This window comes from Streptomyces sp. H39-S7 (assembly GCF_027158205.1).
Classification (GTDB): domain Bacteria; phylum Actinomycetota; class Actinomycetes; order Streptomycetales; family Streptomycetaceae; genus Actinacidiphila.
Genome location: NZ_JAPVLU010000025.1, coordinates 1 through 57,671, shown reverse-complemented (window position 1 = coordinate 57,671; position 57,671 = coordinate 1). Strand labels below are relative to the sequence as shown.

At 69.2% G+C, this 57,671-nt stretch carries 52 protein-coding genes and 1 tRNA gene (1 of these 53 running past the window's edge); 24 read left to right on the top strand and 29 right to left on the bottom strand.

Features of this window, described 5'->3' with window-relative positions:
- Positions 1–1,248, top strand: the 3' portion of a protein-coding gene (locus tag O3X23_RS24010; RefSeq protein ID WP_331283941.1) for an MATE family efflux transporter. It extends 120 nt beyond the left edge of the window; the window shows 1,248 of its 1,368 coding nt (coding positions 121–1,368); its start codon lies off the left edge, out of view; it ends in the stop codon at positions 1,246–1,248.
- Here O3X23_RS24010 and O3X23_RS24005 read toward each other — a convergent pair.
- The 8 genes from O3X23_RS24005 to rpsF form a co-directional block, all read right to left on the bottom strand.
- A complete protein-coding gene (locus O3X23_RS24005) occupies positions 1,226–2,299 on the bottom strand; it encodes a hypothetical protein (RefSeq protein ID WP_269273564.1) in 1,074 nt (357 codons plus the stop codon). The two genes, O3X23_RS24010 and O3X23_RS24005, sit on opposite strands and share 23 nt — an antisense overlap.
- Positions 2,296–3,411 (bottom strand): GNAT family N-acetyltransferase, encoded by a 1,116-nt coding sequence (locus O3X23_RS24000; protein ID WP_269273563.1) that lies wholly within the window; start codon positions 3,409–3,411, stop codon positions 2,296–2,298. Before O3X23_RS24000 ends, O3X23_RS24005 begins: the two co-directional genes overlap by 4 nt.
- Positions 3,408–3,968, bottom strand: a complete 561-nt coding sequence (locus O3X23_RS23995; protein WP_269273562.1) for a DUF4188 domain-containing protein — start codon at positions 3,966–3,968, stop codon at positions 3,408–3,410. Before O3X23_RS23995 ends, O3X23_RS24000 begins: the two co-directional genes overlap by 4 nt.
- 3 nt (positions 3,969–3,971) lie before the next feature.
- Positions 3,972–5,579 (bottom strand): phenylacetate--CoA ligase family protein, encoded by a 1,608-nt coding sequence (locus O3X23_RS23990; RefSeq protein ID WP_269273561.1) that lies wholly within the window; start codon positions 5,577–5,579, stop codon positions 3,972–3,974.
- A gap of 229 nt (positions 5,580–5,808) precedes the next feature.
- On the bottom strand, positions 5,809–6,255 hold the full coding sequence (gene rplI / locus O3X23_RS23985; protein WP_138351150.1) for a 50S ribosomal protein L9: 447 nt from the start codon (positions 6,253–6,255) through the stop codon (positions 5,809–5,811).
- A 17-nt stretch (positions 6,256–6,272) separates the two neighbouring features.
- Complete coding sequence (gene rpsR / locus O3X23_RS23980; RefSeq protein WP_031512678.1) at positions 6,273–6,509, bottom strand: 30S ribosomal protein S18; 237 nt, start codon at positions 6,507–6,509, stop codon at positions 6,273–6,275.
- A 43-nt stretch (positions 6,510–6,552) separates the two neighbouring features.
- A complete protein-coding gene (locus tag O3X23_RS23975) occupies positions 6,553–7,167 on the bottom strand; it encodes a single-stranded DNA-binding protein (protein WP_269273560.1) in 615 nt (204 codons plus the stop codon).
- Positions 7,168–7,232: 65 nt separating this feature from the next.
- Positions 7,233–7,523 carry a 30S ribosomal protein S6 gene (gene rpsF, locus O3X23_RS23970; RefSeq protein WP_138351152.1) on the bottom strand — a complete coding sequence of 97 codons (291 nt, stop codon included), beginning with the start codon at positions 7,521–7,523 and terminating at the stop codon, positions 7,233–7,235.
- Positions 7,524–7,779: 256 nt separating this feature from the next.
- On the opposite strand from rpsF, the gene O3X23_RS23965 reads away from it, so the two are divergent.
- The 3 genes from O3X23_RS23965 (at position 7,780) to O3X23_RS23955 (ending at position 10,369) form a co-directional block, all read left to right on the top strand.
- Complete coding sequence (locus O3X23_RS23965; protein ID WP_269273559.1) at positions 7,780–8,082, top strand: hypothetical protein; 303 nt, start codon at positions 7,780–7,782, stop codon at positions 8,080–8,082.
- 97 nt (positions 8,083–8,179) lie between these two features.
- On the top strand, positions 8,180–9,301 hold the full coding sequence (locus O3X23_RS23960; protein ID WP_250990428.1) for a lipid II:glycine glycyltransferase FemX: 1,122 nt from the start codon (positions 8,180–8,182) through the stop codon (positions 9,299–9,301).
- A 36-nt stretch (positions 9,302–9,337) separates the two neighbouring features.
- Positions 9,338–10,369, top strand: a complete 1,032-nt coding sequence (locus O3X23_RS23955; RefSeq protein ID WP_269273558.1) for an alanine racemase — start codon at positions 9,338–9,340, stop codon at positions 10,367–10,369.
- A gap of 18 nt (positions 10,370–10,387) precedes the next feature.
- Here the strand turns inward: O3X23_RS23955 and O3X23_RS23950 are convergent, their stop codons facing one another.
- Both O3X23_RS23950 and O3X23_RS23945 read right to left on the bottom strand, forming a co-directional pair.
- Positions 10,388–11,917, bottom strand: a complete 1,530-nt coding sequence (locus O3X23_RS23950; protein ID WP_269273557.1) for a glycosyltransferase family 87 protein — start codon at positions 11,915–11,917, stop codon at positions 10,388–10,390.
- A gap of 93 nt (positions 11,918–12,010) precedes the next feature.
- On the bottom strand, positions 12,011–14,770 hold the full coding sequence (locus O3X23_RS23945; RefSeq protein WP_269273556.1) for a transglycosylase domain-containing protein: 2,760 nt from the start codon (positions 14,768–14,770) through the stop codon (positions 12,011–12,013).
- 380 nt (positions 14,771–15,150) lie between these two features.
- On the opposite strand from O3X23_RS23945, the gene O3X23_RS23940 reads away from it, so the two are divergent.
- The 4 genes from O3X23_RS23940 (at position 15,151) to O3X23_RS23925 (ending at position 18,904) form a co-directional block, all read left to right on the top strand.
- Positions 15,151–15,801 carry a PadR family transcriptional regulator gene (locus tag O3X23_RS23940; protein WP_269273555.1) on the top strand — a complete coding sequence of 217 codons (651 nt, stop codon included), beginning with the start codon at positions 15,151–15,153 and terminating at the stop codon, positions 15,799–15,801.
- Positions 15,802–15,821: 20 nt separating this feature from the next.
- A complete protein-coding gene (locus O3X23_RS23935) occupies positions 15,822–16,901 on the top strand; it encodes an inositol-3-phosphate synthase (protein ID WP_138351159.1) in 1,080 nt (359 codons plus the stop codon).
- 137 nt (positions 16,902–17,038) lie between these two features.
- Positions 17,039–18,328, top strand: coding sequence for an MFS transporter (locus O3X23_RS23930; protein WP_269273554.1), 1,290 nt, complete (start codon positions 17,039–17,041; stop codon positions 18,326–18,328).
- 48 nt (positions 18,329–18,376) lie between these two features.
- Positions 18,377–18,904, top strand: coding sequence for a proline-rich domain-containing protein (locus tag O3X23_RS23925; RefSeq protein WP_269273553.1), 528 nt, complete (start codon positions 18,377–18,379; stop codon positions 18,902–18,904).
- Positions 18,905–19,014: 110 nt separating this feature from the next.
- On the opposite strand, the gene O3X23_RS23920 is transcribed toward O3X23_RS23925, so the two are convergent.
- On the bottom strand, positions 19,015–20,430 hold the full coding sequence (locus O3X23_RS23920) for a CCA tRNA nucleotidyltransferase (RefSeq protein WP_269273552.1): 1,416 nt from the start codon (positions 20,428–20,430) through the stop codon (positions 19,015–19,017).
- A gap of 145 nt (positions 20,431–20,575) precedes the next feature.
- On the opposite strand from O3X23_RS23920, the gene O3X23_RS23915 reads away from it, so the two are divergent.
- From O3X23_RS23915 to trxA, 7 genes are all read left to right on the top strand, one after another.
- A complete protein-coding gene (locus O3X23_RS23915) occupies positions 20,576–22,972 on the top strand; it encodes a DUF6049 family protein (protein WP_269273551.1) in 2,397 nt (798 codons plus the stop codon).
- Between the two features lie 43 nt (positions 22,973–23,015).
- Positions 23,016–25,121 (top strand): murein biosynthesis integral membrane protein MurJ, encoded by a 2,106-nt coding sequence (gene murJ, locus O3X23_RS23910; RefSeq protein ID WP_269273550.1) that lies wholly within the window; start codon positions 23,016–23,018, stop codon positions 25,119–25,121.
- 124 nt (positions 25,122–25,245) lie between these two features.
- Complete coding sequence (locus tag O3X23_RS23905; protein WP_269273549.1) at positions 25,246–26,949, top strand: protein kinase family protein; 1,704 nt, start codon at positions 25,246–25,248, stop codon at positions 26,947–26,949.
- A 21-nt stretch (positions 26,950–26,970) separates the two neighbouring features.
- Complete coding sequence (gene sigM, locus O3X23_RS23900; protein WP_269273548.1) at positions 26,971–27,648, top strand: RNA polymerase sigma factor SigM; 678 nt, start codon at positions 26,971–26,973, stop codon at positions 27,646–27,648.
- On the top strand, positions 27,645–28,550 hold the full coding sequence (locus O3X23_RS23895) for a hypothetical protein (protein WP_269273547.1): 906 nt from the start codon (positions 27,645–27,647) through the stop codon (positions 28,548–28,550). The genes sigM and O3X23_RS23895 overlap by 4 nt, the downstream gene beginning before the upstream one ends.
- A gap of 101 nt (positions 28,551–28,651) precedes the next feature.
- Positions 28,652–29,602 (top strand): thioredoxin-disulfide reductase, encoded by a 951-nt coding sequence (gene trxB, locus O3X23_RS23890; protein WP_269273546.1) that lies wholly within the window; start codon positions 28,652–28,654, stop codon positions 29,600–29,602.
- Between the two features lie 48 nt (positions 29,603–29,650).
- Positions 29,651–29,989: a thioredoxin gene (gene trxA / locus O3X23_RS23885; RefSeq protein WP_269273545.1), complete on the top strand. Its 339-nt coding sequence runs from the start codon at positions 29,651–29,653 to the stop codon at positions 29,987–29,989.
- Between the two features lie 99 nt (positions 29,990–30,088).
- On the opposite strand, the gene O3X23_RS23880 is transcribed toward trxA, so the two are convergent.
- The 9 genes from O3X23_RS23880 to rpmH all read right to left on the bottom strand — a co-directional run bounded on the left by O3X23_RS23880 (position 30,089) and on the right by rpmH (position 36,756).
- Entirely contained in the window at positions 30,089–30,706 is a 618-nt protein-coding gene (locus O3X23_RS23880) for a GNAT family N-acetyltransferase (RefSeq protein WP_269273544.1), read from the bottom strand.
- A 263-nt stretch (positions 30,707–30,969) separates the two neighbouring features.
- Positions 30,970–32,064 carry a ParB/RepB/Spo0J family partition protein gene (locus O3X23_RS23875; RefSeq protein WP_269273543.1) on the bottom strand — a complete coding sequence of 365 codons (1,095 nt, stop codon included), beginning with the start codon at positions 32,062–32,064 and terminating at the stop codon, positions 30,970–30,972.
- Positions 32,061–33,110: a ParA family protein gene (locus O3X23_RS23870; protein WP_138351170.1), complete on the bottom strand. Its 1,050-nt coding sequence runs from the start codon at positions 33,108–33,110 to the stop codon at positions 32,061–32,063. The genes O3X23_RS23875 and O3X23_RS23870 overlap by 4 nt, the downstream gene beginning before the upstream one ends.
- A 233-nt stretch (positions 33,111–33,343) precedes the next feature.
- Entirely contained in the window at positions 33,344–34,090 is a 747-nt protein-coding gene (gene rsmG, locus O3X23_RS23865) for a 16S rRNA (guanine(527)-N(7))-methyltransferase RsmG (protein WP_269273542.1), read from the bottom strand.
- Positions 34,091–34,210: 120 nt separating this feature from the next.
- Complete coding sequence (locus O3X23_RS23860; protein WP_443047947.1) at positions 34,211–34,744, bottom strand: Jag family protein; 534 nt, start codon at positions 34,742–34,744, stop codon at positions 34,211–34,213.
- 11 nt (positions 34,745–34,755) lie between these two features.
- Positions 34,756–35,895, bottom strand: a complete 1,140-nt coding sequence (yidC, locus tag O3X23_RS23855; RefSeq protein WP_269273540.1) for a membrane protein insertase YidC — start codon at positions 35,893–35,895, stop codon at positions 34,756–34,758.
- Between the two features lie 3 nt (positions 35,896–35,898).
- Positions 35,899–36,231, bottom strand: coding sequence for a membrane protein insertion efficiency factor YidD (yidD, locus tag O3X23_RS23850; RefSeq protein WP_269273539.1), 333 nt, complete (start codon positions 36,229–36,231; stop codon positions 35,899–35,901).
- Positions 36,228–36,599, bottom strand: coding sequence for a ribonuclease P protein component (gene rnpA, locus O3X23_RS23845; protein ID WP_269273538.1), 372 nt, complete (start codon positions 36,597–36,599; stop codon positions 36,228–36,230). The genes yidD and rnpA overlap by 4 nt, the downstream gene beginning before the upstream one ends.
- Positions 36,600–36,618: 19 nt before the next feature.
- A complete protein-coding gene (gene rpmH, locus O3X23_RS23840) occupies positions 36,619–36,756 on the bottom strand; it encodes a 50S ribosomal protein L34 (protein ID WP_138351176.1) in 138 nt (45 codons plus the stop codon).
- A 397-nt stretch (positions 36,757–37,153) separates the two neighbouring features.
- Between rpmH and dnaA the strand changes: the two genes are divergently transcribed.
- The 9 genes from dnaA (at position 37,154) to O3X23_RS23795 (ending at position 49,421) form a co-directional block, all read left to right on the top strand.
- Positions 37,154–38,899, top strand: a complete 1,746-nt coding sequence (gene dnaA, locus O3X23_RS23835; RefSeq protein WP_269273537.1) for a chromosomal replication initiator protein DnaA — start codon at positions 37,154–37,156, stop codon at positions 38,897–38,899.
- An 842-nt stretch (positions 38,900–39,741) separates the two neighbouring features.
- Positions 39,742–40,872 (top strand): DNA polymerase III subunit beta, encoded by a 1,131-nt coding sequence (dnaN, locus tag O3X23_RS23830; RefSeq protein WP_269273536.1) that lies wholly within the window; start codon positions 39,742–39,744, stop codon positions 40,870–40,872.
- Positions 40,873–40,957: 85 nt separating this feature from the next.
- Positions 40,958–41,836 (top strand): phosphogluconate dehydrogenase (NAD(+)-dependent, decarboxylating), encoded by an 879-nt coding sequence (gnd, locus tag O3X23_RS23825; RefSeq protein WP_269273535.1) that lies wholly within the window; start codon positions 40,958–40,960, stop codon positions 41,834–41,836.
- Positions 41,837–41,864: 28 nt separating this feature from the next.
- Positions 41,865–42,998, top strand: a complete 1,134-nt coding sequence (gene recF, locus O3X23_RS23820) for a DNA replication/repair protein RecF (RefSeq protein WP_269273534.1) — start codon at positions 41,865–41,867, stop codon at positions 42,996–42,998.
- Entirely contained in the window at positions 42,995–43,657 is a 663-nt protein-coding gene (locus O3X23_RS23815; RefSeq protein WP_269273533.1) for a DUF721 domain-containing protein, read from the top strand. Before recF ends, O3X23_RS23815 begins: the two co-directional genes overlap by 4 nt.
- A 257-nt stretch (positions 43,658–43,914) precedes the next feature.
- Positions 43,915–45,948, top strand: coding sequence for a DNA topoisomerase (ATP-hydrolyzing) subunit B (gene gyrB, locus O3X23_RS23810; protein ID WP_269273532.1), 2,034 nt, complete (start codon positions 43,915–43,917; stop codon positions 45,946–45,948).
- A 41-nt stretch (positions 45,949–45,989) separates the two neighbouring features.
- Positions 45,990–48,575: a DNA gyrase subunit A gene (gene gyrA / locus O3X23_RS23805; RefSeq protein WP_269273531.1), complete on the top strand. Its 2,586-nt coding sequence runs from the start codon at positions 45,990–45,992 to the stop codon at positions 48,573–48,575.
- A gap of 2 nt (positions 48,576–48,577) precedes the next feature.
- Positions 48,578–49,282, top strand: a complete 705-nt coding sequence (locus tag O3X23_RS23800) for a DUF3566 domain-containing protein (RefSeq protein ID WP_269273530.1) — start codon at positions 48,578–48,580, stop codon at positions 49,280–49,282.
- A 62-nt stretch (positions 49,283–49,344) separates the two neighbouring features.
- Positions 49,345–49,421: transfer RNA gene (locus tag O3X23_RS23795), tRNA-Ile, on the top strand.
- Positions 49,422–49,497: 76 nt separating this feature from the next.
- Here the strand turns inward: O3X23_RS23795 and O3X23_RS23790 are convergent.
- The 9 genes from O3X23_RS23790 to O3X23_RS23750 form a co-directional block, all read right to left on the bottom strand.
- Positions 49,498–50,649, bottom strand: coding sequence for a tyrosine-type recombinase/integrase (locus O3X23_RS23790; RefSeq protein ID WP_269273529.1), 1,152 nt, complete (start codon positions 50,647–50,649; stop codon positions 49,498–49,500).
- A gap of 2 nt (positions 50,650–50,651) precedes the next feature.
- Complete coding sequence (locus O3X23_RS23785) at positions 50,652–50,843, bottom strand: helix-turn-helix domain-containing protein (protein WP_269273528.1); 192 nt, start codon at positions 50,841–50,843, stop codon at positions 50,652–50,654.
- Between the two features lie 462 nt (positions 50,844–51,305).
- Positions 51,306–52,781, bottom strand: coding sequence for an ATP-binding protein (locus O3X23_RS23780; RefSeq protein ID WP_269273527.1), 1,476 nt, complete (start codon positions 52,779–52,781; stop codon positions 51,306–51,308).
- Position 52,782: 1 nt separating this feature from the next.
- Complete coding sequence (locus tag O3X23_RS23775; protein WP_269273526.1) at positions 52,783–53,619, bottom strand: bifunctional DNA primase/polymerase; 837 nt, start codon at positions 53,617–53,619, stop codon at positions 52,783–52,785.
- On the bottom strand, positions 53,616–54,302 hold the full coding sequence (locus O3X23_RS23770) for an SAM-dependent methyltransferase (protein WP_269273525.1): 687 nt from the start codon (positions 54,300–54,302) through the stop codon (positions 53,616–53,618). Before O3X23_RS23770 ends, O3X23_RS23775 begins: the two co-directional genes overlap by 4 nt.
- Positions 54,303–54,389: 87 nt before the next feature.
- The gene (locus O3X23_RS23765) at positions 54,390–56,285 is read right to left on the bottom strand and encodes an FtsK/SpoIIIE domain-containing protein (protein ID WP_269273524.1); all 1,896 of its coding nucleotides are present in this window, start codon (positions 56,283–56,285) and stop codon (positions 54,390–54,392) included.
- 355 nt (positions 56,286–56,640) lie between these two features.
- The gene (locus O3X23_RS23760; protein ID WP_269273523.1) at positions 56,641–56,895 is read right to left on the bottom strand and encodes a hypothetical protein; all 255 of its coding nucleotides are present in this window, start codon (positions 56,893–56,895) and stop codon (positions 56,641–56,643) included.
- A gap of 16 nt (positions 56,896–56,911) precedes the next feature.
- On the bottom strand, positions 56,912–57,220 hold the full coding sequence (locus tag O3X23_RS23755) for a hypothetical protein (protein ID WP_269273522.1): 309 nt from the start codon (positions 57,218–57,220) through the stop codon (positions 56,912–56,914).
- Between the two features lie 17 nt (positions 57,221–57,237).
- Positions 57,238–57,555 (bottom strand): RRQRL motif-containing zinc-binding protein, encoded by a 318-nt coding sequence (locus O3X23_RS23750; RefSeq protein WP_269273633.1) that lies wholly within the window; start codon positions 57,553–57,555, stop codon positions 57,238–57,240.
- Between the last annotated feature and the right edge of the window lie 116 nt (positions 57,556–57,671).

Sequence of the window (57,671 nt, the reverse complement as noted above, 5' to 3'; positions counted from 1 at the left end):
GCCGAGCCGCTCTTCGTCATGGTCGACAGCGCGGTCGTCGGCCACCTCGGCACGTCGCAGCTCGCCGGGCTTGGCGTCGCGGCTGCCCTGCTGACCACCGCCGTCAACGTCTTCGTCTTCCTCGCCTACGCCACCACCGCCGCTGTGGCCCGCCGGGTCGGCGCCGGCGACCTGCCGGGCGCGATCCGCCAGGGCATGGACGGCATCTGGCTCGCCCTCCTGCTCGGCGTGGCCGTCATCGCCCTCGTCGTCCCCACCGCGCCCGCGCTCGTCGGCCTCTTCGGAGCCTCCGACACCGCCGCGCCCTTCGCCGTGACCTACCTGCGGATCAGCGCGTTCGGCATCCCCGCCATGCTCGCCGTCCTCGCCGCCACCGGCGTGCTGCGCGGCCTCCAGGACACCAGGACACCGCTGTACGTGGCGCTCGGCGGCTTCACCGCCAACGCGGGGCTCAACGCGGCCCTGGTCTACGGCGCGGGACTGGGCATCGCCGGCTCCGCCTGGGGCACGGTCATCGCGCAGAACGGCATGGCCGTGGTGTACCTGTACGTCGTCGTCCGCGGAGCGCGCCGGCACGGCGCGTCGCTGCGCCCGGACGCCGCCGGCATCCGGGCCTGCGCCCAGGCGGGCGTTCCGCTGCTGATCCGCACCCTGAGCCTGCGGGCGGTGCTGCTGATAGCCACCGCCGTGGCCGCCGGCCTGGGCGACGCCGAGATAGCCGCCCACCAGATCACGCTCACGCTCTGGTCGCTGCTGGCCTTCGCCCTCGATGCCATCGCCATCGCGGGGCAGGCCATCATCGGCCGCTACCTCGGGGCCGACGACCCCGCGGGGGCGCGGGCCGCCTGCCGCCGGATGGTGCAGTGGGGCATCGCCTCCGGCGTGCTGCTGGGCCTGTTGGTGGTCGTGACCCGCCCGCTGGTCGCGACGCTCTTCACCTCCGACCCGGCCGTCAGGAGCGCCCTCATGCCGGTCCTGCTGGTGGTCGCCCTCGGCCAGCCGGTCTCCGGCATCGTCTTCATCCTCGACGGTGTACTGATGGGCGCCGGCGACGGGCCCTACCTGGCCTGGTCCATGCTCGCCACTCTGGCCGTCTTCGCCCCCGTCGCGCTCGCGGTACCCGCCCTGGGGGGCGGCCTCACCGCGCTGTGGTGGGCCATGACGCTGATGATGCTGACCCGGCTCGTCGCACTCCAACTGCGGGCCCGCTCGGGCCGCTGGATCGTCACCGGGGCGGTACGGGCATAGCCGCTCTCCCCGGCGCGAGGGACGCGGTGCCGGACCGTCGGGGCAGGTTCGCCGTGCCGCCGAGCCGCGCCGACCGTATCGGCGGGCCGGTCGGACGGCCCGCCCGGAAGACGGCGAGCGGCCTTTCGCGGCCTCCCAGCCGCCGCGCCAACTCCTCCTCCGTCCGCGGGCAGTCGAGGATCTGGCTCAGCGGGTGCACGGCGATGCCCCGCTCCGCCAGCCCGTACCAGACCCGCACGAGCTCCTGCCCGGCCCGGACCAGAGCGGCCGGAGCGCCGGCGCCGGACGCGTCGGCCCCGGCGGCCGTGGTGAGGACCAGGACGCTCCCCTCGTAGCGCAGCAGCCCGCTCTGTGAGCCCGCCAGCAGCCGGGCCAGCCCGAGGCGCCGCAGCACTCCGTAGACGCCCGGTACGAGCACCGCCCGCAGCGCCGCCGCCTCGACCCGCGACATGGCCAGTGCCTCGTACGTCAGACCGTCGTCCGCGTAGCGCGGGTGGCCCCGGCGCAGACGCAGCCAGGTGCGCAGTTCCCGCACCACCGGCGGGGTGCCGAAGAGCCACCGGTCGGCGCGTACCGCGAGGCCGGCCAGTTCCCGCGCGGGCATCTCCACCAGGCTCGCCCGTTCCAGCCCGGTCCTGGCGGCGCCCAGGTCCGCCGCCGTGAGCCGGCCCCCGGTGTGGGCGCCCCTCGCGCAGCCGCGCAGTGCGACAGTCCGCGCGCTGAAGGGCGTCGCGTGCAGATCGGGCGCGGGCAGCAGCCGGGCCACCGTCCGCCGTTTCTCGTCGACCGTGATCTCGGCGCGTATCGCGAGCCCGGCGTCCGAGGCGACGATCAGGCAGGTCTCCACGAAGGCGCCCAGGGACAGGAACAGGTCGCGCCGGCCGGGATCGCCGTCGGGCAGTTCCCGGGACGGGTCCCAGCCCACTTCCACGGCGTCGTTGTCGTAGCGCAGCACCCAGGGCTGGGTGTTGTGCGCGCTCGGCGCGCGGCGGCACAGCTCCTCGCGCTCCCGCAGTACCGCCGTCCAATGGACCGAGTCCCGATTGCTCACCGCATTGCCCTCTCGTAGAAGGTGTAGCCGTGCAGCGGGCGGCCGCCGACACGCCGGTACTGCGCGGCCGACGCTGCGTTCCCGTGTTCGACGAAAGTGCTGCGCAACGTCCGGTAGCCGCCGCTGCGCAGATTGCGGTGCAGTTCACGGGCGAGGAGCGTCAGGTAGCCCTTCCCCTGGTGAGCCGGCACCGTTCCCTTGATGATCAGTACGGCCTCGCTGCGGTACCGGCCGCGGGTGGCCAGCAGCCGCAGTTGCCGGGAAAGTCCCATCCGGCCGCGGGCCGCCATGACGAAGCGCGAGATGTCGGGGACAGCGAGCACGAACGCGACCGGCTCGCCCTCGACCGTCAGGTAGAGCAGCAACTGCTCGTCGAGGAGATGCGCCAGCCCGTCCGTCTGGGCCTCGAGATCCGCCGCGGAGATCTCCGTGTAGTAGCCGAGTTGGGCGAAGGAGGCGTTGAGCATGCCGCGCAGCAGCGGCAGTTGCTCGGCCAGCCTCCGCCGCGACCCGTGGTGGATGCGCAGCCCCTCGGCCGCGATGCGGCTGTCGTCGAACAGGAACGCCTCGTCGGGGTCGACGGCGCCCGGACCGTCCAGGTTCTCGCAGACCCAGGTGTCGGCGGCGAACCTCCGGGTGAAGCCGTGCTGTTCGTAGGCGGCCGGGTAGTACGCCGGGTTCCAGGCGGAGTCGATGAACCCGCGGTCGCCGAACCCCGATGTGATGACGCCGCCCGACTGGTTGGGCAGCAGGCTGACCGGACCGAACGCCACATCCGTCCCCGCGCCGGCACGTTCGGTCGCCGCGAAGAGCTCCTGGGCCACGTCCTCCCCGACGTCCTGCGGATCGGCGAACTCTGCCAGCCCGAAGAGCTGGGCGCGCTTCCCGATCCTGCTGTCGAACCCGGAGTGGCGGTGCAGACAGATCCGGCCGACGGGCGTACCCGCCGCGTCACGGGCGACATGGAGCTCGGCGGCCCGCTCCCGGTGCCATGTGCGGATCTGGGGTTCCAGGGCCGGCACGTAGCGGTCGCGGGGGTGGATCCGCAGCGGCACCTCGCAGAACTCCCGCAGCTCGTTCCGTCCGACGACCTTGCTGACGGTGATGGTCACGGTCGGCCGTCCCGGTGCGCCGGGCACTGCGCGGCGGGCGCTGTGCCGGGCTCCGCCGCGTGCGGCTCCGCCCTGCGCCGCGCACGCCGTCCCTCGTGCCGCACGTGCTTGACGGGGCGCGGTGCGCGCCCTGCGGAGAGCTCGGTGCTCAGCGGCTCGAAGGTGTCGACGTGGGACAGCGCACCGTCCTCGGCCCGCCAGACACCGTTGGTGTACCCGGCCGCGTCCGCGGTGTAGATGCGGATCCAGCCGCCGGTCGCGCGGCCCTTTCCCTCGTCCGTCAGCCAGCACATGAGCTCGTGGTGGGCTTTGCCCCGGGCGAACTTCAGCAGTTCGTCACGGTCGGCGAAGAAGGCGATCGTCCCGAGGGTGAAGGGGAAGCGCCAGTACACCTTGTGCCAGACGTACCCCTTCATCCGCCGCATCTCGCGGACCATCCGCACGTAGCCGGGGCCCAGCGTGATGATCGCGCGCAACCCCGAGTACCGGGTGGCGCCGACGAACATCGCACCGGCCTGCCCGGGTGCCGGGGTGAGGGAGAAGTCGGTACTGCGCATGGTTCAGGCACCGCCCTTCGCGGTCGCACCGAGCAGGTACTTGTTCTTGATGCCGTGACCGCTGCCGCCGGCCGCGGTTCCCGTTCCCCTGACGAACGGCCCCGAGCCGTACGGGTGCACCCGCGCAGACACCTCACCGGCCGAAGCGTCCTCCGTCAGCGACTGCGCGAAGTCCCGGCTGCAGGCGGCGAGATGGCGCACCACGCCCGCCCGGCACACCTCGGCGAGCTTCGCGGCCCCGCCGGCGTCCAGCACCGTCCCCTCACGCAACTGCACGTGCACGACGGGCCGCGCCTCCAGGTCGTCGCCCTCCTCGATGGCCAGGCAGAAGCTCTCGATCCGGTCCGCCATCGGGTTGCCCTCGTACAGGCCGTACTCGACGTCCTGCGGGTAGATGTTGGCCCCCATGTAGGAGATGGTCGAGTCGGCCCGCCCGTAGAGGAACAGCAGCGGCAGCCGCATCTTCTCGCGCAGGGCGGCGGCCTCCGCGCGCTGCAGCAGGACCGGGCGGTCCGCGAACAGCTCGCGCAGGATCTCCCAGACCTGGGGGAAGGACATCAACGTGCCCTCGTCGCCGATGTTGTAGCGCAGTTTGGGAGCCATGACCGCGGTGGAGTTGATGGTGCAGAGCACCTCGCCGGTCCGCCCGTCGCCGGCGGTCTCCAGATAGGTCTCCAGAGGGTTGTACTGGAAGACCATCGGCAGCCGCTGTTCGTCCGGACCCAGGAAGGCCGCCCTGACAGCGGCGTCCTCACGCATCATCCGGCGCAGCCAGACGCTGAACGTGGTCTCGCCGCCCATCCCGATGGTGAGGTCGGACGCCCCGTAGCCGGACCGCACCTTGCCGAACACGTCTCCCACGTAGTCGCGCAGCGCTTCGGTCATCCCCTCGCCGCCGACCATCGCCGCGAGCCGGAAGCTCTTCTCCGCGAACCAGGGCTCACCGGCCAGCCGGTCCCGCAGGTGCTTGAGGAACGGCGGGTAGGCCGTGACGAGATAGTCGTAGCGCGGCCCGAAGTGCCGCAGCGTGTCGACGATCTTCTCCAGATCGGGGCCGGTGTTCTTCACGGTGGCGATCCGGGCCATCGCGATGCCGGTGTTCGTTCCGGTGGCCCAGGCGCCCATCGAGTAGGCGTTGATCACGAAGAGCCGCTTCGAGGGGAAGACGAGGCTGGTGTAGCCGGCCACGTTGCGGTGCACGGTGTTCAACTCCCGGCGGCTGCGCACCCAGTTGTACGGAGTGCCGGACGAACCCGAGGACTCGTCGACCACGCTGCCGGCGATCTCCACCCGCCCCTTCCAGCAGCGCGCCTCCTCCGGGTACGCCTTGACGTACGTTTCCTTGTCGGTGGCCGGGTAGGAGTCGAGCCGGAACCAGCGGAACCGCCAGCCGCCCTGCTCCAGGTGCGTCGCGTACGCCGGTACGTCCAGGGCCGCGAACTGGCAGGTCATCCAGGCGTGAAGACGTGCGAAGCCGCTCATCCACGGACGGTAGTTACGGGCCATCACCCGCCACACGAAGGGGTGCACCCGGTAGAGCCGGTACAGAGCGGTGAGCCCGAAGCTGATGATTCTCAGCAGCCACTGCCGCGCGAAGCTTCCCATTGCCATACCGCACATCCTGGCGGCGCCGACCCGCCCCGGGATGGGCTGCGCTACTCACTCCTGACCCGGTACCTACCTGAGTACGCCCGGCTGCGGGGCAGGCGTCCGGTGCGATGTTCCACGTGGAACATGCCGTGCGCGATGGGATGTTCCACGTGAAACATCCCGGAACGAACGAAGGACCGGCACCCCCTGCGGGGTACCGGTCCTTCGCACTGCGCCGAAGCGCGGCAGATCAGGCAGCAACAACCTCAAGGTCGAGCTTGACCTCGACCTCGGGGTGCAGACGCACCGAGATCTTGTGGGCACCGAGGGTCTTGATCGGCGTACCGACCTCGACACGACGCTTGTCCACGTCCGGGCCACCGGCAGCCTTGATCGCCGCAGCGATGTCGGCCGGCGTGATGGAACCGAACAGTCGGCCGCTGTCACCCGCGCGGGTGGTCAGCTGAACCTTGACGGACTGCAGCTTCGCCTTGACGGCGTTCGCGTCCTCGAGCGTGTGGATCTCGCGGATCCGACGCGCGCGGCGGATCTGCTCGACGTCCTTCTCGCCACCCTTGGTCCAGGCGATCGCGAAACCGCGCGGGACCAGGTAGTTGCGGGCGTAGCCCGACTTGACCTCTACGACATCGCCTGCGGCGCCGAGGCCGGAGACCTCGTTGGTGAGGATGATCTTCATGATTCGGTCACCCTTCCTTAGCGAGCGGTCGACGTGTAGGGCAGCAGTGCCATCTCACGGCTGTTCTTCACGGCCGTGGCGACGTCACGCTGGTGCTGCGTGCAGTTGCCGGTCACGCGGCGGGCACGGATCTTGCCGCGGTCGGAAATGAACTTCCGCAGCATGTTCGTGTCCTTGTAGTCCACGTATACGGTCTTGTCCTTGCAGAACGCGCAGACCTTCTTCTTAGGCTTGCGCGGAGGCGGCTTCGCCATGGTGTCTCTCCTGTTTGATCAAGAAGTTGGTGTCGTGACGCCCTTAGAAGGGCGGCTCGTCCGAGAAGCCGCCGCCGGAGGAGGAACCGGAGTTCCCTCCCCAGCTTCCGCCGCCACCCTGCTGGGCACCGCCGGCCGGAGCACTGGTCGCCCAGGGGTCGTCGGCAGCGTTACCGCCACCGGCCTGCTGGCTGCCGCCGGAGCTTCCGCCCCAGTTGCCGCCACCCTGACCGCTCTGTGCGCCACCGCCACCGCCACCGCTGTAGCCGCCCTGCTGGCCGCTTCGGCCACCGCCGGTCGTCTTGGTGACCTTGGCGGTCGCGGTCTTCAGGCTGGCGCCGACTTCCTCGACGTCCAGCTCGTAGACCGTCCGCTTGACGCCCTCGCGGTCCTCGTAGGACCGCTGCTTCAGCCGGCCCTGCACGATGACGCGCATGCCTCGCTGCAGCGACTCCGCTACGTTCTCCGCCGCCTGACGCCAGACCGAGCACGTGAGGAAGAGGCCGTCGCCGTCTTTCCACTCGTTGGTCTGCTTGTCGAAGATGCGGGGTGTGGACGCGACACGGAACTTCGCGACCGCCGCACCGGACGGGGTGAAGCGCAGCTCGGGGTCGTCGACGAGATTGCCGACGACCGTGATGACGGTCTCGCCTGCCATGGTGGTGACCTCTCGGCGGTGTGCTGGCTGCTTCTCGGAACCGGTACTGCTCTAAGCCCGCAGGCTCAGTGCAGTTCCGGGCGGAGGACCTTGGTCCGGAGAACCGACTCGTTCAGGTTGAGCTGACGGTCGAGCTCCTTGACGACCTCGGGCGAAGCCTTGAGGTCGACGACCGAGTAGATACCCTCGGCCTTCTTCTTGATCTCGTACGAGAGGCGACGACGGCCCCAGGTGTCGACCTTCTCCACGCTGCCGCCGCCGTTGCGGACGACAGTGAGGAAGTTCTCGATCAGCGGGGAGACAGCGCGCTCCTCGAGATCGGGGTCGAGAATGAGCATGAGCTCGTAGTGACGCATTGTGGAACCCACCTCCTTTGGACTCAGCGGCCACGGCGGTTCCGTGGCAGGAGGGTTTGCATTGCGTCGCAACGGTAGCGCCGACCACTGACAATCACGGTGGATCGTTGTGGACCAGCGCAGACACCGGTGCAGACCGTACAGACTACCCGGACAACCGCCTCCGGTTGAAATCCGGTCGCTAATGCCCTCAATCTGTACACATCGGGTATGAACGGCGCTACGATGCGCCACTGCTCCGTTACGGAGGTGTCCCATGGCACAGCAAGCGGCTCGGACCCATCACCTCACGTTCAACACCGACGGCCAGGCCCATCCCCTGGAGAACACGCTGGTCGCGGTCACCCTGGTCCTCGGTGGCATCGCCATCGTCTCGTCGATCTTCGACTACCTGCACCTGCTCAGTTCCCTGACCGGCCTGGCCGGGATCATCACCGGCGGATACGGGCAATTCATCTCCGTCACCACCGCCGAGCGCTTCGCGCTGATCATCGGGCTCGGCGCGGCCGCGGTCGGCTTCTACCTGGGTATGGCACACGGAGGGTTCTTCGGAAGCTAGCCGGAGAGTTGTCCACAGGGCTGGCGGGGCGGTTCCCCGATCGCAGTAGGCTTCGGCGCAGATAAGACCGCAGCCACAGCGATGGGGAGCGCCCCGCATGAGCTTGACCCTGAGGACCATCAGCCGTGAGCAGCATCTGGCATTTATCCAGAGTCTGCCCTCGGCCAGTCACTGCCAGGTTCCGGCATGGGCGGATGTCAAGAACGAATGGCGCTCCGAGAACCTCGGCTGGTTCGACGACAGGACCGGCCAGATCGTCGGCGCCGGCCTCGTGCTGTACCGGCAGATCCCCAAGCTCAAGCGGTACCTCGCGTACCTGCCCGAGGGCCCGGTCATCAACTGGTACGCGCCGAACCTGGACGAGTGGCTGCAGCCGATGCTGGCGCACCTCAAGCAGCAGGGCGCCTTCACGGTGAAGATGGGTCCGCCCGTCGTCATCCGCCGCTGGGACGCGCCCGCCATCAAGGCCGGTATCTCCGACCCGGACGTCAAGCGGCTGCGGGACGTCGAGGCGACGTTCATCGAGCCCCGCGCCTTCGAGGTGGCCGACCGGCTGCGCCGGATGGGCTGGCAGCAGAACGAGGACGGCGGCGCCGGCTTCGGTGACGTGCAGCCGCGCTACGTCTACCAGGTGCCGCTGGAGAACCGTTCGCTGGACGACATCCTCAAGGGCTTCAACCAGCTGTGGCGCCGCAACATCAAGAAGGCCGAGAAGGCCGGTGTCGAGGTCGTGCAGGGCGGATACGACGACCTCCCGGTCTGGCAGAAGCTGTACGAGGTGACGGCGGAGCGCGACCACTTCCGGCCCCGCCCGCTGTCGTACTTCCAGCGGATGTGGACCTCGCTCAACAACGAGGACCCCAACCGGATGCGGCTCTACCTGGCCGTGCACGAGGGCGAAGCGGTGGCCGCGGCCACCATGCTGATCGTCGGCGGGCACGTCTGGTACTCCTACGGCGCCTCCGCGAACCACAAGCGGGAGGTCCGGCCGTCCAACGCGATGCAGTGGCGGATGCTCAGGGACGCCTACGCCCTCGGGGCGAGCGTGTACGACCTGCGCGGCATCAGCGACTCCCTCGACGAGACGGACCACCTGTTCGGCCTGATCCAGTTCAAGGTGGGCACGGGCGGGCAGGCAGCCGAATACTTGGGCGAGTGGGATTTCCCCCTCAACAAACTGCTCCACAAGGCACTCGACATCTACATGTCCCGCCGCTGACCGGCGAGCAGACGAAGGAAAGGTCCTGACCAGGCCATGGCGCTCACCCTGTATGTCGACACCGCACGCTGGCGTGCGCACCAGCAGTCCGTGGCCGAGCAGTTCCCGGGCATAGTCCCGGTCTGCAAGGGCAATGGCTACGGCTTCGGCCACGAGCGGCTCGCCGACGAGGCGACCCGGCTCGGCAGCGACATGCTCGCGGTCGGCACGACCTACGAGGCCGCCAGGATCAAGGACTGGTTCGGCGGGGACCTCCTGGTCCTCACCCCGTACCGGCTCGGCGAGGAGCCGGTGCCGCTGCCGGACCGTGCGATCCGGTCGGTGTCCTCCGTCGAGGGTGTGCGCGGGCTGGTGGGCGCGCGGGTCGTCATCGAGGTCATGAGCAGCATGAAGCGCCATGGCGTCGCCGAGGACGACCTGGTCAAGCTGCACGCCGCCATCGACGACGTACGGCTGGAGGGCTTCGCCATCCACCTGCCGCTGGACCGGACCGACGGGTCCGACGCGGTGGAGGAGGTCTTCGGCTGGATGGAGCGGCTGCGCGCCGCCCGGCTCCCGCTGCACACGATGTTCGTCAGCCACCTCAAGGCCCATGAACTCGGCCAGCTGCAGCAGCAGTTCCCGCAGACCAAGTTCCGCGCCCGGATCGGCACCCGCATGTGGCTCGGCGACCACGACGCCACCGAGTACCGCGGCGCGGTCCTGGACGTCACCCGCATCGCCAAGGGCGAGCGCTACGGATACCGCCAGCAGAAGGCCTCCGACGACGGCCACCTGATCGTCGTCGCGGGCGGGACGTCCCACGGGGTCGGTCTCGAGGCGCCCAAGGCCCTGCACGGCCTGATGCCCCGCGCCAAGGGCGTCGCACGGGCCGGCCTGGCCACCGTCAACCGCAACCTGTCGCCGTTCGTGTGGGCCGGCAAGCAGCGGTGGTTCGCGGAGCCCCCGCACATGCAGGTCTCCATCCTGTTCCTCCCCAACGACGTCGCCCCGCCGGCGGTCGGTGACGAGCTGGTGGCGCACCTGCGGCACACCACCACCCAGTTCGACCGCGTCCTGGACCGCTGAGCCGCCGCGGGAGGCCGCTCAGCCGCCCGTAGCGGTTCCACCCTCCGTGGAGGGCTGTCCGGCCGGCTCGCGCCGTTCCACGCCCCACTGCACCGGCGTCCCCGCGAAGGGCGCCGCGTGCCGCGGTTCGTGGGCCCGGCCGAGCACGAAGACGTCCGGCGCGCCGTCCAGCACGCCGCCGGACGGGTCGTCCTCGCCGTCCCAGCGCACCGCGTCGCGTTCCGGCAGCAGGATGTCCCGCACCACCACTCCGCACAGGTAGAGCGTGCCGAGGACGTGGACGACGATCGCCAGGTGGTAGCCGTCCTGGGGCAGCCCGTGGTGCTTGTTGCCGCCCGTCACGTAGGCGAGCTGCATCCAGATGCCCAGGAAGTACAGGACCTGGGAGCCCTGCCACACCAGGAAGTCCCGCCAGCGGGGCCTGGCGAGTACGGCCAGGGGCAGCAGCCACAGCACGTACTGGGGCGAGTAGACCTTGTTGGCGATCACTACGGCGGCCACGACGAGGAAGGCGAGCTGCGCGAAGCGCGGGCGCCGTGGCGCGTACAGCGCGAGCCCCGCGACGGCCGCGCAGAGCAGCAGCATCAGCGCGACGGCGTACGCGTTGACGCCGTCGAGCGGCCGGCCGGTCTGCTGGCTGACCACCAGCCAGATGGAGCCGTAGTCGATCCGGCGGTCCTGGCTGAACGAGTAGAACTTCGCCCAGCCGTCGCGTGCCAGGAGGATCACCGGCAGGTTGACCACCAGCCAGGCGCCCACCGCACCCGCCGCGGCCGTCCAGAAGGCCCTCAGCCGCCCCGCCCGCAGGCAGAGCACGAACAGGGCGCCCAGCAGCAGGAGCGGGTAGAGCTTGGCGGCGGTGGCCAGGCCGAGCAGGATGCCGGCCGCCAGCGGACGGCTGCGGGACCACATCAGCATCGCTCCCGCGGTGAGCGCCACCGCGAACAGGTCCCAGTTGATGGTGGCGCTCAGCGCCAGCGCGGGGGAGAGCGCGACGAGCAGGGCGTCCCACGGGCGCCGCCGGTGGGTGCGCGCGACGCACACCACGAGGACCACGGCGCAGATCATCAGCATGCCCGCGTTGATCAGCCAGTAGACCTGCTCGCGGTGCTGCTCGGTGCCGCCGTCCGGGGTGAACCAGGACGCGGCCTCCATGAAGAGGCCGGTCAGGACCGGGTACTCCAGATAGTGGAAGTCGGTGGAGATCTCGTCCGGGATCCGGTCGAAGTACGGCACGATCCCGGTGGAGAAACCGCGACCGCCGAACAGGTGCGGGATGTCGGAGTAGCAGGCGTGGGCGTACTGCGCGTCGCCCGGCTGGAACCAGGCGCTGTTGTAGCAGGGCAGCTTCTGCGCCATCCCGAGCGCGAACATGCCGATGACCACGATCACCAGGACCCGCAGCGGGTTCCACCAGCGGTGTCCGCCGGTCTCCGCCCGTCGTCCCAGCGGTCCGCCGATGACCTCGCTGGCGGATTCGGCCACCGGATCCTCGTCGGTCGGTGGCACGAGGGCCTCCAGGTGGTCTTCTTCGCGCACGCTCGTCATGCCGGACATCCTGCCGCATGGCCCCGGAAGGCAAGAGGCCGCGGAGGGCATTGGCCCTCCGCGGCCCCGGCCGCACTACTCAGCGCTCATCCGTCAGTCGGCGGAATCATTGTTGTTGTTCCCCCCGCCACCGCCGTTGCCGGGACGGGTCGGGGTGGTGGTGGCCGACGGCGACGTACTGCCGCCCCCAGGGGTCGTCGGGTGGTTGCAGTTCCAGTCGAACGGCGAGCAGGGCGTCGTCGGCGTGCCGGTCGGCGTGCCGGTCGGCGACGTGGGCGCCGTCGTCGTGGGCGTCGTCGGAGCCTTGGTCGTCGTCGACTGCGTCGGCGTGGGCGTCGTCTGGCTCGGCGTGGGCGTCGGGCTGGTGCCGGGGGCGTACACGATCTCGCCCGGATCGCTCGACGGCTCGGTGAACTCCTGCTTCGGGGTGCCCTTGAGCGCCTGGCCCATGTAGTCGTGCCAGATCTGCGCCGGGAACGAGTTACCGTGCATCTTCGCCTTGCCGGCAGTCCCGTACATCGACAGGAAGCCCTTGCCGGTGGCCTTGTCGTCCAGGCGCCACATACCGATCGAGGTCGACAGGGTCGGCGTGTAACCGACGAACCAGGCCGACTTGTTGTCGTCGGTGGTTCCGGTCTTGCCCGCGGACTCCCGTCCGTCGTCGAGCCTCGCCGGCTTGCCGGTGCCCTTCGTGACCACTCCCTGCAGCACGTCGGTGACGGTGTCGGCGACGTTCGCCTCGAAGGCGATCTTGGACTTCTTCTCGTGCTTGTAGATCTGCGCACCGTCCTTCACCACGGAGGTGACGGAGTACGGGTCGTTCTGCGTACCGTGCGCGGCGAACGTCGCGTAGGCCCCGGCCATCCGGATCGCGCTGGGCGACGAGGTGCCGATCGAGTACGTGACGCTGTTCTTGTAGTCCTCCAGGCCGTTCTTCGGCGTGGACAGCAGACCCGCCGCGATCGCGGCGTCATGGACCTTGTCCGTGCCGACGTTCATACCGAGCTGGACGTAGGGGGAGTTCATGGACTTCTCCATGGCCTCACGCAACGTGACCTTCGCCTCGGACTCGCCGTCGTCGTTCGGCTGCTTCCACGGCTTCTTGGTGTCCCCGTTGATCCAGGGCTCGCCGTTGTAGGTGTTGATCTCCAGGTCGTTCTTGCCGCTGAAGACGCTCTTCGGCGAGACCTTGGTGCGCTCGTCGTCGCTCTGCTCCGGTTGGCCCTTGGGGTCGCGCGCGCCGTGTGTCATCGCGGCGGCAAGGACGAACGGCTTGAAGGTCGATCCGACCTGGGCGCCGGTCTCGTTCGCGTTGTTCGTGAAGTGCTGCACGGCGTCGGTACCGCCGTAGATGGCGACGATCTTGCCGTCCTTGGGATCGACCGAGGCGCCGCCGAACTCCACGAACTTGTCGACGAAGCCGCCGTCCTTGTCCAGGGTCGTGTTCTTCCCCGAGGTGTCCTTACGGGTGTCCGGCTTCAGGTTCTTGTCGCGGACCGCCTTGATCGACGCCTCCAGCTCCGCCACCTTCTTCTTGTTGAAGGTGGTGTGGATCTGGTAGCCGCCCTGGGCCAGGTCGTTCGACGTGACCTTGAGGCCGGTGCTGTTGACGACGTAGGACTTGGCGAGGCTCACCAGGTAGCCGATCTGCCCGGCCATCTGCGCGTTCTTCTTCACCGGGCCCGGCATCGGGTATTCCGTGAACTTCGCGCGATCCGCGGGGGACAGGCGGCCGTCCGTGACCTCCTCGTCGAGGATCCACTTCCAGCGCTTCATGGAGTTGGCCTTGTTGGCCTCGGGAGTCGCGCGCGAGTCGATGTCCACCGCGCCCGCAGGGTCGTAGTACGTCGGGCCCTTGAGCAGCGCTGCCAGGAACGCGCACTGACTCGCGTCGAGGTTCACGGCGTCGACACCGTAGTACGTCCGGGCCGCGGCCTGGATGCCGTAGGCGCCCCGCCCGTAGTACGAGGTGTTCAGGTAGCCGGCCATGATCACCGGCTTCTTCACACTGGCGCCGACCTTTATGGAGATGAACAGCTCTTTGAACTTACGGGTGACCGTCTGCGACTGGTCGAGCCGGGAGTTCTTGACGTACTGCTGGGTGATCGTCGAACCACCCTGCACCTCGCCGCCGGTGGCCATGTTCTTGAGAGCGCGGGCAATACCCAGGGGGTCGACGCCGCTGTCGCTCTCGAAGGTCTTGTTCTCCGCGGAGATGACCGCGTTCTGCATCGCCCGCGGGATCTGGTCGATTTTCACGTTCTGGCGGTTGATCTCCCCGCCGGTCGCGATCATCGGGGTGTTGTCGTCCCAGTAGTAGACGTTGTTCTCCGCCTTGGCGGCGAGGTTCTCGTCCGGAATCTGCACCATCGCGTACGCGATGCCCGCGATTCCGACCAGCGTTCCGAAGAACGCGATCGTCAGCGATGTGACCTGCTTCCAGGACGGCATCCAGTGCCGCCACCCGGTCTTGCCCCAGCGCGGGTAGTCGATGAAGCGCTTCTTCGGGGGGCGAGCGGGTCCACGGCCGCCGGGGCCACTGCCACTGCCGCCACCACCGGTCCTGCGGCGACCGCCGCCACCGGCGCCGCCCGCACCCTCCGCGGCACCTGCGCCCTCGGAGGCGTTCTCCGCACGGCGGCGTCCGCCCTGCCCGGCGCGGCGCGCGGCCGCGCGGCCGGGGTAGGAAGCCCCGTCAGCGGCGGAACCGCCCGGGGACGGTTCCTGCGAGGGCGAGTTGGCGGCGCGCCGGCCACCGGAAGTCGGCGGCGTCGATTGCTGCTGCGCTCCGCGCCGGGCGGCTGCGCGGCCGCCGCCGGGCGACTGCGGCGGCTTGCGACGGTGATCGCTCATGAACAGCTACTCCTAGAACAGGCGGGATCGCCTGAAGGCGGCAATGAATATCCGTGGGTCCCCCTGAGCGCGGCAGTGTCAGGCCGCACTGCACCCAGGACCAAGACGCTCACGCGCGTCACAGGGTTCCCGGTGCTCTGCATGGCGAACAGAGTACGCAGGCTCAAAAGCCCTGTGACACCAACCTTCGCCACATAACGGGCACCTGGGCCTTCACAGGTTTCCCGATGTGACACCGGTCACCGCGGGCCGCCTTGCCAGATAGATCAAGCCGTTCTATCGTCGCGATGTATCGACTCGATACATCGGGTCGGCACAAGCACCACCAGACACCGGGACGGCCCGGGTTCAGCGGTGGCCAGGACGGAGAGGCGGGGGCTGTGAGCAAGCGCTCCGGAATCCTCGAATTCGCTGTCCTCGGCCTACTGCGCGAATCCCCGATGCACGGTTACGAGCTGCGCAAGCGGCTCAACACCTCGCTCGGTGTGTTCCGTGCGTTCAGCTACGGCAGTTTGTATCCCTGCCTGAAGACGCTGGTCGCCCAGGGCTGGTTGATCGAGGAGGCGGTTCCGGACGTGGATCCGCTGGCTGCCCCCCTCGTCGGCCGCCGGGCGAAGATCGTCTACCGGCTGACCACGGCGGGCAAGGAGCACTTCGAGGAACTCCTCGCCCACTCAGGGCCGGACGCATGGGAGGACGAGCACTTCGCGGCTCGTTTCGCCTTCTTCGGCCAGACGTCGCGGGACGTCCGGATGCGCGTCCTCGAGGGGCGGCGCAGCCGCCTCGAGGAACGCCTGGACAAGATGCGCGCGTCATTGGTGCGCACCCGTGAACGGCTCGACGACTACACGCTCGAGCTGCAACGGCACGGCATGGAATCGGTGGAGCGCGAGGTCCGCTGGCTCAACGAGCTGATCGAGACCGAGCGCAACGGGCGCACCACGCGCCCGTCCGCCGAGCAGGACGACAACACACAAGACCGCAACACTCAAGAACATGGCGGCCAACCCGGAGACCGGGGAACCGCGTGACGATTACACAGGGAGCAACCGTGGGTTCGGTTCGCGTAGCCATTGTTGGCGTGGGCAACTGCGCCGCGTCGCTGGTGCAGGGTGTCGAGTACTACAAGGACGCCGACCCGAACGGCCGCGTGCCTGGCCTCATGCACGTGCAGTTCGGCGACTACCACGTGCGTGACGTCGAGTTCGTGGCCGCCTTCGATGTCGACGCGAAGAAGGTAGGCCTCGACCTCGCGGACGCCATCGGCGCCAGCGAGAACAACACCATCAAGATCTGCGACGTTCCGCAGAGTGGTGTCACCGTCGAGCGCGGTCACACCCACGACGGCCTCGGCAAGTACTACCGCGAGACCATCGAGGAGTCCGACGCGGCCCCGGTCGACATCGTCAAGATCCTCAAGGACCGCCAGGTCGACGTTCTCGTCTGCTACCTGCCCGTCGGTTCCGAGGTCGCCGCGAAGTTCTACGCGCAGTGCGCCATCGACGCCAAGGTCGCGTTCGTCAACGCTCTCCCGGTCTTCATCGCCGGCACCAAGGAGTGGGCGGACAAGTTCACCGAGGCGGGCGTGCCGATCGTCGGGGACGACATCAAGTCCCAGGTCGGCGCCACGATCACGCACCGCGTGATGGCGAAGCTCTTCGAGGACCGCGGTGTCCTCCTCGAGCGCACCATGCAGCTGAACGTCGGCGGCAACATGGACTTCAAGAACATGCTCGAGCGTGACCGCCTCGAGTCGAAGAAGATCTCGAAGACGCAGGCCGTCACCTCGCAGATCGACCGCGACCTGGGTGCCGACAACGTGCACATCGGCCCGTCGGACTACGTGGCGTGGCTCGACGACCGCAAGTGGGCCTTCGTCCGCCTCGAGGGTCGCGCCTTCGGTGACGTTCCGCTGAGCCTGGAGTACAAGCTCGAGGTCTGGGACTCCCCGAACTCGGCCGGTGTCATCATCGACGCCGTGCGCGCCGCGAAGATCGCCCTGGACCGCGGTATCGGTGGCCCGATCCTCTCGGCGTCCTCGTACTTCATGAAGTCCCCGCCGGTGCAGTACTTCGACGACGAGGCCCGTGACAACGTCGAGAAGTTCATCAAGGGCGAGGTCGAGCGCTGAGCCGAACCGGCTCGGACTCGTCGGCCCATCGGCACGCAACCGCTGATGGCCGCTGAGTCGTTGATCACGTACGACGCGTAGCCGTCAGGCCCCGGGTGTTGCACCCGGGGCCTGACGCGTCATGTGAGGCTGTGCCCATGGCTGTTGTGCGCGATCTCCGCGTGCTGCTGCGGCTGCGCGACTTCCGGCGGCTGCTCGCGGTGCGCCTGCTGTCCCAACTCTCCGACGGCGTCTTCCAGGTCGCGCTCGCCACGTATGTCGTCTTCTCACCCGAGAAGCAGGCGTCCCCCGCCGCCATCGCCTCCGCGATGGCGGTGCTCCTGCTGCCGTACTCCCTGCTGGGGCCCTTCACCGGGGTCCTGCTGGACCGCTGGCGGCGGCGCCAGGTCCTGCTGCACTGCAACCTGCTGCGCGCGGTGCTGTCCTGCGGCACGGCCGCGCTGATCCTGGCCCACGTCCCGGACTGGCTGTTCTACCTGTCGGCGCTGTCCGTCACCGCCGTGAACCGCTTCGTCCTGGCGGGGCTGTCGGCCGCGCTGCCGCGCGTCGTGGACCGGGAGCGGCTCGTGATGGCCAACTCGCTGTCGCCGACCGCGGGGACGCTGGCGGCGACAGCCGGCGGCGGTCTCGCCTTCCTCGTCCACCTCGGCCTCGCCAAGGGCGCCGGAGCCGACGCGACGGTGGTGCTGCTCGCCGCGTTCGTCTACCTCTGCGCGGGCCTGGCCGCCCTCGCACTCGACCGCGATCTGCTCGGTCCCGATCCGGATCTCGTGCAGCCGCGGCTGGCCACGGCGCTGACCGGCACCGTGCACGGACTCGCCGAGGGGCTGCGCCATCTGCGCGGCCGCCCTGCCGCGGTGCGCGCCATGGCCGCCATGACGGCCCTGCGTTTCTGCTACGGCGCGCTCACCGTCGTCCTGCTGATGCTGTGCCGCTACGCCTGGAACACCGGGTCGGACAGTCCGGGGGACGACGGCAGCGGCGGACTGGCCCTGCTCGGGCTGGCGGTGGGCGTCTCGGGCGCGGGCTTCTTCGCCGCCGCGGTGATCACGCCCTGGGCCACCACCCGCTTCGGCACCGCCGGCTGGATCACGGTCTGTGCCGGGTCCGCCGCCGTGCTCCTCCCGCCGCTGGCCCTGCCGTTCGACCCCGCGCCCATGCTGGTCGCCGCCTTTGCCCTGGGCATCTGCACCCAGGGCGCCAAGATCGCCACCGACACCGTCGTCCAGTCCTCGATCGACGACGCCTACCGGGGGCGGGTCTTCTCGCTGTACGACGTGGCCTTCAACGTCGCCTTCGTCGGCGCGGCGGCCGTTGCCGCCGTGATGCTTCCGCCGGACGGCCGGTCCGCTCTCCTGGTGGCCCTGCTGGCCCTGCTGTACGCGGTGGTGGCCCTGGCGATGCTCCGTGTCAGGGCTCTCCAGTAGTGTTCGCCCGTTCTTACCTCGCTCATACATCCCAATCGGGGGACACCCATGACCACTCCACCGCCACCGCCGGGCCAGCAGGGCGGCAACCCTTACGGGCAGCCGCAGCCTCCCCAGGGCGGCAACCCGTACGGCCAGCAGCCTCCGCAGGGTGGCAACCCCTTCGGGCAGCAGGGCGGCGCCTACCCGCCGCCTGGCGCGTTCCCCCCGCCCGGCTCCTTCCCGCCGCCGGCCCCGCCGCGCCGCTCGAAGGGCAAGGTCGTCCTGATCGTCGTGGGCGCCGTCGTCGTCCTCGCCGGCATCGTCGGCAGCTACATATCCAGCCAGGACGACGCCGACACGGCCGCGGTGGGCGACTGCATGCACCGCGGGAGCTCCAGCAACAGCAACCCCGACCTGGAAGTCGTCGCCTGCACGGACTCCAAGGCGCAGTACAAGGTCCTGGCCAAGATCAGTGGCGAGTTCAGCAAGACGGAAGCCGACACGAAGTGCACGGCCGCGGCCAAGGACTTCCGGTACGCCTACACCGAGACCGGCAAGGGCAAGAACTTCCTGCTCTGCCTGACGGACAAGTAGTCCGCCGACCCCTCTCACGTACCCAGGGGCGATGTTCCACGTGGAACATCGCCCCTGGTGTCGTTTCGGCACCGCGATGTTCCACGTGGAACATCGCGGCTACCGCACGGTCAGCCCTGTGCCGCCCACCACGCCTTCAGAGCGGCGGTCGCGTCCTCCTCGGACATCGGGCCGTTCTCCAGCCGCAGCTCCAGCAGGAACTGGTAAGCCTTGCCGATCACCGGGCCGGGGCGGACATCCAGGATCTGCATGATCTGGTTGCCGTCGAGGTCCGGGCGGATCGAATCGAGCTCCTCCCGTTCCTGGAGCTCTCCGATTCGCTCCTCCAGCCCGTCGTACGTACGGGAGAGCGCCGCAGCCTTGCGCTTGTTCCGCGTCGTGCAGTCGGACCGGGTGAGCTTGTGCAGCCGGTCCAGCAGCGGGCCCGCGTCCCGTACGTAGCGCCGGACGGCGGAGTCCGTCCACTCACCGGTGCCGTACCCGTGGAACCGCAGGTGCAGCTCGACGAGGCGCGAGACGTCCTTGATCATGTCGTTGGGGTACTTGAGCTTGGCCATCCTGGCCTTGGTCATCTTCGCGCCCACCACCTCGTGGTGGTGGAAGGAGACCCGGCCGTCCGACTCGAAGCGCCGGGTCCGCGGCTTGCCGATGTCGTGCAGCAGCGCGGCCAGCCGCAGGACCAGGTCGGGACCGTCCTGCTCCAGGTCGATGGCCTGCTCCAGGACGGTCAGCGAGTGCTCGTAGACGTCCTTGTGCCGGTGGTGCTCATCGCGCTCCAGGCGCAGCGCCGAGAGCTCCGGCAGCACGCGCTCGGCGAGCCCGGTGTCGACCAGCAGCCGCAGGCCCTTGCGCGGGTTGTCCGAGAGGATGAGCTTGTTCAGCTCGTCCCGGACCCGCTCCGCCGAGACGATCTCGATACGGTCCGCCATCGCCGTCATGGCGGCGACGACCTCGGGAGCGACCTCGAAGTCGAGCTGCGCCGCGAAACGCGCCGCGCGCATCATCCGCAGCGGGTCGTCGGAGAAGGAGTCCTCCGGTGTGCCGGGAGTGCGCAGCAGCCGTGCGGCCAGGTCGTCCAGGCCGCCGTACGGGTCGACGAAGACGCTTCCAGGCAGCGCGACAGCCATCGCGTTGACCGTGAAGTCCCGGCGGACCAGATCCTCCTCGATGGTGTCGCCGTAGGAGACCTCGGGCTTGCGGGAGGTCCGGTCGTAGGCCTCCGACCGGTAGGTGGTGACTTCGACCTGGAAGCCGTCCTTCCTGCACCCGACGGTGCCGAAGGCGATACCGACCTCCCACACCGCCTCCGCCCAGGGGCGAATGATCTTCAGCACCTGTTCCGGGCGGGCGTCGGTCGTGAAGTCCAGGTCGTTGCCGAGCCTGCCGAGCAGGGTGTCACGCACCGAGCCGCCGACGAGGGCGAGCTTGAAGCCGGCTTCCTGGAAGCGCCGGCCGAGGTCTTCGGCGACCGGCGCGACCGTGTGAGGGGCCTGCTGGGTCTGGGGGTCATTGTTGGCATTCGGCACAACGCAAAAGGGTACGTGGCCGCGGGCCTCCCGGCCTCCTCGTTATGCCGCAGCGCCGCATGGAGCAGTCCGCAGCACTTTGCCTCTCGCTCGATCGTTAACATGCCAGGACGCACATCCGATTGACGACAGGACGGGCAAACGAGTGGGCGAGGCGGCACAGTCATCCGGTACACCCACGGCTCGTCCGCGGCGGCTACGCCGCGCGGCCGCGCTGATCGCCGGGGCGTCCCTCTTCGCGGGCCTGCTGCAGGTGCACACCGCACCCGCCGCCAGTGCCGCGGCGCCCGGTACCGGATCACGGACCGCCCAGGTCTCCGTGGAGTCCCTGGACCCCCTCACTCCGGCCAAGGACGGCACGATCACCGTAGAGGGCACCGTCACGAACACCGGCCGGGGCACGATCACCCATGCCGAGGCCGGACTGCGGCTCTCTTCCAGCAGCCCGCTGACGAGCCGCAGTGCGATCAGCTCCGCTGCCGCCCGCACCGGGTCCACCGGTGACGACGGCAGCCTGATCACCGAGCACACGGCCAAACTGGCGGACATCCCGTCCGGCACGAGCAGCCCCTTCTCCCTGAAGGTGCCCGTGAGCGCCCTGGAGCTGGGTGCTGACGGCGTCTACCAGCTGGGGGTCACCCTCAACGGCCAGACCCCCGAGGAGGCGTACAACCACATCCTGGGGATCCAGCGGACGTTCCTCCCCTGGTACGCGAAGGCCGAGGCCAAGCCGACGCAGTTCACCTTCCTGTGGCCGCTGACCGACCGGCCGCACCTGGCCGTGCGCAGCGACACCGACGACCAGCAGAGCCCGATCTTCCTCGACGACGACCTCGCGGCGGATCTCGCCCCCGGCGGCCGGCTGCAGGAGCTCGTGGAGCTGGGCAAGACCCTCCCCATCACCTGGGTCGTCGATCCCGACCTGCTCGCCACCGTCGACTTCATGACCCGTAGCTACCGGGTGCTGGGTCCGAACGGTGACATCGCGCACACGACGCCCGGCACGGGCACCGAGAACGCCAAGCAGTGGCTCAACGACCTGAAGTCCGCGACCGCGGGCCATGAGGTGGTCGCACTGCCTTTCGGCGACACCGACATCGCCTCGATCGCCCATCACGGCAAGGACGTCCCCGCGACCCTCGGCCACCTCAAGACGGCCACCGATCTGGGTGTCAGGACCGTCGACACGATCCTCGGTCTCGATCCGATCGCCAATGTGGCCTGGCCGGCCGACGGCGCCGTCGATCCGTCGATCGTGGACGTCGCCACCGCCGGCGGCGCCGACAAGGTCATCGCGCGCAGCGACAGCTTCGGCGAGACCGGCTCGCTCGACTACACCCCGACGTCCGCCCGGCCGATCAGCGGCGGCACCACGGCGGTAGTCAGCGACGCCGTCCTCTCCAAGGCGTTCCAGGGCGACATGACGGGCGCCTCGGCGTCCGCCCTCGCCGTCCAGGAGTTCCTCTCCCAGACCCTGATGATCACCATGCAGGCGCCGACCAAGCAGCGCAGCATCGTCGTCGCCCCCCAGCGCATGCCCACCGCGTCCCAGGCCCAGGAGATGGCCCGGGGCATCACCGCGGTCGGCCACAGCCCCTGGGCGCAGACGATCAGCTTCGACGCGGCAACCAGGGCCACCGCCGACCCGCTCGCCAACCAGAAGGTGCCGGGGACATCGGCCTACCCCGACTACCTGCGCAAGCAGGAGATCAACACCAGCGCGTTCCAGGACATCCAGCGGACGCAGGGCCAGCTCAACGGGTTCACGGTGATCCTCAGCCGCAAGGACCGGGTCACCGTCCCCTTCACCGCCGCGGTCCTGCGCTCGATGTCCAACGCCTGGCGCGGCGATCCCGGCGGCGCCTTGCTGTTCCGTGACTCGATCGGTTCCTATCTCACCGACCTCATGGGCGCGGTGCACATCCTGGACAAGACCAATCTGACCCTGTCCGGGCGCAGTGCCACGATCCCGGTCACCGTGAAGAACGAACTCGGGCAGGCCGTCACCGGCCTGGAACTGCGGCTCACCTCCAGCGCACAGATCCGACTGGACGTCGGCGACCCCCAGCCGGTCACCGTCGAGGGCGGCCACACCCGCTCGCTGAAGTTCCCCACCAAGGCCGGTGCGAACGGCCTGGCCCAGGTGACCGCCCAGCTCTACACCCCGGACGGCGTCAAGTACGGCGATCCGATGTCCTTCAACGTCAAGGTCACCTCGATCACCGACACCGTGATGCTGGTGATCGCCGGCGGCCTGCTGCTCCTCGCCCTGGCCGGCGTGAAGATGTACAACCAGCGCAAGCGCAAAGCGGCCGCCGGAGCCGACGACGATGCCGACGGAGACGGCGGGGACGACGGCCCCGACGCCGCCGGTGACGGCGACGACGCCCCCGATGGCGCGAACGGTGAGGGTGGCGCGGACGGCGCGGAAGAGGGCGGCGGTGCGCACGGGGCCGAAGCCGGGCAGCCGGGTGACCCGGCCCCGGACACCGCACCCGAAAGCACGGAGCCGTCCCCGCCGAGTGAGAAGGTGGACCGATAGCCAGGCCGGGTCCCGACAGCGGACAATCAATAAGGTGGGGCAGATGAACGCGCCGTACGACGGTGACCGCGACCGGGAGACTCCGGCCGGAGATCCGCGCGCACAGGTACCGCCGCCACCCCCTGGCCACCACCAGGTCCCGCCGGATCCCTATCTGCAGAACACCTACGCCTACGATCCGTACCAGCAGCAGGATCCGACCGCGCAGGACCCCGTGGACGAGGCCCTCTACGACCGCGCCGCGCATCCTCCGCCGCAGCCCCCGCCCTACGGGCAGCAGTGGCCCCCGCAGCAGCAGTACCAGATGCCGTACGGCGACGACGCCACCACGCAGTACGTCGGGGTGGACGACCTGGTGACCCATGCGGCCGAGGAACCGCCCCCGTACGACGCGTTCGCGCACCTGTACCGGGACCAGCAGCCGGCCGCGGAGCCCCTCGCGCCCGCCGGGCCGCCCGTCGCGCCCGCGCCGGAGCAGCAGGGGGCTCCGGTGCCCGCGCCCCGCTCCGGCGGCCGTGGCAGCAGCATCCTGAAGTCCAGCGCGCTGATGGCGGCCGGCACGCTGGTGTCCCGCCTGACCGGCTTCGTCCGCACCCTGGTGATCGCCGCGGCGATCGGTGTCGCCACCCTCGGCGACTCCTACGCGGTGGCGATGGTGCTGCCCACGATGATCTACATCCTCACCGTCGGCGGCGGCCTCAACTCCGTCTTCGTCCCCCTGCTCGTCCGCGCGATGAAGGACGACGAGGACGGCGGGACGGCCTTCGCGAACCGGCTGCTGACCCTCGTCATGGTCATCCTCGGCGGCATCGTCGCGCTCACCGTGATCGCGGCCCCGCTGCTGGTCCGCATGATGTCCACGAAGATCGCGGACAACCCGGCCACCTTCGACGTCGCGGTGACCTTCGCCCGCTACTGCCTGCCCACGATCTTCTTCATGGGCGTGCACGTCGTGATGGGCCAGATCCTCAACGCCCGCGGCAAGTTCGGCGCGATGATGTGGACCCCGGTCCTCAACAACATCGTCGTCATCTTCACCTTCGGCATGTTCATCTGGGTCTACGGCTCCTACGGCACCACCAACATGGACGCCACCACGATCTCCCCCGAGGGCATCCAGCTGCTCGGCATCGGCACCCTGCTCGGCCTGGCCGTGCAGTCCATCGCGATGCTGCCCTACCTGCGCGAGGCGGGCTTCAAGTTCCGGCTGCGCTTCGACTGGCGCGGCCACGGACTCGGCCACGCCGCGAAGCTGGCCAAGTGGACGTTCTTCTTCGTCCTCGCCAACCAGGCCGGTCTCATCGTCGTCACCCAGCTCGCCACCTGGGCCGGCTCCGAGGCCGACAAGCTCGGCTTCCAGGGCACCGGCATCACCGCGTACAACAACGCGCTGCTGATCTGGCAGATGCCGCAGGCGATCATCACGGTCTCCGTCATGGCCGCCGTGCTGCCCCGGATCTCCCGCGCCGCCCACGACGGGGACGCACCCGCGGTCCGCGACGACATCTCCTACGGGCTGCGCACGTCGGCCGTGGCCATCGTCCCGGCCGCGTTCGCCTTCCTCGCCCTCGGCGTCCCGATGTGCAGCCTGCTGTACGCCGGCACCGGAACGGACTCGGCGCGCAACATCGGATTCATCCTGATGGCGTTCGGGATCGGACTGATCCCGTTCTCGGTCCAGTACGTCGTGCTGCGTGGCTTCTACGCCTTCGAGGACACGCGCACCCCCTTCTACAACACGGTGATCGTCGCCGCGGTCAACGCCGCCGCGTCCGCGGTCTGCTTCGTCGTGCTTCCCTCCCGCTGGGCCGTCGTCGGTATGGCGTTCTCGTACGGACTGGCCTACGCGGTCGGCGTAGGAGTCGCCGTCAGGCGGCTGCGCACCCGGCTCGGCGGCGATCTCGACGGCAAGCGCATCACCCGGACGTACGCGCGCCTCACCGGCGCCTGCGTCCCGGCCGCCCTGGCCGCCGGAGTCGCCGTCTACGGCATCACCCGGACCCTGGGCAGCGGGGCGTCCGGCTCGCTGGTCTCCCTGGTCATCGGCGGCGCGCTGCTGATCGGCGTCTTCTACATCGCCGCCAAGCGCATGAGGATCGAGGAAATGACCGCGATGGTCGGAATGGTGCGCGGCAGACTCGGCCGCTGATCGAAAGAACGCGGCGGGCAACCTTCGGCTCCCGCCGTGTGTCGTGCATAGAGCTGGACTGTGGGCACAATTGGCCTTGGCTCTGCAGAGGTATCGCGCAACGGATGGGGAGGCAGGAACGACGGTGGCGGATCGGAGTACGGCTGCCGTCGGAGTGGCCAACGAGGGCGGCGAACCGCCGCCCGCCGTCCAGCAGGACGGGGCCACACCCGACGAGACAACGGATCAGGACAACCCCCAGGACGCGCGGGACGAACCACAGGACGAGGCAGCGGAAGAGCACCAGGGCAAGAGCGAGCCGCCGGAACTCCACAGCGGACACACGCTCGCCCGCCGCTACCAGTTGGAGGAGTGCGTCACCCGTCTCGACGGCTTCAGCAGCTGGAGGGCGGTCGACGAGAAGCTGCGGCGTGCCGTCGGCATCCACCTCCTGCCCGCCGACCACCCCAGAGCACGCCAGGTGCTCGCCGCCGCCCGCTCGGCCGCTCTCCTGGGCGATCCCCGGTTCGTCCAGGTCCTCGACGCGGTCGAGGAGAACGAACTCGTCTATGTCATCCACGAATGGCTCCCCGACGCGACCGCGCTCAGCGACAGCCTGACCGCCGGACCGCTGGAGCCCCACGACGCCTACCAGATGGTCAGCCAGGTCTCCCAGGCCATGGCTGCCGCTCACCGCGAGGGGCTGGCTCACCTGCGGCTCAGCCCCGGCTCCGTACTGCGCACCGGCTCCGGGCAGTACCGCATCCGCGGACTGGCCGTCACCGCCGCCCTGCGCGGCCTGAAGTCCGAGCGACCGCAGCGCGAGGACACCCAGGCGATCGGCGCGCTGCTGTACGCCTCGCTCACCCGGCGCTGGCCGTACGAGGAGAACGTGTACGGCCTCACCGGGCTCCCCAAGGACGTCGGGCTCGTCGCGCCCGACCAGGTACGTGCCGGGGTCCACCGCGGGCTGTCCGAGATCGCGATGCGCGCACTCGTCAACGAGGGCGCCACCGCCTCCCGTGAGGAAACCCCCTGCACCACTCCGGAGGAGCTGGCCCGAGCGGTCGCCGGCCTCCCCCGGATCCGGCCCCCCGAGCCCGACATCTCGCCGTACCAGCGCACCACGTACCAGCAGGGCCCCTACCGCCAGGCGCCCGCCACGCCCCGGCCGGCCCCCGCGCCTCCCGCTCCGCCGCCGGCCCTTCCCGGCCGCACCGGCAAGGCACTGAAGTGGGCCGTATCCGCGCTGCTGATCGTCGCGCTCGGTCTGGGCAGCTGGCAGCTCGCCGAGACGCTCATGGGCCGTGAGGCACAGAGCAAGGAGGACTCCGGTACCTCCCAGCGAGCGGGCCAGGATCCCACCAGCACCGCTCCCGGCACGCCGCTGGCCATCTCCTCGGCCGGTGAGTTCTCGCCCCTGGACAAGCCGACCTGGCCCGACAAGGTCCCGCTCGCCATCGACGGCAGGACCGACACCGCCTGGATCACCAGCAACTACAAGGGCCAGTCGAACTTCGGCAATCTCTCCAACCGCATCCAGGGCAGTGGCATCATCGTCGACCTGGGCAGCCGTCGGAAGGTCACCGGCGTCGACGTCACGATGTGGGCGCCAGGACAGACCGTGGAGGTGCTGGCCGCGGCACCGGACGCCTCCCAGCCCACCGCCCTGTCGGCCTTCCCGCAACGGATCTCCCCGGCGTCCAAGGCGGGAAGCACTGTGCGGGTGACCGTCCCCGTACCGGTGGAGACGCGCTACGTTCTGATCCACATCACCGACCTGCCGCCCGAGTCGGGCGGCGGCTTCCGTGGCGGCATCAAGGAGATAAAGGTCCTCGGCACCAGCTGAGCGGCGAACGGGGAGGCGCTTGTGGACGAAGGCAGCAGGCCGGGGGAGGAGGCGGGCGACGCCGAGCTCCTCGCCCGGCACGTCGCGGGAGACCCCGACGCTTTCGGGGAGATCGTCCGCCGCCACCGCGACCGCCTGTGGGCGGTCGCTCTGCGCACCCTGGGGGACCGCGAGGAAGCCGCCGACGCCGTCCAGGACGCTCTGGTGTCCGCCTTCCGTGCCGCCCACACCTTCCGGGGCCAGTCCGCAGTCACGACCTGGCTGCACCGGATCACCGTGAACGCGTGCCTCGACCGGGCGCGCAAGACCGCTTCCCGCCGTACCTCCCCCGTCGTCGACGAGGACCGCTTCGAGACGCTCCTCGAACCGCACGAGTCCGCCGCCGCCCCCGCTGAGCGCGGCGAACTCCACCGCGAACTGGTCACGGCACTGGCCACTCTGCCTCCGGAGCAGCGCGCCGCCCTTGTCCTGGTGGACATGCAGGGCTACCCGGTCGCCGAAGCCGCCGCCGTACTCGATGTGCCGACCGGCACCGTCAAGAGCAGATGCGCTCGCGGCCGTGCACGGCTCCTCCCACTCCTCACTCATCTGCGCGCCGACCAGGGGAGTAACGCGGACCCCAGCCGGGGAAGGAACCGGACGGAGGGGACATCCGTCCCAGAGACGGCAACGGAAAAGGGCGGAGGTGGCCACCAGTGACTTCGACGACGGGGATGGACGCACACCCCGAGGTCTCAGAGATCTCGGACCTGGCCGAAGGCCTCCTTCCACCAGGCCGCTCCGCGGACGTACGCGGCCATCTCGACAGCTGCGAGCTCTGCGCCGACGTGCGCACGTCGCTGGACGAGATCCGCAACCTGCTGGGGACGCTTCCCGGCCCTCCGCGCATGCCCGCGGACATCGCCGGCCGCATCGATGCCGCACTCGCCGCCGAAGCGCTGCTCGACTCGACGGCGCCCGCCGATGTTCCACGTGGAACATCCGGCGCGTCGGCGGCCCGGGAAACTCAGCCTCCCACCGCTGATCGCCCCAGCGGCCACGCTCCGGCCCCGACAGGACCCGGCCGCGGCCACGCCCGCCGCCGCTGGACCAGGACACTGGTCGTCACGGCCTCCACGGTCGCGGTCCTCGGCTTCGGCGGCATCCTGCTGCACTCCCTCGACACGAGCTCGACCCAGCACGACGCCGCCGCCCAGAAGAGCACGGCCACCCAGGGCGCCGCACAGCAGCCGGGAGACTCGGCCGAGGCGAAGAGGGACACCGCGGCCGCCGGCGACCTGCAGACGCGTGTCCGGGAACTCCTGGGGACACCCCTCACCGCCTCGGGCGCCCAGCCGCAGTCCCCGGCGCTCGGCTCCGACACCCCCGCCCTCATGCCGCTGCGCACCCACTCCGTCCCGCTGCCGCCGTGTGTGCGGAACGCCGTCCACCGCTCCGAGCAGCCGCTCGCCTCCGCGCACGAAGCCTACGAGGGCACCGACGCGTACTTGGTGGTCCTTCCCCGCGCCGGTGATCCGGCGCACGTCGACCTGTATGTCGTGGACGCCGCCTGCACCACCGAGCCGGGCCGGGTGCTCCGCCAGGACACGTACGCGCGCTGACGGCGTACTGGTGCGGGAATGCTGGACCCTTAGGATCCGTTAGGCAGGACGAGAGTCCCGCCAGGGCCCCGCAGTAGTCGGTAGAGACGAGGAAGACACCCGTGAGCGACGTCCGTAACGTGATCATCATCGGATCCGGGCCTGCGGGCTACACAGCCGCGCTGTACACAGCGCGTGCCGCCCTGAAGCCGCTGGTCTTCGAGGGATCGGTCACCGCAGGCGGTGCGCTGATGAACACCACCGAGGTGGAGAACTTCCCGGGCTTCCGTGAGGGCATCCTGGGCCCGGACCTCATGGACAACATGCGTGCTCAGGCGGAGCGCTTCGGTGCCGAGCTCGTCCCGGACGACATCGTCGCGGTCGACCTCAGCGGTGACATCAAGACCGTTACCGACACCGAAGGCACCGTCCACCGGGCTAAGGCAGTCATCGTCACCACGGGCTCCCAGCACCGCAAGCTGAACCTCCCCAACGAGGACCAGCTCTCCGGCCGCGGGGTCTCCTGGTGCGCCACCTGTGACGGCTTCTTCTTCAAGGACCAGGACATCGCCGTCATCGGCGGCGGCGACACGGCGATCGAGGAAGCGACCTTCCTCTCCCGCTTCGCCAAGTCCGTGGCGATCGTCCACCGTCGCGACAGCCTGCGTGCTTCGAAGGCCATGCAGGAGCGTGCCTTCGCCGACCCGAAGATCTCGTTCGTGTGGGACAGCGAAGTCGCCGAGATCCACGGCGAGAACAAGCTGAGCGGCCTGACGCTGCGCAGCACCAAGACCGGTGAGACCTCGGAGCTGCCCGTCACCGGGCTGTTCATCGCCATCGGCCACGACCCGCGCACCGAGCTGTTCAAGGGCGTCCTGGAGCTGGACGGCGAGGGGTACCTCACCGTCGACGCGCCCAGCACGCGGACGAACGTCTCCGGTGTCTTCGCCGCCGGTGACGTCGTGGACCACACCTACCGTCAGGCGATCACGGCAGCCGGCACCGGCTGCTCGGCCGCGCTGGACGCCGAACGCTTCCTCGCCGCCCTCGCGGACGCCGAGAAGACCGCCTGACCGTCAAAGACCCTCTCCCCCACACGTATCAAGCCTGAGGAGACTGCCGTGGCCGGCAAGACCAAGATTGTGACCGACGCGACCTTCGCCGAGGAGGTCCTCGCCAGCGACAAGCCCGTGCTGGTCGACTTCTGGGCCGAGTGGTGCGGCCCGTGCCGGCAGATCGCCCCCTCCCTGGAGGCGATCGCCGAGGAGCACGCCGATGACATCACCATCGTGAAGCTCAACATCGACGAGAACCCGGTCACCGCCGCCAAGTACGGCGTGATGTCGATCCCGACGCTCAACGTCTACAAGGGCGGCGAGGTCGTGAAGACCATCGTGGGCGCCAAGCCGAAGGCCGCCATCAAGCGCGACCTCGCGGACTTCATCGGCGACACCGTCTGAGACGACGCCGTGCGGCGTTCCGCCGTTCGCTGTTCCACGTGGAACGGGCCCGCTCCTCGAAGGAGCGGGCCCGTTGGCGTTCCGGGGTGCCGAGGCGCCTCACAGCGGCCTGAGAATCGGCTCCTTCTGCACTGCTCCCAGCAGTCGGTCGATCGCCATCTCGACGTCTTCCTTCCAGGAGATCGTCGATCGCAGTTCCAGCCGCAGCCGGGGATAGCGCGGATGGGCGCGTACCGTCTTGAAACCCACCGCCAGGAGGTGGTCGGCGGGCAGGACGCATCCCGGCTCGGCCCACTTTGCGTCGCCGAACGCCTCGATCGCCTTGACTCCGCGCCGCACCAGATCTTTGGCGACGGTCTGCACCAGAACCCGCCCGATGCCCTGCCCCTGGTACCCGGGCATGATCCTGGCGGTCATCAGCTGCACGGCGTCCGGTGACACCGGGCTGGTGGGGAAAGCCATCGAGCGCGGGACGTACGCCGGTGGCGCGTAGAGAACGAAGCCGGCCGGGACGTCGTCGACGTAGACCACCCGGCCGCACGAACCCCACTCCAGCAGGACTGCGGAGATCCACGCCTCTTTTTCCAGCTCCGGCTTGCCCGCCTGGACGGCGGCCTCACCGCTTACCGGATCGAGTTCCCAGAAGACGCACGATCTGCAGCGCTTGGGGAGATCCGAGAGGTTGTCCAACGTGAGCGGAACGAGCCGACGCCCCATATGGCCAGGCCCTCATTTCTGTCGCGAACCAAACTGCCCACGAATCCCCCCACCGCCCCCAAGCCCAGTCCCGCGGCCACGAGAGCGGCCATGTGACGCTCGTGCTCCAGTCCGACTTTCGCCGCACGCATGGGCTTCCCTCCCCAGAGAGGCTCCCTACTTCTTTGCATCGTAGTCTCGCCCCCAGTTCCTGGACATGGAGGACAAGCAAAGAGCGGGTGGTGTTCCGGTCGGAACACCACCCGCTCCCTCAAGCTCCGGACTCACTCGACGTCGTCGTCGGGTTCCTCGTCGAGCCGGCTCTCCAGGACCTTGCCTTCACCGGGGGCCATCGTCCCCAGGATTCGCTCCAGATCCTCTATCGAGGCGAACTCCACCACGATCTTTCCGCGCTTCTGCCCCAGGTCGACCTTGACCCGGGTGTCGAACCGGTCCGACAGCCGCGTCGCGAGGTTGGTCAGCGCCGGCGAGACCCGCCGACCGGCCCGCGGGCCGGCGGCCTTCTTCGCGCTCTTCGGCTCCGCGTTCATCAGGGTCACGATCTCTTCCACCGCCCGCACCGACAACCCCTCGGCCACGATGCGGTGCGCCAGCAGATCCTGATCCTCCCCGTCCTCCAGGGAGAGCAGCGCGCGAGCGTGCCCGAAGGAGATCACCCCGGCCGCCACGCGTCGCTGCACAGGCGCCGAGAGCTTCAGCAGGCGCAGCGTGTTGGAGACCTGCGAGCGGGAACGGCCGATGCGGTCGGCCAGCTGCTCGTGCGTGCAGGAGAAGTCGCGCAGCAACTGGTCATAGGCCGCCGCCTCCTCCAGCGGGTTCAGCTGGGCGCGGTGCAGGTTCTCCAGGAGCGCGTCCAGGAGAAGCTTCTCGTCCTCGGTGGCCCGGACGATCGCCGGGATGTTCGCCAGACCGGCTTCCCGGCAGGCCCGCCACCGGCGCTCGCCCATGATGAGCTCGTAGCGCTCGGGCCCTGCCTGCCGTACGACGACAGGCTGGAGCAGGCCCACCTCCTTGATGGAAGTGATGAGCTCGTTGAGCGCGTCCTCATCGAACACCTCGCGGGGCTGACGCGAGTTCGGCGTGATCGAGTCGATCGGCAGCTCGGCGAAGTACGCGCTCGGCGCTGCGGGCGCCTCGGCTGCGGGCGGATCCGGTTCCGTTTCACGTGAAACTGGGATGTCCACCACCGGCGGAGCATCCTGGGCCCGGGGGACCAGACCGGCGACCTTGGTGGCCGCCAGCAGGCTCCGGTCCGCTGTCAGGAGCGGTACCGCCGACGGCGATGTAGTCGCCGATGACGGTGCCGCCGGGATCAGCGCGCCTAGACCACGGCCGAGCCCTCTGCGTCGATCACTCACTGGATCCCCTCCGACATGCTGTGCTGATCATGCTCATTGGTGCCCTCGGCGCCACGCAAGGCCATCTCACGCGCCGCTTCGAGGTAGGACAGGGCCCCGCTGGAGCCCGGGTCGTAGGTCAGCACGGTCTGGCCGTAGCTGGGTGCCTCCGAGATCCGGACCGAGCGGGGGATGCTCGTGCGCAGCACTTCCTTGCCGAAGTGGGTACGCACCTCGTCTGCGACCTGGGCGGCGAGCCGGGTCCGGCCGTCGTACATGGTCAACAGGATGGTTGATACATGCAGCTTGGGGTTGAGATGAGCGCGGACCAGATCCACGTTCTTCAACAGCTGTCCCAAGCCTTCCAGCGCGTAATACTCGCACTGGATCGGGATGACCACCTCGGCGCCGGCCACCAGCGCGTTGACGGTGAGTAGGCCGAGCGAGGGCGGGCAGTCGATGAGGACGTAGTCCAGCGGCTGCTCGTAGGCCTCGATGGCCCTCTGCAGCCGGCTCTCCCGTGCCACCAGGGAGACCAGCTCGATCTCCGCACCGGCGAGGTCGATCGTGGCCGGAGCGCAGAACAGACCCTCGACATCGAGGACCGGCTGGACGACCTCGGAGAGCGGTCGGCTCTCCACCAGGACGTCATAGATCGACGGCACATCGGCATGGTGGTCGATGCCCAGCGCCGTGGAGGCGTTGCCCTGGGGATCGAGGTCGATGACCAGCACGCGCGCACCGTGCAGGGCGAGCGAGGCAGCGAGATTGACCGTGGTCGTGGTCTTCCCGACCCCGCCCTTCTGATTGGCCACCACCATCACGCGGGTCTGAGCCGGCCGAGGGAGGCCCTCGCCGGCCCGACCGAGCGCTTCGACCGCCAGCTGGGCGGCGCGACCGATGGGGGTGTCGTCCATCGGGGGCAATGTTTCACGTGAAACATCACCCCCGAATGATTCCGAACGGGGACCGGGGACCGGATCGGTCATCGGTCCCGCGATGTTGGCGTCGGACCGCAAGGATTCACTCTCCTCGACTACAGGCTCGCAATGCACAGAGCCTGCCATGCTTTCGGGGTCGTGAACCAGCGAGGCCCGGCTGCCTGTGGATGAATCCACCTCATGGGCCGACTTTGGGGGCTTCTTGGCGCGCGCCTCAGCCGCGGCACGACCGCGACTCAGGACTCCTGGGAGCAGGGAGCGACGTTTCACGTGGAACACGATGCACAGCGATATGCCCGTTATCCCGGAGACACTCCGAATTATGTCGTTTTGGCCGTTTGTATGGAGTAGAACGCGCCTCAGTGACGACGCCGGCCGGGGTTCTTCGCGGCACGGCTCGCCCGCGCCGCCTTCGCCCTGCGGGTAGCCGCCCGCACCCCGCCGGGGCTCTCCCCGACCACGACCCGCACCACCGTCGACAGCGGATCCACCACGCCGTCCCCCACCTGCACCACAAAGGTCTCCACCGCCCCGAGCCGGCCGAGCGCGGCCCGCGCCGCCTTCAGCTCCTCCTCGGCCGTGTCCCCCTTCAGGACGGCCATCTCGCCGTGCGGCCGCAGCAGCGGGAGACCCCAGCCGGCCAACCGCTCCAGCGGAGCCACCGCACGGGCGGTCACCACGTCCACCGCCGGGAGCTTGCCCACCATCTCCTCGGCACGTCCCCGCACCACGGTGACGTTGGACAGCGACAGCAGCTTGACGACCTCGTCCAGGAACGTGGTCCGTCGCAGCAGCGGCTCCAGCAGGGTGATGTGCAGATCCGGCCGGGCCAGCGCCAGCGGGATGCCCGGCAGCCCGGCGCCGGAGCCCACGTCGCACACCGTCATGTCCCGAGGGATCACCTCGGACAGCACCGCGCAGTTCAGCAGATGCCGCTCCCACAGCCGGGGCACCTCACGAGGACCGATCAGACCCCGGCGCACCCCCGCGTCGGCCAGCAGCTCCGCATAGCGGACCGCATCGGCGAAACGCTCGCCGAACACTGCCTGCGCCTGCTCGGGCGGTGCGGGAAGTTCCGCCGCCGCCTCCGCCGCTGCCTCCGTCACGAGGACTGTCCTTTCCGTCGATCCCGTTGCCGCACACCGGCGACTCCAGGCTTACAAGGATCGGCCCCGTCCGCGAGCAGACGGGGCCGACTGAGCCGTACTGGGCCGTGCTCGGCCCGGTCAGACCGGGAGCACGACCACCCGGCGCTCGGGCTCCTCGCCCTCGGACTCACTGCGCAGCCCGGCGGCCGCGACCGCGTCATGCACGACCTTGCGCTCGAACGGCGTCATCGGGTCGAGCTTGACCGGCTGCCCGGTGCCCTTCGCCTCGTCCGCCGCCTTGGCGCCCAGCAGCGCCAGCTCGGTCCGCTTACGGGCCCGGAAGCCACCGATGTCCAGCATCAGCCGACTGCGGTCGCCGGTCTCCCGGTGCACCGCGAGACGGGTCAGCTCCTGCAGTGCCTCGAGCACCTCGCCGTCCCGCCCGACCAGCTTGTTCAGGTCGCGGCTGGAGGATTCGCCGACGATCGAGACAGCAGCTCGCTCGCCCTCGACATCCATGTCGATGTCCCCGTCGAGGTCCGCGATGTCGAGCAGACCCTCCAGGTAGTCGGCGGCGACCTCGCCTTCCTGCTCAAGGCGGGACAGGCGATCGGCGGAGCCGCCGTCGGTCACAGTGGTGCTGTTGCCTTCCGTCACGGATGGGCTCCTCATCAGGTTCTGCACTACTTCTTGGACGGGTGCTTGGGGCGCTGCTGACCCTTGCGCTGTCCGCCCTTGGACGTTCTGGGGGAGCCGGACGTGCCGGAGCCGCCGGACGGCTGGGCATCCCCGGGTTCCTTCTTCGTCAGGCTCGGCTTGTCTGCCGTCTTGTCCGAAGCGGCCGTGGCCGACGATCCGGACCCGGAGCCCTGCGCGGTGCCGGCGGCCGTCGTACGGCGCGCCTTGGTCTGCCGCTTCGGCTGCTGGCGGTTGGCCCGGGCGACCTCGACGGCCTCCTTGGCCGCGATCTCCTCGGGCGGCTCCACCAGCTTGCCCTTGGCCCGCAGCCGGTCCTGGCGCTGCGTGAAGGCCAGGCTGCCCGGCGTCGGGTTCCGGCGGATGACGAACATCTGCTGGCCCATGGTCCACAGGTTGGTGGTCAGCCAGTAGACGAGGACACCGACCGGGAAGTTGACGCCCATCACGGCGAACATGACGGGGAAGATGTACATCAGCATCTTCTGCTGCTGCATGAACGGCGTCTTCACCGTCATGTCGACGTTCTTCGTCATCAGCTGGCGCTGCGTGTAGAACTGCGACGCCGACATCATGACGATCATGATCGCGGTGACGACCCGGACGTCCGTGATGGAGGCACCGAGCGCCGCGGCCTTGTCGGCGCTATCGGTGAACTTGGACGCCAGCGGAGCGCCGAAGATGTGCGCCTTCTTGGCGCTGTCCAGGAGCGGCTGGTTGATCGAACCGATCGTGTCGCCGCTGGCGATGCTGCTCAGCACGCGGTACAGGGCGAAGAAGAACGGCGACTGGGCGATGATCGGCAGGCACGAGGAGAGCGGGTTGGTACCCGTCTCCTTGTACAGCTTCATCATCTCTTCGGACTGTCGCTGCTTGTCGCTCTTGTAGCGCTCCTGGATCGCCTTCATCTTCGGCTGGAGCGCCTGCATGTTGCGGGTCGACTTGATCTGCTTCACGAACAGCGGGATCAGACAGATCCGGATCAGGACCACGAGCGACACGATGGACAGGCCCCAGGCCCAGCCACTGTCGGCGCCGAAGATCTTCCCGTACACCGAGTGGAACTGGACGATGATCCAGGAGACCGGTGTGGTGATAAAACTGAACAGATTCGAGATCGTGTCCACTAATCAGGCTCCTTGAGCATGGGGCGAGGTCTCTGCGGCCGGGCTGGTCTCAGCGACGGCGGAGGGACCGCCCTTGCTGTCGCGCAACATAGTGCGCAGCCGATCGTGCCACGGGGGTCGTTTACGTGGCGGAACATGGTCGACGCCGCCGGGCGACCACGGATTGCACCGCAGGATGCGCCAGGCGGTCAGTGCCGATCCCTTGACCGCTCCGTGGACGTCGATGGCCTTGTACCCGTAGTGCGAGCACGAGGGGTAGTACCGGCAGACCGGTCCCAGCAACGGGCTGATGGTCCACTGGTACACCTTGATCAGTGCCAGCAGTGGGTACTTCATCGCGCAACCCCTCCCAGCAGCCGCTGCAGGGCGGCGTCCAGGTCGCGGGCCAGCTGTGCATGGTCAGCACCACCCGCTCCGGGCAGCGCTCGTACGACTACCAGGCTACCGGGGGGCAGCAGGGCCAGCCGCTCGCGTATCAAGTGCCGCAGCCTGCGCTTCACGAGGTTGCGCTGCACGGCTCCGCCGACCGCTTTGCTCACGACGAAACCCGCACGTGCCGGGGGAGTGATCCCCCCCGGCACGTGCGGGTCCATGGTCTCTGCTTGCAGATGGACAACCAGAAGCGGGCGACCCGCTCGGCGTCCTCGGCGTACCGCTGCCGCGAAGTCCTGGCGCCGCCTCAGCCGATTCTCGGTGGGCAGCACGGCATGTGACCTGTTGCGATCAGGCGGACAGGCGGGCGCGGCCCTTAACACGGCGCGTCGCCAGGATGGCGCGGCCCGCACGCGTACGCATACGCAGACGGAAGCCGTGGGTCTTGGCGCGGCGGCGGTTGTTCGGCTGGAAGGTGCGCTTGCTCACTCGGGGGCTCCAGGGAAAATCGGGTGAAGGCGGGACGTCGCCTGGCTGTCACCGTGCGCCCACGAAAAACTCGCGGACCATTTAGGTGCACCGCTTGACGATCTTCCAGGGGGTCCCGGTTGATCCTCGCCCATCGGTAGGCAGGCGGCAGCAGCCATCGACAACTCGACCTCGATACGGTACGTGCGGTTGACCCATCCGGTCAAACCGGGGTCACCTGGGGCGCCGTTTGTGCACAGGCTGTGGACAACGACTTGAACCACTGGGCCTGCGCTGACTACCGTGGCCGAACTCGGGCATCTACCGCACACCCGACCCGACATCCTTCCCGCCCGTCCCAAGAACCACACCTTCGTGGGATTCCTCGGCACCACCAGCGACTGAGAGAGCGTGCACTGTGGCTGACGTATCTGCCGATCTTGCCGCAGTGTGGCCACGCGTACTCCAGAAGATCCTGGCGGAGAGCGAGGACCTCAAGCCCAAGGACGCGGAGTGGCTCAAGCGCACCCAGCCGCTCGCCCTCGTCGCGGGCACCGCGGTGCTGTCCGCCCCGAACGAGTTCGCCAAGAGCGTCCTCGAGGGGCGCCTGCTGCCACTGATCACCGAAGTCCTCAGCCGTGAGTTCGGGCACCCCGTGGGCATCGCCATCGCCGTCGCGTCCGGCGGCGACCAGGACGGCCCCCCGCCGGCCCCGCAGGAGCCGGTCCAGGAGCCGTCCCCGTACGGACAGCACCGGCGGGAGTACGACGAGTCCTACGACCGCCCCCAGTCGGAGCGGCCCTCCCACGACGACGGCCCCCGTATGCGCCGCGCGTACCCGGACCACCAGTCCGGGCGCCCCGGCGTCGACGAGTGGCCTCCTCGGCCGGCCGCCGACGACCCCTGGCAGCAGCCGCGGCTCGGCGGTTTCCAGGAGCGCGACAGCTACCAGGGCGAACGGGACCGCTACTCGACGGACCGGAGTCGCGAGTCCTACGCTCCGGCGCCGCAGAACGACTACCGGTCCCCGCCGCCGGAGCGCGACCGGCACGACCCGGGCCGCCACCGCGACCAGGTCCGCCACGACCAGTCGCCCCCCGGCCGCAGCGGGCAGGGCAGCCCCCCGAACGAGCCCACGGCCCGGCTGAACCCCAAGTACCTCTTCGACACCTTCGTCATCGGTTCGTCGAACCGGTTCGCGCACGCCGCGGCCGTGGCGGTCGCCGAAGCGCCGGCCAAGGCCTACAACCCGCTCTTCATCTACGGGGAGTCCGGGCTCGGCAAGACCCACCTGCTGCACGCCATCGGGCACTACGCGCGGAGCCTCTACCCCGGCACCCGGGTGCGGTACGTGAGCTCGGAGGAGTTCACCAACGAGTTCATCAACTCGATCCGCGACGGCAAGGGCGACACCTTCCGCAAGCGGTACCGCGAGATGGACATCCTGCTGGTCGACGACATCCAGTTCCTCGCGAGCAAGGAGTCGACGCAGGAGGAGTTCTTCCACACCTTCAACACCCTGCACAACGCGAACAAGCAGATCGTGCTCTCCTCCGACCGGCCGCCCAAGCAGCTGGTCACGCTGGAGGACCGGCTGCGCAACCGCTTCGAGTGGGGCCTGATCACGGACGTCCAGCCGCCCGAGCTGGAAACCAGGATCGCGATCCTGCGCAAGAAGGCGGTGCAGGAGCAGCTCAACGCCCCGCCCGAGGTGCTGGAGTTCATCGCGTCGCGCATCTCGCGGAACATCCGCGAGCTGGAGGGCGCGCTGATCCGCGTCACCGCGTTCGCGAGCCTGAACCGGCAGCCGGTGGACCTGCAGCTGACGGAGATCGTCCTCAAGGACCTGATCCCGGGCGGCGAGGACTCGGTGCCGGACATCACCGGGCCCGCGATCATGGCGGAGACCGCGGCGTACTTCGGCCTGGCCGTGGACGACCTGTGCGGATCCTCGCGCAGCCGGGTGCTGGTCACCGCCCGTCAGATCGCCATGTACCTGTGCCGCGAGCTGACGGACCTGTCGCTGCCGAAGATCGGCGCGCTGTTCGGCGGCCGCGACCACACCACGGTGATGCACGCGGACCGGAAGATCCGGGCGCTGATGGCCGAACGGCGGTCCATCTACAACCAGGTGACCGAGCTGACGAACCGCATCAAGAGCTGATCCGGGCTCGTCCGGAGCCGTTCCTAAGCCCTTCCGGAGCCGTTCCGGAGCCGCTTCTGGGCCGATCCAGAACCGAATCCTGCGGTTGAAACACGTGGCGCCCCGAGAGTCGAACTCCCGGGGCGCTTCTTTTTGTTCGAATGCCAGGCCCCGACCGGGGCTTCTCCACAGGTTGGGCCGGAAACGGCCGTCCACACCCTGGGGACTGGGAAGTTGTCCCAACTGCCTCCACAGGCAGGCCCGCTGCATACTCATCAGACGAGGTCAGCCGGGTGTGGATTTGTGGGAAACCTTTGTCCACAGGGTGTGGACAAAGATTGTGGGCAATGGACGGTCCGAGGGTTGTCCACCGCCCGCCCACAGGCTGGAGAGGGTTGTGCACAGCTTCTCCACACGTTTGTCCACTGTTCGGCAACAAAACGGCGTCTGTCCCCGGAGAGAGTGAACCGCGTCACACCAGGGGGGTGGATTGGGCTGGGGAGAACCCGGGTATTTCTGGGGACGGTGCTGGGGAGAAGTGGGGGTCCCCTGTGTACGCGGTGTGCACAACTTCTGGCTGTCCACAGAAGCGGTTGGTTATGCACCGGCCCCGCCCACAGGCTCGGTGGATAAAAAACAGGCCTTGACCTGCGCAGGAACCACTTATCCACGGTATCCACAACACCTATTACTACGACTACGTATAGATAACTGGGAACCTGCTTGGAAGCATGGGGTGTGCACAACTCGGGCCGGAGCCGCCCGGCACCGTCCTGCCCGGCTTGACCTCAACCAGCACCGACTGTCTGCGCCGGCTGTCAGACTGTTCACCGACAGCCAGCAACAAGCAGGAGGCGGTTCCGGTGAAGATCCGGGTGGAGCGCGACGTACTCGCCGAGGCAGTGGCTTGGGCAGCCCGCAGCCTTCCGGCCCGTCCCCCGGTACCGGTCCTCGCCGGACTGCTGCTGAAGGCGGAGGAGGGCAGGCTCAGCCTCTCCGGCTTCGACTACGAGGTCTCGGCCCGGGTCGCGGTCGACGCGGAGGTCGAGGAGGACGGCACGGTCCTCGTTTCCGGCCGGCTCCTCGCCGACATCACGCGGGCACTTCCCAACAGGCCTGTGGAGATCTCCACCGAGGGATCCCGCGTCACCGTGGTCTGCGGCAGCTCGCGATTCACACTCCACACCCTGCCTGTGGAGGAGTACCCGGCACTGCCGGCGATGCCGGTCGCCTCGGGGACGGTGCCCGGTGAGGTCTTCGCCGCCGCGGCCGCCCAGGTGGCCATCGCCGCCGGCCGTGACGACACGCTGCCGGTGCTGACCGGCGTGCGGATCGAGATCGAGGGCGACACCGTCACCCTCGCCGCCACCGACCGCTACCGCTTCGCGGTCCGCGAGTTCATGTGGAAGCCCGAGCAGGCGGACATCTCCGCGGTCGCCCTGGTGCCCGCCAAGACTCTGCTGGACACCGCCAAGTCCCTGACCAGCGGAGACACCGTCTCCATCGCGCTGGCGGGCTCCGGCTCCGGTGAGGGCCTGATCGGCTTCGAGGGCGCCGGGCGCCGCACCACCACCCGGCTGCTCGAAGGCGACCTGCCGAAGTACCGCACGCTCTTCCCGACCGAGTTCGCCTCGGTCGCCGTCATCGAGACCGCCCCCTTCGTGGAGGCGGTCAAGCGCGTCGCGCTGGTCGCCGAGCGGAACACCCCGGTGCGGCTGAGCTTCGAGCAGGGCGTCCTCACCCTGGAAGCCGGCTCCAGCGACGACGCACAGGCTGTGGAGCGCGTCGACTCCAAGCTCGACGGCGACGACATCTCGATCGCCTTCAACCCGACGTTCCTGCTGGACGGGCTGAGCGCGATCGACTCGCCGGTCGCCCAGCTCTCCTTCACCACGTCCACCAAGCCCGCGCTGCTCAGCGGCCGCCCGGCCGTGGACGCGGAGGCGGACGACGCCTACAAGTACCTGATCATGCCGGTGCGTCTCTCCGGCTGACCTGACGCGTCACCGGCTGAGCCGGTCGCGCGGGGCCGTCGTAGGCTCGGTCTAGGTCAGGCACGCTTCGAACGAAGGATCTGTGATGGAGCTCGGTCTCATCGGTCTCGGCAAGATGGGCGGCAACATGCGCGAGCGCATCCGCCGCGCGGGCCACACCGTCATCGGCTACGACCGGAACCCGGACGTCGCCGATGTCCACAGCCTCAAGGAGCTTGTGGACAGCCTCAAGGGTCCGCGGGTCGTGTGGGTGATGGTCCCGTCCGGTGCGGCCACCCAGTCGACCATCGACGAGCTCGGCGGCCTGCTCTCCCCCGGCGACATCGTCGTGGACGGCGGGAACTCCCGCTGGACCGATGACGAGAAGCACGGCGAGGAGCTGAAGGCCAAGGGCATCGGCTTCGTCGACTGCGGCGTCTCCGGTGGCGTCTGGGGCCTGGAGAACGGCTACGCGCTGATGTACGGCGGCTCCGCCGAGGATGTCGCCAAGGTGCAGCCGGTCTTCGACGCCCTCAAGCCCGAGGGCGAGTTCGGCTCGGTCCACGCGGGCAAGATCGGCGCCGGCCACTTCGCCAAGATGGTTCACAACGGCATCGAGTACGCGATGATGCAGGCCTACGCCGAGGGCTGGGAACTGCTGGAGGCCGTGGACTCGGTCACCGACGTCCGCGAGGTCTTCCGCTCCTGGCAGGAGGGCACCGTCATCCGCTCCTGGCTACTCGACCTGGCGGTCAACGCGCTGGACGACGACGAGCACCTGGAGAAGCTGCGCGGCTTCGCGCAGGACTCCGGCGAGGGCCGCTGGACGGTGGAGGCCGCGATCGACAACTCGGTGCCGCTGCCGGCGATCACCGCGTCGCTGTTCGCCCGTTTCGCGTCCCGCCAGGACGACTCCCCGCAGATGAAGATGATCGCCGCGCTGCGCAACCAGTTCGGCGGCCACGCGGTCGAGAACAAGAAGTAGTCATTACCGGGGAGGCCGGCGCACAGCCATGCACGTAGCGCACCTGTCGCTAGCCGACTTCCGCTCCTACGCCCGGGTCGAGGTACCGCTCGACCCGGGCGTCACCGCTTTCGTGGGCCCCAACGGACAGGGCAAGACCAACCTCGTCGAGGCGGTCGGGTACCTGGCCACGCTGGGCAGCCACCGGGTGGCCTCCGACGCACCGCTGGTGCGCTCGGGGGCGGAGCGCGCGGTGGTCAGGGCCCAGGTGGTGCAGGGCGACCGCCAGCAGCTCATCGAGCTGGAGATCAACCCGGGCCGGGCGAACCGGGCCCGGATCAACCGTTCGAACCAGGTCCGGCCGCGCGATGTGCTGGGCATCCTGCGGTCCGTGCTGTTCGCTCCCGAGGACCTCGCCCTGGTGAAGGGCGACCCCGGTGAGCGCCGCCGCTTCCTCGACGAGCTGCTCACCACCCGCACCCCGCGCCTGGCGGGTACCCGGTCGGACTACGAGCGGGTGCTGAAACAGCGGAACACGCTGCTGAAGAGCGCGGCGATGGCCCGCAGGCACGGCGGCAAGGGCGGCGACCTGTCGACCCTGGACGTCTGGGACCAGCATCTGGCGGGCGTCGGCGCGGAGCTGCTCGCGCAGCGCCTGGACCTGACGGCCGCGCTGCAGCCGCTGGCGGACAAGGCGTACGAGCAGCTGGCTCCCGGGGGCGGTCCCGTCGCCCTGGAGTACCGCAGTTCGATCGGCGAACGACTTGCCGGCGCGAGCGGCCGCGAGGAGTTGTCGGGGTTGCTGCTGGAGGCGCTGGGCGAGTCCCGCAAGCAGGAGATCGAGCGCGGGGTGACGCTCGTCGGCCCGCACCGTGACGACCTGCTGCTGCACCTGGGCCGGCTGCCGGCGAAGGGGTACGCGAGCCATGGCGAGTCCTGGTCGTACGCCCTGGCGCTGCGGCTGGCGTCGTACGAGCTGTTGAGCGCGGACGGCAGGGAGCCGGTGCTGATCCTGGACGACGTCTTCGCGGAGCTCGACGCCAAGCGCCGCCGGCGGCTGGCGGAGCTGGTGGCGCCGGGCGAGCAGGTGCTGGTCACGGCGGCTGTGGAGGACGATGTGCCGGATCTGCTGGCAGGGGCGCGGTTCGCCGTCGAGCAGGGCGCAGCGGAGCGTGTGTCATGAGCGGGCAGCTGCCGTCGGGCGGTGGGGGCGCGGGAAAGGCGCCCGCCTCCAAGACATCAGGGGCCTCGGGAGCGGTGCCCCCCTCCAGGTCGCCGGGGGCGGTGCCCGCGCCGGGAGCGGCGTCCGGCACCCAGGGCCAGGACGCCGCCGGCCCCGGGGACGGCCTGTCCGGTGTCGACCTGGCGCGGGTCGCGCTGCGCGCGGCCAAGGAGCAGGCGCGGGCGCGGGGTGCGGCGACGCAGCAGAAGAAGCAGGCGCGCAGAGGGGGCCTGCGCAGCGGTGCGCGCGCCGACGGCCGCGATCCGCTGCCGCTGGGCGCCGCGATCAGCCGGCTGATCACCGAGCGCGGCTGGGAGGCGCCGGCCGCCGTGGGCGGTGTGATGGGCCGCTGGCCGCAGATCGTGGGCGAGGACGTGGCGCAGCACTGCGAGCCTGCCAAGTACGACGAGGAGGAGTGCGTCCTGACGGTGCAGTGCGACTCGACGGCGTGGGCGACGCAGCTGCGGCTGCTGGCTCCGACGCTGGTGGCGCGGCTGAACAGTGATCTGGGGCACGGCACGGTGAAGTTGATCAAGGTGCTGGGCCCGATGGGGCCGCCGCGTACGTACGGCCGGCTGCGGGCGCCCGGCAGCAAGGGCCCGGGCGACACATACGGGTGAGGACCCTGCGTCTGCTGAGACCCTGCTCACCGTAATCGTGGGTTGACAGCCAGAAGCCCTGGACGCCTGCGTGAGCCGTTTCCGGCCCCGGTCCACGTGTAGGGAGTCGGGCGAGTGTGGTTCAGGACGGCACGTGGGAACTCAGGTACCGCCAAAGCCCCATTCATGTCGGCGCTACCGGTAGACTGATACGTAAGCCGCCCAGTCGCGGTACATGTCGAACGACGCAGCCGATCCCGCTCGGCGGGAGACGGCTCGTGCTGTGCCAGAAAGGGCGCTTCGTGGCCGATTCCGGCAACCCCAACGAGAACTCCAGTCCGGTCTACGACGGCAGCGCGATCACCGTGCTCGAGGGCCTCGACGCGGTCCGTAAGCGTCCGGGCATGTACATCGGCTCCACCGGTGAGCGCGGCCTGCACCACCTGGTCCAAGAGGTGGTCGACAACTCGGTCGACGAGGCCCTCGCCGGGCACGCGGACACCATCGATGTGACGATCCTGGCCGACGGCGGCGTGCGCTGCGTCGACAACGGCCGCGGCATCCCCGTGGACATCGTCGCGTCCGAGGGCAAGCCCGCCATCGAGGTCGTCATGACCGTGCTGCACGCGGGCGGCAAGTTCGGCGGCGGCGGCTACGCCGTCTCCGGCGGTCTGCACGGCGTCGGCGTCTCGGTCGTCAACGCGCTGTCGACGAAGGTCACCGTCGAGGTCAACCGCGACGGCTTCCGCTGGACGCAGGACTACAAGCTGGGTGTTCCGACCGCTCCGCTGGCGAAGAACGAGGCGTCGTCCACCACGGGCACCACGGTGACGTTCTGGGCCGACCCGGACATCTTCGAGACCACCGAGTACTCCTTCGAGACGCTGTCGCGGCGGCTGCAGGAGATGGCCTTCCTCAACAAGGGCCTGACGATCACGCTGACCGACGAGCGCGAGTCGGCGAAGGCCACCGTCGGTGCCGAGGTGGTCGAGGAGGCGGAGGACGCCCCCCAGGTGCGCTCGGTGAAGTACTACTACCCGGGCGGCATCGTCGACTTCGTGAATCACCTCAACTCCCGCAAGGGCGAGCTGATTCACCCGACCGTGATCGACATCGAGGCGGAGGACAAGGAGCGGCTGCTCTCCGTCGAGGTCGCGATGCAGTGGAACACCCAGTACACCGAAGGTGTCTACAGCTTCGCGAACACGATCCACACCCATGAGGGCGGTACGCACGAGGAGGGCTTCCGTGCGGCGCTCACCGGGCTGGTGAACCGCTACGCGCGCGAGAAGAAGTTCCTCCGCGAGAAGGACGACAACCTCGCGGGCGAGGACATCCGCGAGGGTCTGACGGCGATCATCTCCGTCAAGCTCGGCGAGCCCCAGTTCGAGGGCCAGACGAAGACCAAGCTGGGCAACACCGAGGCGAAGACCTTCGTGCAGAAGGCCGTGCACGAGCACCTCACGGACTGGCTGGACCGCAACCCGAACGAGGCCGCGGACATCATCCGCAAGTCGATCAACGCGGCCACCGCGCGGGTCGCGGCCCGCAAGGCGCGTGACCTGACCCGTCGCAAGGGGCTGCTGGAGAGCGCGTCGCTGCCGGGCAAGCTGAGCGACTGCCAGTCGAACGACCCGACGAAGTGCGAGATCTTCATCGTCGAGGGTGACTCGGCCGGTGGTTCCGCGAAGTCGGGCCGCAACCCGCAGTACCAGGCGATCCTCCCGATCCGCGGCAAGATCCTCAACGTCGAGAAGGCGCGGATCGACAAGATCCTGCAGAACACCGAGGTCCAGGCGCTGATCTCGGCGTTCGGCACCGGTGTGCACGAGGACTTCGACATCGCGAAGCTCCGCTATCACAAGATCATCTTGATGGCGGACGCCGACGTCGACGGCCAGCACATCAACACCCTGCTGCTGACGTTCCTCTTCCGCTTCATGCGCCCGCTGGTCGAGGCCGGCCACGTCTACCTGTCCCGCCCGCCGCTCTACAAGATCAAGTGGAGCCGGGACGACTTCGGGTACGCGTACTCCGACCGCGAGCGCGACGCGATGATGGAGATCGGCCGCCAGCAGGGCAAGCGGGTCCGGGAAGACGCGATCCAGCGCTTCAAGGGCCTCGGCGAGATGAACGCCGAGGAGCTGCGGATCACCACCATGGACATCGACCACCGCGTGCTGGGCCAGGTCACCCTGGACGACGCCGCGCAGGCCGACGACCTGTTCTCGGTGCTGATGGGTGAGGACGTCGAGGCGCGGCGCTCGTTCATCCAGCGCAACGCCAAGGACGTCCGCTTCCTCGACATCTGAGTCGGCCCCACCGCCGCCGCCCGAAAGGACTTTGACCAGCAATGGCCGACGAGAATCCCCCTGTGACGCCCGACGACGAGGCGGCCGTGGCCGCCGATGCCGAGGTTTCCACCGTGCGCATCGAGCCGGTGGGCCTCGAAACGGAGATGCAGCGCAGCTACCTCGACTACGCGATGTCCGTCATCGTGTCGCGTGCGCTGCCCGACGTCCGTGACGGCCTCAAGCCGGTGCACCGCCGTGTGCTGTACGCGATGTACGACGGCGGCTACCGGCCCGAGAAGGGCTTCTACAAGTGCGCCCGCGTCGTCGGTGACGTCATGGGCACGTACCACCCGCACGGCGACTCCTCGATCTACGACGCCCTGGTCCGCCTCGCCCAGCACTGGTCGATGCGGATGCCGCTCGTGGACTCCAACGGCAACTTCGGTTCCCCGGGCAACGACCCGGCCGCCGCCATGCGGTACACCGAGTGCAAGATGATGCCGCTGTCGATGGAGATGGTCCGCGACATTGACGAGGACACCGTCAATTTCCAGGACAACTACGACGGCCGCAACCAGGAGCCGACGGTCCTCCCGGCGCGCTTCCCGAACCTGCTGGTGAACGGTTCGGCGGGCATCGCGGTCGGTATGGCCACCAACATCCCGCCGCACAACCTCCGCGAGGTCGCGGCGGGCGCGCAGTGGTACCTGGAGAACCCCGAGGCCTCGCACGAGGAACTGCTGGAAGCGCTCCTGGAGCGGATCAAGGGCCCGGACTTCCCGACCGGCGCGCTGGTCGTGGGCCGGAGCGGCATCGAGGACGCGTACCGCACGGGCCGCGGCTCGATCACGATGCGCGCGATCGTCAACGTCGAGGAGATCCAGAACCGCCAGTGCCTGGTGGTCACGGAGCTCCCGTACCAGGTGAACCCGGACAACCTCGCGCAGAAGATCGCCGACCTGGTGAAGGACGGCAAGGTCGCCGGCATCGCCGATGTCCGCGACGAGACGAGCTCGCGCACCGGGCAGCGCCTGGTCGTGGTGCTCAAGCGCGACGCGGTCGCCAAGGTCGTGCTGAACAACCTGTACAAGCACACCGACCTGCAGACCAACTTCGGGGCGAACATGCTGGCCCTGGTCGACGGGGTGCCGCGCACCCTGTCGATCGACGCGTTCATCCGGCACTGGGTGACGCACCAGGTCGAGGTCATCGTCCGCCGCACGCGTTTCCGGCTGCGCAAGGCCGAGGAGCGGGCGCACATCCTGCGCGGCCTGCTCAAGGCGCTGGACGCGATCGACGAGGTCATCGCGCTGATCCGGCGCAGCAACACGGTCGACATCGCCCGCGAGGGCCTGATGGGCCTGCTGTCGATCGACGAGATCCAGGCGAACGCGATCCTGGAGATGCAGCTGCGGCGCCTCGCGGCCCTGGAGCGGCAGAAGATCGTCGCGGAGCACGACGAGCTGCAGCAGAAGATCAACGAGTACAACGCGATCCTGGCCTCGCCCGAGCGGCAGCGGCAGATCATCAGCGAGGAGCTGGCGGTGATCGTCGACAAGTTCGGCGACGACCGGCGCAGCAAGCTGATCCCCTTCGACGGTGACATGTCCATCGAGGACCTGATCGCCGAAGAGGACATCGTCGTCACGATCACGCACGGCGGTTACGTCAAGCGCACCAAGACCGAGGACTACCGGTCGCAGAAGCGCGGCGGCAAGGGCGTACGCGGCGCGAAGCTGAAGCAGGACGACCTCGTCGACCACTTCTTCGTCTCCACCACGCACCACTGGCTGCTGTTCTTCACCAACAAGGGCCGGGTCTACCGGGCGAAGGCGTACGAGCTGCCGGACGCCGGGCGGGACGCCCGCGGCCAGCACGTCGCGAACCTGCTGGCGTTCCAGCCGGACGAGAAGATCGCCCAGATCCTGGCGATCCGGGACTACTCGGCCGTTCCGTACCTGGTGCTCGCCACCCGGGCGGGCCTGGTCAAGAAGACCGCGCTCAAGGACTACGACTCCCCGCGGGCCGGCGGCGTCATCGCCATCAACCTGCGCGAGGCCGAGGACGGCTCGGACGACGAGCTGATCGGTGCCGAGCTGGTCTCGGCGGAGGACGATCTGCTGCTGGTGAGCCGCAAGGCGCAGTGCATCCGGTTCACCGCCACGGACGACGCGCTGCGGCCGATGGGCCGTGCCACGTCGGGTGTGAAGGGCATGAGTTTCCGAGAGGGCGACGAACTGCTCTCGATGAATGTGGTCAGGCCGGGTACGTTCGTCTTCACCGCCACCGACGGCGGGTACGCCAAGCGCACCAAGGTGGACGAGTACCGCGTCCAGGGGCGTGGCGGACTCGGCATCAAGGCGGCGAAGATTGTCGAGGACCGCGGTTCCCTCGTCGGGGCGCTGGTGGTCGAGGAGAGCGATGAGATCCTCGCCATCACCCTCAGCGGCGGAGTGATTCGTACGCGGGTCAACGAGGTCAGGGAGACGGGCCGTGACACCATGGGCGTCCAACTGATCAATCTTGGCAAGCGGGATGCCGTCGTGGGCATCGCGCGCAATGCCGAGGCTGGGGTGGAGGCCGAAGAGGCCGACGCCGACGAGGCCGTGGGCGACGAGCCCGTGGCCGCTGAAATCGAGGAGTAACCGTGAGTGGAGCCACGGGCGCCGCTGCCGGCGGGACGACAGGTCCGGACCGGCCGCAGGCGGCCACCCAGGCCGGTGCCGGCGGCGGTGCCCCTGGCTCCTCCACGAGCAGCAGCCCGCAGCAGGGGGGATCCATCGTGACCGACACCCGTCCGCCGCATCGTGCGGGCCCGCTTCAGACCTATGGCGCGGGGGTTCCCGGTGCGCCGGAGCAGCCGCCGCACCAGCCCGCGCAGGCCTACCCGCCGCCGGGCCCCCAGGGGGCCGGTGCGGGGGCGCCGGCCGCCGCGGGCGTCCGCCGGCCGCGTCCCGCCGCCCGTACGGTGCCGCGGACGCGCAAGGCGCGGCTGCGGGTCGCCAGGGCCGACCCGTGGTCGGTGATGAAGGTCAGCTTCCTGCTCTCCATCGCGCTGGGCATCTGCACGATCGTGGCGGTCGCGGTGCTGTGGATGGTGCTGGACGCGATCGGCGTCTTCAGCACGGTCGGCAGCACCATCAGCGACGCGACGACGGCGGAGGGCGGCGCCAGCGGTGGTTTCGACCTGGTGTCCTTCCTGTCGCTGTCCCGCGTCCTCGTCATCACCACGGTCATCTCGGTGATCGACGTGGTCCTCGCGACGGCTCTGGCCACCCTCGGAGCCTTCATCTACAACATGTCCGCGGGCTTCGTCGGCGGCGTCGAGCTGACGCTCGCGGAGGACGAGTAACCGGGCGTCGGATACCGATTTTGGGACATGGCCTGTGGTGCGCTAATCTTTCGTTGCAGCGAGGGCCTATAGCTCAGACGGTTAGAGCGCTTCCCTGATAAGGAAGAGGCCACAGGTTCAAGTCCTGTTAGGCCCACCAGCGCAAACGCCCCGGAAGGATCTCCTTCCGGGGCGTTCTTGCGTCCCGTACCCCCACGGCTTACGCCAGTAGGCGATCAGCGGCCCTGCATGCCGTCCCGGAGTTTGGCGCTGATCTTGGCTGCGGCGGCCCGCTGGGACTCCGTGGTGACGTGGGTGTAGATGTCCAGCGTCGTTTTGATCTGGCTGTGACGCAGGATCTTCTGAGCGTCCTTGGGGTGGACCCCCAGCCAAGCGAGCAGACTGCCGCAGGTGTGACGTGTGTCATGCAGCCGCACCCGCCGGAGCCGGGAGCGCTTCACCCGGCGCTGGAACGTCTGGGAGAAGTGATCCGGATCAAAGAGACCCCCGGTCTCGGTGCCGAACACCAATCCCAGCTCGGTCCACTTCTCCCCTGCCTTGGCCTTCTCCAGCTCCCGCAGGCGCCGGCACTCTCCCAAGGTCTCGATGCACAGCAGGGGGAGCGGCAGAGCGCCCTTGGAGGCTTCTGTCTTGAGGTCCACCAGGACCAGCCCAGCGCCCTTCTGCCGCTGTACCTGCTTGCGCGGGTGCGCGACCCCCTGATCGAGGTCCAGATCGATCCAGCGCAGCCCCAGAAGCTCCCCGCGCCGCAGGCCCAGCACCAGCGCCAGGACGAACGCGGCGTGCATGCGGTGCGGACGCGTTGACCGCAGAAAGTCGATGGCTTCCTGCGCGCTCCACGGGATGATCTCTTTCGAGTCGACGGAGGGCATGTCCACCAGCGATGCGACGTTGCGGAGCAGCAGCTCTTCCCGCATCGCCCGGTTGAGGGCGTTCCGCAGCACCTTCATGCACTCAAGCCGCGTTGACGCCCCCACGCCCTCGGCCTTGGTCTGCCGCAGGAAGGTACGCACGTCGGCGATGCCCAGCTTGGTCAGCCGCTTTGTCCCCAGCTTGGGGATAAGGTGCAGCCGCGCCATGGACTCGTACTTGTCGTAGGTAGTGGGCCGCTGGTTCGGCTGCACGATCTCTGCCAGCCAGTACGTGAGGTAGGGGCCGACCTTCCACGCCTTATCCGGTGTCGGCACGCCTTTGGATTCCAGCTCCAGCAGCTTGGCCAGCTTCTCGGCAACTTCGTCATAGGTCTTGCCGTAGCGGGACACCCGCTTGAGCACGCCCTCAGTCGTCGTCACGTAGGCACGCCCGTGATAGGTGCCGTCCTTGCGGCGGGTGATGCTGCCCGCACCGTTCGGCCTGCGCTTAGCCATGGTCAGTACTCCTGATTGGTCTGGTTGCGGAGATAGGCGGTGAGGCTGTCGACCGTGATGCGGCGGCTGCGGCCGATTTTGAAGCTGTCCAGCTCGCGGGAGCGGAGCAGGTCGTAGAGCTTGCTGCGGCCGAGCCGCAGTGCAGCCATGACCTCTGGCACGGTCAGTGCTTCGGGGATGGGAGCGGTGGTCACTGCGGCTCCTTGGGTGGCGGGGTGGGCGCGTTTTGGGCGGCTCGCGCTCGTGGGGCCGTCGCACCTGTCCGAGGTGGGGATTTCTGCGTCATTGCGTCATTGGCGTCATGCGGGCCTCTGACCTGCGGTTTTTAGTGACGTAGCGGTTGGGGGTGCGTCATGGGTGCGTCATGGGCTGCGTCATCGCATGACGCAGATGACGCAGGATGACGCAGGCGCCGCCGTCTGCGTCATGGCTGTCACCGCAGGTCAAGGCCCGTATTTCGGCCCGCATGACGCAGATGACGCAGGTTCTTCCTACTTAGGAAAAAAGAAGGGCCTGTCTGTTGTGGTCCGGTGCGCCTCACAGAGCGAAGAAGGAGCCGCTGCGCGGCACGACCTTCGAGCGGCGTTCCGCCGAACAGCAAGAGGAGCACCCCCCGGGGCCGGTGCTCTTCTTGCTGTTCCGGGTGTGCGTGCGGGTCAGAACGCCCGCTGCTGTTCAGGTGGCGGCGGGGCTGCCGGGCGGGTCATTTCGAGGTAGCGGCCTTCGCTGGTGCGGCCGGTGTCGATGAGCACGCCACGTGCGGCCAGCGTTGGTTGGAGGCGCTTGAGGCGGTCGGAGAGGACTTTGCCGGTGGTCGGCCAGCCTTTGGGCAGGGGGCGGCAGTCGTCGCCGCTGTGGAGGCGGCTGAGGCAGTGCAGCCACTGCGTGGACGTCATCCGTTGCTCCGTGCCCGGGGCGAGGGTCTCGGCGTGCTTCAGGACGGTCTGCGCGAGCAGGTCGCCCTCGATCACGTCGTCGTTCAGCTCGTCCAGGCTGGCCAGGTAGGCGGTGAGTGCTCCGAGGCCGGCGGCTGCGTCGAGCTGCGCGCACAGGTGCGCGAAGTCCGCCATCCGCAGGTCGGTGGGGGTCTCCACCTCCATGGCGCGGACCTTGACGGTGAGGTCCAGGAGCGAGCCGAGGATGACCGGCAGCACTTCCGCGTACTCGGCCCACAGTTCGGCCTCGGTGCGCCGGATCCGGGGCCGTACCAGGCGTAGCGGCAGGAGCCGTTCAGCGAGGTCGGGGCGGATGACTCCGACGTCGATGCCGGTCAGGAGCAGGGGGCGGCGGAAGCCCAGACGGAAGACGTCCCCGTCGCTGAACAGGGCGCGCTTGACGCTTTCGGCGCCGGTGACGATGCAGCACATCGCGTCGGACAGCTCCGGGGTCATGTGGGAGAGGTTGTCCAGGGCGGTGATCCATCCGGCGGCCACGGCCGTGATCAGGTCGCCTTCGTCCTTCGGTGCCCGGCGCAGGTCTCCGCTCATGCCCTCAATGATCCGCAGGAGCATCCGCCCGGCGGTGGACTTGCCCGCACCCTGGGGGCCGGTGAGGAACGGTGCGGGGACGGGCGCGAACGGCCTGAGGCAGCCGATCAGCCAGGCGATGGCCAAGCACTCGGTCTCAGCGGTGGCGAAGTTGCACAACCGCATCAGCAGGTCGATGCCTTTACCGCCGGTGTCCTTGGCCGGCAGGGGCAGTTCCCCGGTGAGCTGGGTGCGCCGCCAGCACACCTCGCGGGGGTCGGGGGTGAGGATGTCCCAGCCGGTGGGGTGGATGCGGACGGACTGCCCGTCATCCCGCCCGAGGTCCAGCCACGTCGCCCCGTCGAACCCCGGTGCCACCCGGATGTGCACCGCCTGCGTCTCCTCGTACAGCGCCAGCGCCTCGATCAAATCCAGCGCCTCTTTGAGCGCGGTGCCGTTGAACACCCCGATCCCGTCGCGGTACATACCGACGATGAGTTCCTGGCGGTGGCTGCCGGTCGTGCCCTGCGAGCGGATCGGGCGGGCCACGGGGTGGCCGTTGCGCTGTGCGTATACGGTGCCGTCGGCGGTGCGGAAGTACCGGAAGTGGGATTGCGCGTAGTCGGTGATGATCTCGCGGGCGGGGGTCTTCTCGTCCTCGGGCATGTCACATCCCCAATCGGTTCAGGGCGTTGGTCCATGCGTCGGTGCAGTGCCGTGCCGATTCGCCCTTGACCTGTGCGGCGGTGAACAGCCGGGCCATGTGTGCCTCGGTGAGGCAGCCGCACTGGCCGTGCGCGGACAGCACTGCGAGGAACGTTCGGTACACGGTCGCGTGCACCGCCTCGCGGGCCTCGGTGATGCGCTGCTCCGCCATGGCCAGGCCACGGGCGAGATAGGCGGGTGTGCGGTGCGGGCACTGGCTGTCCCTGGCCTGAGCGGGCACGGCGATGGGCGGCGCCGGTCGTACGGGCGCGGACTCCTTGGCGGTCAGCGCGCGCACGACGTCCGGCAGCGCCGCCATCGTGCCGGTGCCGGCACCGAGCCAGCGGGCGTAGGCCATGGTCGACTTGATGTCGACGCCGGGCCGTACGCCGTTGGCGCCCTGCATGGCGCCCTGGTAGAGCCAGTGCTCGCCCCGGGTCGTCGGCACGGTCCGGGTGGCGGGCAGGTTCGCACGGGCCCAGGCGATGGCGGCCGGGTTATCGAGGTCCACGACGGTGAGCCCGGCGCCGCCCGGGTGGTAGGCCACACCCGCCGCTTGCCGCCACGCCCGCTCCCACGGAGGCGAGGAGATGACGTTCGGGTCGGTGGTGGCAGCGGCCCAGCCGTGGCACAGGTTCGGGCAGGTGCAGGGGCCGGGGGTCTTCATGTTCGGCCGCCCGCCGCACACGTTGCCGGCGCAGGCCCGGCAGTTCCCGAACGGGACCTTCCCCGCCCGCAGCGGCAGCACCGGTACCCCGGCGGCGGCCAGGTCCAGGGCGGTGGCCAGCAGGGCGTTCATGCCGCCACCCCCAGTGCCGGCGTGATGCTGGCCAGGAGCTGGGCACCGATCCACGCCGCGTAGGCGGGTGGGATGCACTCGCGGATGCCGTCGCGGTTCATCCACGGCACGCCCATGACGCGGCGGGCCAGGTCGACGCCGGAGAAGTTCCCGACGAACTGCCCGTACCAGCCGTCCGGGACGGGGCGGCCCATCTTGGCCTGCGGTGCGATGTGCGCGGGGTGGGCGGGTGCGGTAAGGGTGAAGCCGCCGCCAGTCTCGAACCAACGGTGGCGGTAGGTCGCCATCCCGAACATCGCCCCACACAGCATCACCGGCTCGCGGAGCTTGGGCAGGGCACCCTTGACGTTCTCCATCACCCACGGCCTGCCAGTGGACTCCAGCGCTGCGCGGGTAGGGGCGATCAGGTCCGGGTGGTCGCGGCCCTGGATGCGCTGGCAGTCGCTGTCGTGCTGGCACGGCGGAGAAGCGTGGATCGCCGCGAACTCGTGCCCGTGCTCCCGGATGAACGCGACCGCATCACCCTGGACGAAGGTGAACGGGTAGCGGGGCTGCGGCTCGTGGTCGAGGCCGGTGACGTCGAATCCGGCGTCGTCGTAGCCTTTGCCGGCGCCGCCCTGGCAGCCATAGGCGTCCAGTAAACGGGGCCGGTGGGGTCGCCGGATGGGGGTGGGTTGGGTCATGCTGGGTGTCTCCAGTTCTCGTGTGAGCGTGCTGGATTGGCGGCGGCCCCGGCTCTTGGTCGGATTGGGGCCGCCGTTGTCGTTCGGTCAGGCCGCTTGCTGGCCGGGCAGGACCATGCCGTCATCGGTCCTGAGCAGGGTTCCGGTGGCGATGAGGGCTTTGAGTTCGCGGGAGACGGTTCCCTTGTTGATGCCGGTCCGGTCGGTGATGTCCCGCAGGGTCCGAGCCCCGTCCGCGACTGCCTGTCGCACCCGGTCCCGGTTGCTGGCCGGCACGGGCGCGGCCGCCGGGGCGGTGGTCGGCTCCTTGACCAGGTGCAGCGGGCTCCGGGTCGGCTGGGAGGTTGCTGTCCGGTGCCAGATGGGGCGGTCGGGCAGGGCGATGACGTCGGCCGGGGAGAACGCCCGGGTCTTGACCGGGTGGGGCTGGGACTTGGGTCCGGAGCGCAGCATCGCGATACCGGGCATGGGCAGCTTGTGTGCGTGCCATCCGTCCTCGGTGGCGTCCTCCCCGAACACCACCCGGGACTCTGAGGATGTGGAGAGGGCGAGCGAGGCCCGGTAGGTGATCTGCGCGCTGATCTGCGGGTCCAGACCGGGGCTCTTGCCGTCCATAGTGGGCTTCTGCGTTGCCCAGATCAGGATGATTTCCCCTGCCCGTGCCATGCGGGCCAGGGTGCGCAGGTTCTCCATGATCCGGACGTAGTCCGTGCCGGGCCCGTCCTCGGTGCGGGGGGCCTTGTGCCGGGCCATGGCGATGACCTCGGCCCCTTCGTCGACGAAGACCGTGATGCGGGGGCGGCGGGCGCTGATGGCGATGACGTCGCTGCCGCGCGGGATCTCCTCCAGCCGCTCGTGCATCTCCTCGACCAGCTCATCGGTCACCTCAAGGACGTCGTCTCGGCGGACCGCCGTGCGGGCTCGGTGCTGCCAGTTCAGGGCCTCGACCCGCTTCGGGTCGATGACGATAAGGCGGTGGTCGGCAGGCTCGGAGGCGTCTGCGAGAAGCGCCCGGGTGGACCAGGACTTGCCTGATCCGGAGGTTCCCGCGATCAGCATCCGGCGGCCCAGCGGGACCATGACCGGGTCGCCGGTGATGGTGTCGATGCCCCATGGGGCGCCGGGGGCCCAGCCGGTCAGGTCGATGCCGTCGGCCGCGCTGCGGGTGCGCAGCGTGATCGTGGCCCGGTCGCCGTGGCTGCCGGAGGTGATCTCCATGCGCAGGGCCGTCCGCGCCCCCAGCAAGGCCCGGATCTCATCAGCCTTCGCGCGGAACGATTTCGGTGTCCACCGGCCGTCGAGACGCACGTGTGCGACCAGCCCGGCTTGGGTGAGCTTGGCCGGGGTGGGCACCGTGCCCGACAAGCCCCGGGCGTCGGCGTTCTGGACCCAGAACGAGGGGTCCAGCCGGGAGGCCAACCGACGCTCCTCAGGGCTCATCCCGTCATCGAGCCGCACCGACGGCTGACGACGCCCCAGCCACAGACCGGCCGCGTTCAGGACGATCAGCCCGGCGGACAGGGACGCCGGCCACACCGTGAGCGTGTGGGCGGTCTCCGACATCAGCCAAGACGCCAACCCGCCCGGCACCGCGTGCGCGGCATGCGCCTGCACCGCACGGGTGGTGAGAGTGGCGGGGTAGTTGTTCTGCGCCGCCTTCAACACCGCGCGGGCCTGGCTGTGATGCTGCCGTGCGGCCTTGTGCGCGGTCCGCGCGGCCCGGCGGTTCTGCGACAGCGGATTGTTCGTCGCCTTACGGGCCGCACTGCGCTGATTGCGCGCCATGACAGCGGTGGAGCGGGCAGAGTTGTGCTCCCGCTGCGCACTCATGAGCGCTTTCAGGTGCTCCGGGGTCCGCAGTTGTGTCCGGCGCTCGGCGTCCCGGTCCCAGCGGACCGCGAACGGCGCGCACATCGGTGCGAGCGCGTCCAGCGCTGTGTTGGTTGTGGTGGTGGTGTTCGACCATGCTTGTTTCCAGTCCACGAAAAGGTCCTCCAAGACCGTGGATAGGGCCGGTGCGCCGTTGCGTGGCGTCACCGGCCCACCTCAATGACCGGGGGTTGCGCTGCCGGTTGCGTCGGCACCGCAGGTTGAGCCTCCACAACCGCCTGTGACCTGCGAAGTTGCGGAGTTGCGCCGTTTCAGGGAGGGGGCCTCTACGCGCACGCGCGCGAAGAGCACCGCAAATCAGGCCCGTGCAGCCCCCTCGTGGGGGCCTCAACGGCCGTTCGCGACCCGGGGGGTCATGCCCCACATGCGAGGGGGATCGGACGCCCTGCGGGCCCCCTACGGCCTCCCGCCCGTTTGGGGTGGGCGGGAGGCTTTGGGCGGGGCGGGACTAGAAAGGCGGTTCGCTGCTGTAGCCGACGCGCGGTCGGCGGAACCAGGACAGCAGGGGCAGCAGGGTCATGCGCCAGTGGGTCCAGCAGCCGCAGGGCTCACACTCGGTGCCGGCGTACTCGCCCGAGTCATCGCCGTAGTGGTGGAGGATGCCGCCCGTGCCGCCGCAATCGGGGCAGTTGGGGCGGGGGGTGTCGGTGAGGACGAGCGCGTAGCGCGGGCAGACTGCCGTATGGATACGCAGGCGGATCATGCGGGGCTCCATCCGTTCAGTCCTTGGTGCGAGCGAGTTTGAGGGTGATGCCGCCGACGCTGACCGGTCCGGCCACGCTGCCGATGGCGATGGCGGTGTGGGCTGCGAAGTCGAGGAGTGCGACGAACGCGGCCACGAGGCCGAACATCCCCACGACGCCGGCACCCGCGATGACGAGGGGAAACAGGTAGTGGCGCAACGGGCGCCCGTCCTGATCGGTGGTGTGCACGACGATGACGACCGGTTGCCCGGTGGCTTCGGCGCGGCGGTAGGCGTCTGCGGGTATGTGCGGGGCGATGATCCCCGGTGGGTCACGACGGGCCATCAGGACTCTCCCTCAGGTCAGTGGGAGTCTGCGCAGGTCACGCACATGCCAAGGGAGCGCGGTATGCAGTACCCGGCATCGACTTGGCAGACGGGGCAGGTGCGTCGGGCCAGCATCGCCAGCGCGAGAGCACCCCACTTGCGGGACGTCATCGGCCGGACCGGTTTCGCCAGGTCAACGCGGTAGAGGTAAGCGACCAGCGGGCCCCGCCGACGGCGAGGGCGCTGGACTTCGGCGGCTACGTCCTGGCCACCCGGGCGCAGCCCCATCGCGCGGAGCTGGCGGCGGGTGGCCAGCCCGTCAGGGGCCAGCCGCCACCGATGCACGGAAAGCAGCGGGTTCGCAGATTCTGAGAGCTGTCTGAGCACGAACCCGCTGCTGGTTGGGGTGTTGGGGTGGGTGAAGCGGCGGGTTGCCGCTGTTATGCCTGGGTGGGCTCGATCGTGAAGCG

Bases quoted from the DNA above. Each gene is read 5' to 3' on its own strand.
- O3X23_RS23950 (WP_269273557.1), bottom strand. From the start codon at position 11,917: ATGACGAGCGTGCGCGAAGAAGACCACCTGGAGGCCCTCGTGCCACCG.
- yidD (WP_269273539.1), bottom strand. From the start codon at position 36,231: ATGAAGTACCCACTGCTGGCACTGATCAAGGTGTACCAGTGGACCATC.
- O3X23_RS23955 (WP_269273558.1), top strand. From the start codon at position 9,338: ATGGCGCTCACCCTGTATGTCGACACCGCACGCTGGCGTGCGCACCAG.
- O3X23_RS23775 (WP_269273526.1), bottom strand. From the start codon at position 53,619: ATGAACGCCCTGCTGGCCACCGCCCTGGACCTGGCCGCCGCCGGGGTA.
- rpsF (WP_138351152.1), bottom strand. From the start codon at position 7,523: ATGCGTCACTACGAGCTCATGCTCATTCTCGACCCCGATCTCGAGGAG.
- O3X23_RS23930 (WP_269273554.1), top strand. From the start codon at position 17,039: ATGGCTGTTGTGCGCGATCTCCGCGTGCTGCTGCGGCTGCGCGACTTC.
- O3X23_RS23965 (WP_269273559.1), top strand. From the start codon at position 7,780: ATGGCACAGCAAGCGGCTCGGACCCATCACCTCACGTTCAACACCGAC.
- O3X23_RS23760 (WP_269273523.1), bottom strand. From the start codon at position 56,895: ATGATCCGCCTGCGTATCCATACGGCAGTCTGCCCGCGCTACGCGCTC.
- O3X23_RS23925 (WP_269273553.1), top strand. From the start codon at position 18,377: ATGACCACTCCACCGCCACCGCCGGGCCAGCAGGGCGGCAACCCTTAC.
- O3X23_RS23860 (WP_443047947.1), bottom strand. From the start codon at position 34,744: ATGAGGAGCCCATCCGTGACGGAAGGCAACAGCACCACTGTGACCGAC.
- O3X23_RS23770 (WP_269273525.1), bottom strand. From the start codon at position 54,302: ATGACCCAACCCACCCCCATCCGGCGACCCCACCGGCCCCGTTTACTG.
- O3X23_RS23960 (WP_250990428.1), top strand. From the start codon at position 8,180: ATGAGCTTGACCCTGAGGACCATCAGCCGTGAGCAGCATCTGGCATTT.
- O3X23_RS23995 (WP_269273562.1), bottom strand. From the start codon at position 3,968: ATGCGCAGTACCGACTTCTCCCTCACCCCGGCACCCGGGCAGGCCGGT.
- O3X23_RS23975 (WP_269273560.1), bottom strand. From the start codon at position 7,167: ATGGCAGGCGAGACCGTCATCACGGTCGTCGGCAATCTCGTCGACGAC.
- rplI (WP_138351150.1), bottom strand. From the start codon at position 6,255: ATGAAGATCATCCTCACCAACGAGGTCTCCGGCCTCGGCGCCGCAGGC.
- O3X23_RS23945 (WP_269273556.1), bottom strand. From the start codon at position 14,770: ATGAGCGATCACCGTCGCAAGCCGCCGCAGTCGCCCGGCGGCGGCCGC.
- O3X23_RS23990 (WP_269273561.1), bottom strand. From the start codon at position 5,579: ATGGCAATGGGAAGCTTCGCGCGGCAGTGGCTGCTGAGAATCATCAGC.
- recF (WP_269273534.1), top strand. From the start codon at position 41,865: ATGCACGTAGCGCACCTGTCGCTAGCCGACTTCCGCTCCTACGCCCGG.
- O3X23_RS23755 (WP_269273522.1), bottom strand. From the start codon at position 57,220: ATGGCCCGTCGTGACCCACCGGGGATCATCGCCCCGCACATACCCGCA.
- rpsR (WP_031512678.1), bottom strand. From the start codon at position 6,509: ATGGCGAAGCCGCCTCCGCGCAAGCCTAAGAAGAAGGTCTGCGCGTTC.
- gnd (WP_269273535.1), top strand. From the start codon at position 40,958: ATGGAGCTCGGTCTCATCGGTCTCGGCAAGATGGGCGGCAACATGCGC.
- O3X23_RS23815 (WP_269273533.1), top strand. From the start codon at position 42,995: ATGAGCGGGCAGCTGCCGTCGGGCGGTGGGGGCGCGGGAAAGGCGCCC.
- murJ (WP_269273550.1), top strand. From the start codon at position 23,016: ATGAACGCGCCGTACGACGGTGACCGCGACCGGGAGACTCCGGCCGGA.
- O3X23_RS23870 (WP_138351170.1), bottom strand. From the start codon at position 33,110: ATGGCAGGCTCTGTGCATTGCGAGCCTGTAGTCGAGGAGAGTGAATCC.
- gyrA (WP_269273531.1), top strand. From the start codon at position 45,990: ATGGCCGACGAGAATCCCCCTGTGACGCCCGACGACGAGGCGGCCGTG.
- O3X23_RS23780 (WP_269273527.1), bottom strand. From the start codon at position 52,781: ATGCCCGAGGACGAGAAGACCCCCGCCCGCGAGATCATCACCGACTAC.
- O3X23_RS23880 (WP_269273544.1), bottom strand. From the start codon at position 30,706: ATGGGGCGTCGGCTCGTTCCGCTCACGTTGGACAACCTCTCGGATCTC.
- O3X23_RS23790 (WP_269273529.1), bottom strand. From the start codon at position 50,649: ATGGCTAAGCGCAGGCCGAACGGTGCGGGCAGCATCACCCGCCGCAAG.